Origin of the sequence: Pseudomonas sp. NFACC02, from assembly GCF_900110765.1 — a bacterium.
Classification (GTDB): Bacteria; Pseudomonadota; Gammaproteobacteria; order Pseudomonadales; family Pseudomonadaceae; genus Aquipseudomonas.
Genome location: NZ_FOEO01000041.1, coordinates 1 through 48,529 on the forward strand (window position 1 = coordinate 1; position 48,529 = coordinate 48,529).

The following is a 48,529-nucleotide window of genomic DNA, read 5'->3' on the forward strand; positions in this document are numbered from 1 at the left end:
CAGCAAGACCTGTGCATGCGGTGTAGCAGGTACAACCGAGTCGCCTGATTTTGCTGCCGCTGCGCGCCAGATCGCGAGCAAGCTTGCTCCCACGGCCTTCGGCCAGAATCAATAGCCGCGAACCGCCCATAAACCGAAGCACCGCCACTCATAAGCTGCGGCTTACAGCGTGTAGCTTGCAGCTGCCGTGAAAAGCTATACTTCCCGGCTTTTCCGACTGAAAGCAGATCAGGTTCCCGCCGCGCATGGACAAGACCTACCAGCCGCACGCCATCGAAACTTCCTGGTACCAGACCTGGGAAGCCGAGAATTATTTCGCTCCGCAAGGCGCGGGCGACTCGTACACCATCATGATTCCGCCGCCGAACGTCACCGGCAGCCTGCACATGGGCCACGGTTTCAACAACGCGATCATGGATGCCTTGATCCGTTTCCGCCGCATGCAGGGCCGCAACACGCTGTGGCAGCCGGGCACCGACCACGCGGGTATCGCGACTCAGATGCTGGTCGAGCGTCAGCTCGAAGCACAGGGTCAGAACCGTCACGATCTGGGTCGCGAGAAATTCCTGGAGAAAGTCTGGGAGTGGAAGGATCAGTCCGGTGGCAACATCAGCCGTCAGATTCGCCGTCTGGGATCGTCGGTCGACTGGAGCCGTGAACGCTTCACCATGGACGACGGCTTGTCCGAGGCGGTCAAGGAAGCTTTCGTGCGTCTGCATGAAGACGGCCTGATCTACCGCGGCAAGCGTCTGGTCAACTGGGACACCAAGCTGCACACCGCGATCTCCGACCTCGAAGTGGAAAACCATGACGAGAAAGGCCATCTGTGGAACCTGCGCTACCCATTGGCAGACGGCGCCAGGACCGCAGAAGGTCTGGATTACCTGATCGTCGCCACGACCCGCCCGGAAACCATGCTCGGTGACGCCGCCGTTGCGGTGAACCCTTCGGACGAGCGCTACAAGGCGCTGATCGGCAAGTTCGTCGAGCTGCCACTGGTGGGTCGTCGCATCCCGATCATCGCGGACGATTACTGCGACCCGGAATTCGGCACCGGTTGCGTGAAGATCACCCCGGCGCATGATTTCAACGACTATGAAGTCGGCAAGCGCCACAATCTGCCGCTGCTGAACATCTTCGACAAGAACGCCCACGTACTGGCCGCCGCTCAGGTGTTCAACCTCGACGGCACGCTGAACGAGTCCATCGACGGCACCTTGCCTGCCGAGTATGCAGGCCTGGACCGCTTTGAAGCACGCAAGCAGATTGTCGAGGCGTTCGAGGCGGCTGGCCTGCTGGTCAGCGTCGACGACCACGCCCTGAAAGTCCCGAAAGGCGACCGCTCCGGCACCATCATCGAACCGTGGCTGACCGACCAGTGGTACGTTTCGACCAAACCGCTGGCCGAACCTGCCATCGCCGCCGTCGAAGACGGGCGCATCGCGTTCGTGCCTAAACAGTACGAAAACATGTACTTCTCCTGGATGCGCGACATTCAGGACTGGTGCATCAGCCGTCAGCTCTGGTGGGGCCACCGCATTCCGGCCTGGTACGACGAGTCGGGCAAGGTGTACGTAGGTCGCGACGAAGCCGAAGTACGCGCCAAGCACAACCTCGGTCCAGACGTTGCGCTGCAGCAGGACAACGACGTACTCGACACCTGGTTCAGTTCAGGCCTGTGGACCTTCTCCACCCTGGGCTGGCCCGAGCAGACCGACTTCCTGAAGACCTTCCACCCGACCGACGTGCTGGTCACCGGCTTCGACATCATTTTCTTCTGGGTTGCCCGGATGATCATGCTCACCATGCATTTGGTGAAGAACGAAGACGGTACTCCGCAGGTTCCGTTCAAGACCGTTTATGTACACGGTCTGGTGCGCGACGGTCAGGGTCAGAAGATGTCCAAGTCCAAAGGCAACGTCCTGGACCCACTGGACATCATCGACGGCATCGAGCTGGAAGCGCTGGTGCAGAAGCGCACCTCGGGCATGATGCAGCCCAAGCTGGCGAAGAAGATCGAGAAACAGACCCGCGACGAATTCGCCGACGGTATCGCCAGTTATGGCACCGATGCCCTGCGCTTCACCTTCTGCTCGCTGGCCTCTACCGGTCGTGACATCAAGTTCGACATGGGCCGCGTCGAGGGCTATCGCAACTTCTGCAACAAGATCTGGAACGCCGCACGCTATGTGCTGGACAAGGGCGAGGACTGCGGCCAGAACGGCGAAGCCTTCGAGCTGTCGTTGCCGGATCGCTGGATCATTTCGCAATTGCAGCGCACCGAAGCCGAAGTGACTCGTCAGTTGGACCAGTTCCGTTTCGACCTCGCCGCGCAGGTGCTGTACGAGTTCATCTGGAACCAGTACTGCGACTGGTACCTGGAACTCTCCAAACCTGTGCTGTGGGACGAAAACGCGCCGGTCGAACGTCAGCGCGGCACCCGTCGCACGCTGGTTCGCGTTCTGGAAGTGGCGCTGCGTCTGGCGCATCCGTTCATGCCATTCATCACCGAAGAAATCTGGCAGCGCCTGGCGCCGCTGGCCGGGATCGAAGGCAAGACCATCATGCTGCAACCGTGGCCGGTGGCGAACGAGTCGCGCATCGATGCGGCTGCCGAAGGCGATATCGAGTGGCTCAAAGGTGTCATGCTCGGCGTGCGTAATATTCGCGGCGAGATGAACATCGGCCCGGGCAAGCCGCTGCAGTTGTTCCTCAAGAACGTCGGCGCTGAAGACCAGCGTCGCCTGACCGAGAACGAGCACCTGCTCAAGAAGCTGGCCAAGATCGAATCGTTCACGGTACTGGAGGCAGGCGCCGAAGCACCGCTGTCGGCGACTGCACTGGTCGGCGAGATGGAAGTGCTGGTGCCGATGGCCGGCCTGATCGACAAGGGCGCCGAGCTGGCGCGTCTGGACAAGGAAATCCAGCGCCTGCAAGGCGAAGTGCAACGCGTGGGCGGCAAGCTGTCCAACGCCGCGTTCGTCGACAAAGCCCCGGCTGAAGTCATCGCCAAGGAACGCGCCAAGCTGACCGAGGCCGAACAGGCGCTGGCCAAGCTGGCTGAACAGCATGCTCGAATCTCCAGTTTGTAAATGATTGGCCCGGCCAGCCTGGAACACAGGCTGGCTGGTTTCCACGAACCCTGTAGGAGCGCGCTTGCCGCGATTGCTAGATGTCTGCGCCGTTGTTGGTGGCTGACACACCGCAATCGCGGGCAAGCGCGCTCCTACAGGGTTTTGTGTTTTGACCGGAAACCTGCGCAATGAACAAACCCGAGTCACCCAAACCGCCACGCAAGAAGCCCAGACCGCCGCAGGCAAAACCATCTGCCGAGCCGCGTGAAAAGGCCAGCCTGCACCCGCGCAATCGCCATCAGGGCCATTACGACTTTCCACGCCTGATAAAGGGCAGCCCGGAGCTGGGCGCGTTCGTGATCACCAACCCGTACGGCAAAGAAAGCATCGACTTCGCCAACCCCGCCGCCGTGCGGGTGTTTAACCGAGCATTGCTCAAGGCCTTCTACGGCATCGCGCATTGGGACATCCCGGCGGATTACCTGTGTCCGCCGATTCCAGGTCGCGCCGATTACGTGCATTTTCTGGCCGACCTGCTGGCCGAACACAACGAAGGCGTGATTCCCCGTGGAGCGGCGATCAAGGCGCTGGACGTCGGCACCGGGGCCAACTGCGTGTATCCGTTGATCGGCCACAGCGATTACGGCTGGCACTTTGTAGGGTCAGACGTCGATCAAATCGCGTTGGCGTCGGCGACCACCATCGTCAAGGCAAACCACCTGGGCAAGGCCATCAGCCTGCGCCAGCAACACAATCGCAAGCTTATCCTCACCGACCTGTTGCACGCCGACGAGCGCTTCGACGTGAGCCTGTGCAACCCGCCTTTCCACGCCTCGGCGGAAGAAGCCTTGCGCGGCAGCCAGCGCAAATGGCGCGCGCTGGGCAAGGCCGATCCAAAGCGCAAACTGCCCGTGCTGAATTTCGGCGGTCAAGCGGCCGAGTTGTGGTGTGAAGGGGGCGAATCACGTTTCGTGACGCAATTGATCAACGAGAGCGCACTGATGCCGGATCAGGTGCTGTGGTTCAGCACACTGGTGTCCAAGGCCTCCAATCTGCCGTTGATTCAAAGCACGCTGAAGAAAGTCGGTGCCGTTGAGAGCAGGGTCGTGGAGATGTCCCAGGGCCAGAAACAGAGCCGTTTCGTCGCCTGGACGTTTCAGGACAAAGTACAACAAGCGGCATGGCGTGCTGAGCGCTGGAGCACCGCTAAATGACGCCAGACGCAGCGCGTTCACACCGCTAATTCCCGGGCACAAAAAAACCGTGTCCGGATCGCTCCGTCACACGGTTTCTCTTACAAGCAGCGTTTTGCTTACTTGTTGACCGAGTCAGTCAGCACTTTGGCTGGAACGAACTTGACCACTTTCTTGGCGGCGATTTCGATGGCAGCGCCAGTCGAAGGGTTGCGGCCGGTGCGAGCAGGACGCTCGGTGACTTTCAGCTTGCCGATGCCTGGCAGAGTGATTTCACTACCGGATTCCAGTTGGTCAGCGACGATTTGGCCCAATTGGTCGAGAGCGTTGCGCGCAGTGGTTTTTGGCGCGTCGATAGCTTCTGCGATATCGGCGATCAATTGGTCTTTAGTCAGAGCCATGGTGGTGTTCCTTCCCTATCAAATTCATATGGTTTGCAGAGTGTGTACGGACGCGAAATGTAGATACCGAAATCGGCCTTTGGTTCGCCCGCACGCCCACAAACTGCGTGCTTGGCGCGCTTCAGTGCGCAAGACCGGGCAAAACTAGCACAGAGCCAAGCAAATATCCGCACCTACCTACCCATTTGGTCAGCTTTATCACGTCTGAGGCATAAAAAATTCGTATAAACGGGTTTTGATCAGTGTTTTCGGCCTTCCCGGGGCGATCCGGCGCTTCTCTGCGGTACACTTGCCGACTTTCGCACGGGCCCTGCCTCCACCCGTTCAGTTCCACTTCAAAGGCCGAGAATTCCATGCCGATCCGTCATGCCATCGTTCACCTGATCGACAAGAAACCCGACGGTACGCCCGCAGTCCTCCATGCTAGAGACTCCGAACTCGCCGAGTCCCAGGCCATCGAGAACATGCTGGCCGACCTCAACGAGAGCTATAACGCCAAACAAGGCAAAGCCTGGGGCTTGTTTTACCCGGAATCGGGCGCTCATCCGTTCAGCGGCTGGTTGAAGGAATACCTCGATGAGGGCAAGGACTTCACCGCGTTCAGTCGCGTGGCGGTCGAGCACCTGCAAAAGCTGATGGAAGAGTCCAACCTGTCGGTCGGCGGCCATGTGCTGTTCGCCCACTATCATCAGGGTATGACGGAGTACCTGGCCATTGCCCTGCTGCATCACAGCGAAGGCGTTGCGGTCAACGAAGCGCTGGACGTCACGCCTTCCCGACATCTGGATCTGGGCCAACTCCACCTGGCGGCGCGGATCAATATCTCGGAGTGGCAGAACAACAAGGCCTCCAAACAGTACATCTCGTTCATCAAGGGCAAGAACGGCAAGAAGGTCTCGGAGTACTTCCGTGACTTCATTGGTTGCCAGGAAGGTGTCGACGGCCCCGGCGAGACGCGCACCCTGCTCAAAGCGTTCAGTGACTTCGTCGAGAGCGAGGACCTGCCCGAAGAGTCGACCCGCGAGAAAACCAAAGCGCTGGTGGATTACGCCAGCAGCCAGAGCAAGATGGGCGAACCCATTGCGCTGGAAGAGCTCTCCGGCCTGATCGACGAAGACCGACCGCGCGCGTTTTACGAGCACATCCGCAACAAGGACTACGGCCTGTCGCCGGAAATTCCGGCCGATAAGCGCACGCTGAATCAGTTCCGCCGTTTCACCGGGCGTGCCGAGGGGCTGTCGATCAGCTTCGAAGCGCACCTGCTGGGCGACAAGATCGAATACGACGAAGAAAAAGGCACGCTGATCATCAAAGGCCTGCCGACGCAGCTCACCGACCAGTTGAAGAGGCGCTGACCGCATGCTCGTGCGTACGCTGAAGAAGTTCGTGCTGATCCTGCTGGTCGTTGTGGTGTACCAGAACTGGGGCAAGATCGAACATTTCGTCAATCCGTCCCAGGCAGTGTCGGCCCAGGCTCAGGCACACGCCAGGGTCACGCTCTACGCCACCGACTGGTGTGGCTACTGCAAACAGACGCGGCGCTTCCTGGACAGCAAAGGCATCCCTTACACCGAATACGACATCGAGAAATCCACTGAAGGACGCAAAGCGTATGAAGCGCTGGGTGGCCGTGGCATCCCCCTGATCGACGTGAACGGCACGCTGATCAGAGGGTTTTCGCCGGAAGAAATCCTGGCGGCGTTGAAATAAGCGTCGCCCACTCAGGGATTGCAAGCCGCTTCTTTGGCCCTTACTCCCTCCACGTAAAACCGGAAGGTTTCGAGGGTCCAGGTGGCTTGCTCGTTGTAGTTCAGCCGCAGACAAACGTACTGACGACGCATGGCGCCGCTGTCTATGGCCGGGTTCCATCTCCATCGTGGCCCCTGACCGTATTCACGCGTCAGCTCCGCAAACGCCAGATCAGCTTCCCACTCTGGAAACAGACGTCCGCAGTCAGTCGGTGTGATCTTCAACTGCGACCCTGACCGCTGCTTCGTGGTAGGGCTGATGTAGTCAGACCAGACAGCAGACTTGATGTACCGCGGGCAATTTCCCCATTCCCCTTGTTGCCTCGCATCGTAAACGAATCGCGGTGCGGTACTGCCGGGAACGCTCAACACCAATGCAATCACCGGAACAACGATGCCGGTCAGTTTATAGAACTCGCGCTGATCGTATTGCGCCCCCCGCAACCCGGCAAGTCTTCCTCCTATAAAGAAAAACGCCTCGATGGGCAGCGCCTTCACACTTCCCTTGCTCCAATTGTCCACCCGCAGCGCGCCTTTCTGAACGGACGTTGACGAAGATTTAATGGCAGCCTCCGTTCTGCCCTGTGGAGTTTGCCGGGCGGGGTACAGGATAAAGCCGTGATCAACTTTTTCAGGTGCCCAGGCCATTCGCGCGTCTGCGCGCAAATAGGAAACAGTGAAACCTGGTGAACGGCTGTATTTATTTGCAGCCTCTACGCTCCATGAAGCACGATCCCGGGCCTTCAAGACGCCCTTCAACAGAACCCCACTGCATTGATACACCGCGTCTGCAGGATGTTCACATCGGGAGCGCACGTCATCGAGCCGACGATTGAGGCGGTCTGCCGTTGAAGCGCCGTCGGTCTGCAGTCCTTGCGCAGCTCCGGCATCGCGCCAGTAACCTGCTGTACAGCCCATAATGGCGATCGCCAGGCCAACAGCGACACTCATCCTTTTCATGAACGCGCGCTCTTCCTTGCGGGCACTCCGGATTTACCCAATACAAAGACAAGCGCACTGCGTGGTCATCCTTGAACAGAAAAGAGAAAACGCCCTTCACGTTTAAGAATGGCATGAGGTGGAAAAAGTAAAATCGCTACTTAAATTGATTGGCAATAACCGGTCGGTCATCATCGCGGCAGGAAATAAAAACGCGGATAACCCGGTAGAGTCATGCCGCCTGGAACAGGTAACTGTTTAACTCATAAACAGTTACCCATCCTTGAACTTCAATCGAGTCAGTGATTGTTGATACGAAAACCAAAGCGGGGGAAATGTACATGCACGACACCTGCTCGCTCATCTTCACGACGCAGGATGATTTCTTCGCGGCCGTTGAATACCAACTCGCCGTGCACCGGGTTTACACCGTAATCCACGGCCGAAACACTGACCTGGTCGCCGGCCTTGAAACCATTCGGGTCGGTGAACGCTTCCTCCGGAAGTGGGGCCGGTGAGGCATTGCGGGCGATTTCGATAGCGTCTGTGGCGCTCAACTCACTGGCGGCACCATGACCAAAGCCCACCACGCGCTGATACCAGGCCAGCACCGCCGGATAGTCATCGACCAACGACGCGGTCACGGGGGTCTGTTTGAGAAACCAGAGGGTGTGCGCCACGGAAAAGTCAGCGATGGACGGAACGCCGAGCAGGAAATCACCGTTGCGTTCCAACTGGGTTTCCAGGCGGCTCATCAAGGTCGGCCACTGGTGCTGCGCCTGCTCGAGCGGAATGCGCGTCGCGGTGCCGCCGTCGAAAAAGGTGGCGCGATCGGCGACGAACGCTTTGACACTTTCGGGGGGCACCTTGGCAAACCGCACCGCCAGCGATGCGGGTTGAAACACCAGACTGACGCTGTGCAGAAACAACACGGTGTCCCCCCAGCTCGCCAGGCTCGAGGCGGTGAACTCCTGGCCTTCGGGATAAAACGTCGGCGATGTCTTTTGCGCTTCGAGGCGACGGGCGATCAGTGCGGTATCGCAGTAAACATCAGCCCCGACCTGCAACACCGGGGTTTTGCGATAGCCGCCCGTCAACGCGGTCAGGTCAGGTTTGGGCATGATCGAGGGAATCGTCACTGAACGCCACGACAGCCCTTTGAAACCGAGCATCAAGCGGGCTTTCTCGGCAAACAGCGAGGTCGGGTAATGATGAAGAATCAGCTCTGACATGCTTCGGTCCATCCGCAGGGATAAACTGCCAGCTTAGCCGCCTTGGGCGCAGCGGCCTACCCGCTCAGCCTGATGGCAGCGCATCACCCGCATGGATAAAGCTGGCTGCCAGGGCCTCTTTCGCGCTTTTGCGCAGCTTCTTGATCAAGCGTTCCTGGCGCAGCGCTTCACCCTTGTCGCGACAAGACTCGATGTAAACCAGCGCGACCGCCGGGCTCGAATAGAAAAATCGCGCCCCTTTCCCGCTCTGGTGCTTCTCGAAACGACGGTGCGGGTCGTCGCTGATGCCGCAATACAGCGCACCGTTTGCAGCCCGCACCAGATACACGAACCAGGGTTTGCTGACCTCCGTCATCAGAGGCGTTTCATGGACAGAGCAGCTAGACGAGGTCGGCATGGCTAATCGGTGCGAGGCGACAGTGAGGAAGAGCCGCGATTCTAGCAGACACTCAATCCTTCCCGTCCGCCTCTGCGGCGTGATCAGTCGCCGTATGCCAGCCCCACACGGGTGGTCAGCGTCGAGATCAACTCGGCTTCGCGCCGTTTCTGATCGTCATCCAACGCCTTGGCCCGATCCAGATACGCCTGATCCAGCTCGGGAAACTGATCTTCGAGCTGATCGCGTTCCCGTGCGAACACCTCTTTCAGTTCGTTGAAATCGCGAGCGTGGGCCTCCCGAAGCCAGTCGCGCCAGAATTCGCAGTTCGACGCCTGTTGAAGAAACTCGGCAGACGTTTCGCTCTGCAACACCTGGGCGGCCACGTCCGCCAGTTCGGTGGCGCCCAGCGCCGCCGCCTCGCGATACAACATGTTGCCCGGTGCCAGGGGTAAATCCAGAGGCTGCGCGAGTCCGACCCGGTAAGCCATCCTGACCTCTGCTTCATCACGGGCCCCGCTGTTCTGACGCGCCAGCCGGTCAAGCGCATCCAGATGGTATAGACGTCGCATCAGGCGATACAGCGTGCGCCCACGGTCGGCGTCCGGAATATCGCGCAGGGACGTGCGCGTGAATACCTGAATTTCGATCTGGTTGAATTCCAGGCGAACACCGTCTTCACAGGTTCGCTGGGTGATCGCCTCTTCTGCCATCCCGTTGAGCAGGACCCTCAGACCGGCGTCGTCAGCAGCCGCGTGCAGCACCGACCAGACGCGTGACGTCAGCGCGTCCCGGTTTCGCAAGAAGTCGGCCGAGCGCCGCAGTCGACCAATCAGGTTCAAAAAGCTGCGCGCGTCGCCTGCGGTTTCGATTGCAGTCCATGCCGCACGCTGAGCCGCCCGGGCGTCCTGATTGCCAAACAGCCAGTGATCGACCAGATCCTCCTCATCGTCGGTACTGTCGTCATCTGACTCGATGTCCATCAAGTCGTCGGGAAGGTCCATGTAGAACGAAAACGGCCGGTCCGGCCCTTCACTCAAATGGGCGGCCTCCAGTGTCTCGCGGGTCAACGGGTTTCCCGTCAGCACGACTTCACTGCGTGCGGCATGGGAGCGTGGATTGGCCAGAAGCGATGGAGGCAATTCGGTCAGCCGGTTTTCTGCCAGCGACAACGAGTAAAGGTGGTCGGGCAGCAGATCGGCCAGCCATGCAGGAATGCGTTCGAGTCCCATGCCTTCCAGCGTCAGCGACTCCCAGCGTCGAGAGACAATCGCCTGGGTGTCGATGACGTCGCTCAGACGATTGGCGCTAAGGTCGAGGTGGCGCAACTGGGGTATCCGGCAGAAAAAATCGAAAGCCGCCTGATCGATCAGCATCCCGTGCCCCGACAACTCGACTTCTCTCAGGTCCGGCAGTTCTAGCAGCGCTGCGGGTGGCGCCAATAGAGGCGGCACACACGCGCCACTGATGTCCACTGCCGTCGCGTGTGGGAAACGGCGGATGAGTGCGTTCAACCGATCAGGTGAGGCGTGGACGTTACGCAGATCCAGGCTGGTGAAAGCCTGGTAGAACGAATCGGGCAGCAAGGACGGGAATTGATCGAGGTGGATCGCGTCCAGCCTCAGGGGCAGGGAAACACGCCCGCTGGCATTGTTGCGCCATTGATCGAGCAAGCCATCGCGCAGCTCGATTCTGCCCCTCAGGCGCTCCTGCGACTGCCCGGCCGATCCACCGGCGTCGACCCAGTCAGCCAGCGTTTGCTCGATCTCTGCCTGATCCCTCAGCAAGGTATCGATGGTGGGGCGAAACTGCGGGGGAATGTACAGATCGAAGCGGAACGCAGCGCGGGGCCGCGCCTGATAAAGGCAGGCTTCGATCACCGTCCTGCGCGGCAGCAGGTTGCCTTCCAACGCAATGACAGTTGGCCTGGCGGCATCGTGCATGTTGTGAATGACGTGATCTGGAAGGTCGTAAATACGATTGTGGGCCAGTGACACCTCTCCAACATGCTCCGGGATCCACTCGTTGAGCCACATTGGCCAGCGCGTCAGTCGAGTGTTCTCCAATACCAGCCGATCAAGGTTCAACGGCGAAATGCGCACCGTCAGCGCCAGGGAATCAAGAGAGTTGCCGGTCAAGTTGAGACGCCTGAGGTGTTGCAAGCCCCTGAAATGATCGAAATCCGACACGGATATATTCAGTTGTTGACGACTCAGGTCCAGATCGCGCAGCAGTGGACAGCTTTGCGCGATCACCCTGGGGAGCGCGTTCATCGGCGCGCCGATGGGTGCAATGCCCGACGGGTTGGTCACCGCCAGTGACCGTATACGTTCGAAGCGCTGCAAGAACAGGCCGATGTGTTCGGCGTATTCGGCACTCTGGACATCACGGGGCAGCATGTAGCTGAGCGACACTTGTTCGACCCGCTCGAAGAAAAACTCGGGCAGGCGCTCGGGAAAATCCACGACGGACGAGGCAGAGATGCGCAAGACCGCTGATTCCGGCGCGCTCAGGAAGCTTGCCGCTTGCCACCACTGCAGAATCGAGTGGCCTATCCAGGTTCTGCTGTTCGCCTGCAACATACTCATGTCGGGCAGTTCAACTGAGCGCAAGGCCCACGCATCCAGATCCGAACGCAAGGCCGAGCGCTCTTGCAGCAGCACGTCCAGGCGTTGATTGAGATCGGCACTGGACGCATCAGGATGCAGCCTGCGTAAGGCCGCCAGCGCCTGGTGCGGGTTCATGTCGGCTAACTCCAGCAGCGCGATCTTGTCGAGCAAATGGTCTTCCAGCACGAACCCGGGCAACTGCCCGCGGCCGCTCAGGCCATACCCCAGCCGCCCTTTGCTCATGCGCCGGGGCAGATTGAAACGCAGTGGTTGGGTCGTCTGACCGAGCAGAGCCGCACTCTGTGCTCGATCAGCGGCGGCGATCTGCGCAAGGCGCTCATTCAATTCATCGGCTTGCCAGACATGGGGAACACCGATGGCCTGACGAAGGCCGTCCGGCAGCGCATGCAGCAGCGCGTCGCACAAATTGTCACCACCGGCAGGCTTGCTGTTGAGGTCGTTACCCTGAGTGTCGTGCGCCAGATACCCACCGTTTTCCCGGACCAGAATCTTCAACTCGGGCGCATTCACGCTTCCCAGGCTGTCGAGCAATGGACCGTTTTGACTGCCATCACGCAGTTCGATCCGGACCGTGTCGGACCATCCCGGCAGTTTGGCGAGCAATCGGAATCGCAGGGTGTCGGTGTCGGGGTTGACCACGGATTTCAAATGAAACCCTTCCAGTGCCCGGGTAAGGCGAACCTGGCGCAGGTGCCAGGCCGCCGCCTCAGCGTGGCGCAATGCAACGCGGCCGGTCGCAACGATCTGCTGCCGCTCGGCCGTTGAAGTATCGGCGATGATGTCTTCGGCAACATGCAGGGGCAATCCTGAAAAATCCCGTTGCAACAGCTGAACCATGGGATCTGTCGGCTTTTCGCTTTCACGGTACAACGCTGTGAAGCGCTCGTTCGGTGAGCTGACGAGGCCGGCACGTTGTTCTGCACGCACGCGGGCGTCCAGTTGAAACCGCTTGAGGGTGTCTCGCAGCAGGCCGGGCGGCACTGCCGACCGTTGGTGGACTTCGCGCAGCAGCGCTTCGTCGGTGCCCGTCACCGACAGGATCTGGCGTGCGGCCGCTTCGTCGAGCCCCGCCGCACTGTGCCCCAGTCGCTTGAAGAGCTTTTCCGCACCCCACTGTTGAGGATCTTCACCCGGGCATCTGAATGCCCCGACGCCGTTACGCTGCAGCGGCACCGAAAGCGGATGCCCCGGGTGCGGATGTTTGAGCGCCCACTTGTTGAGGTCGGTTTCGTGATGAAGCTCGTAGGTGCGGTCGTCGATCTGAATGAAGCGCCGCCCCTCGACTGTGGTGACGCCGTCGATGTCCGGGCTCAGATGCTCTGGCAACACCACATCGACCTGAAAGGGCGAAATATCCGGCTTCCAGAGCCGGGTCTGGCCGTTGCTCAGCTTCACCGGAATGACGCTGCCCACGAACGCGTTGCTCTTGATCGGCGGTGGTTCAGGCAAGCGTTCGCCCTCACCCGCTTTGGCCAGCGCCGTCATGAACGCCAGGTTAGCGGCAGCGCTCATCAAGTGGTCGATGCCCTGCTCGAAATCGTCGTGACTGAGGTCTTCCAGGCCGTGATACACGTCCCCGACCAGCTCGGCACCGGCATAAACCAGCAGTGCGCTGCCCAGCAACGGCACATACAGCGCCGCCACGTTGGCCAGGGTCAGCCCGAGACTGAGCCAGGCCTGAAGGCGCTTGCGGCGCGTCAGTGCGTCTTCATCTTCGGTCGGCACCACCAGAAACCGGGCATTGTCTTTCATCAGGAACATCTGCTGATTGAACATGGAGCGAAACAGATTGCCCTCGATCACGTCGAAATCGATCAGCAGTTTGGCGGCGTGGTCTGGCCGTCGCTCCCATAAACCGGTGGTGAAACGATTGCCGTCCATGGGCATCAGCGGAAACAGGTGACGGTTCAGCCGTTCGAAAAAAGCGGCCCTGTTGCGCTCGCCAATCAGGCCGGCGAAAAACGCCTGGTAATCGAGGTCCATCAGACGCGTGCGCAAGTCGTCCTCGATCGCTTCCATCGATGCGTACTCTTTCATCGGGCAGACCGGATCCTGCGGGATGTACAGGATGAAAGGCACCTGAGTGAAGGTCCACGTCCGCGCCGGATGAATGAGGGTCGCACGCGCAATGCCGTGGTCAAGCAACTTGAGGCCTTGGATCACCAATGGCTTGCCCTGAAGTGAGGGTTCGGGACGGCTCATGGCCAGATCGATCATCGCCGCGCCGAATGCCGGGCTGATCTGTTTTTTGATCACCGCCGCACGCGCATACAACTCCATGTCCGCACGGTCGTTGCTGATGAACAGCCCGCGCATGTTCTGACGCCCGACATCGGGGCCATCGCCAGGTCTGGAGGCCGGCTCCAGAATGCTCTTGAGATGATCCTGATACTTCTGCCCAAGGTTAAGGCCTCGGGTGAGGTCGACGAATTCGTCGTACTTCATCGTTTCAGGGTGGGGCAGACCGTCCGGCCCGAGGAGGCTGAACCGGTCAAACCCGCCCGTCACTGCCTCCCCTCGTTCGAAGTTGTGCATGGCGGCTTCAAGCAGCGTGTGGGTGACGGTTGAAGGGTCCGCGTGACCATGCAGGGCGATGCCGAAGAAGGTGTCCTGCGTCGGGTGGAACCGATTTCCGAAGCGGGCAGCCAGCGCCTCGGCAAACAGCGGTTTGCAGAAGGCATCAATGCCTTTAAGCGGCGCAAGCGCTTTTTTGAGCTCCCGTTTGCAGGTACGACTCAGGCGCAAGGCTTCCAGGTAAGCCTTGCGCTCAGAGGCTGACGCCTGGATGAACGCAGGCGACAGCTGCGCCTGCAGCGTTTGAAGAACGGGGTCTTGCGCGAACTGCTGACGCAGCTGTTCGGCTTTGTTTGAGAGGTTGTCCGGGGACGTGGGCACAGTCGATGTCCTATCAGCTTCAATAAAGACATCACGTAATCAGCTTTCCTGCGCCCCGCCGCGTTAACTAAATACCGCACCTGTCGACCGCGCCGGGACCGACAATCTTGCGCGATTGGCCGGTGTGCCGTTTTTCAGTGTGCGGCCTGAAACGTCTGGAGGCCTTTGTGCGCCTGGGCACGGATGGCGTTCTGCACAAAGGGTGTCCAACCCAGCAGGGCGCCCTTTGCCCCCAACGCCTGCCGCGACCAGCGCCACAGATCGAATTGATCGCGGTGCTCGCAGATCTTGCCGTCGCGAAAAACGAAGCGTGCCTGGATGTCGTTGACGACCGTGCGGCCGGTCTGGCTGAACAGGTAGGTGGCGATCCAATGCGCGCCCCCGGAACGCTCGTCGGCGTGTACCTGGTCGAAGCGGACAGAGAAGTCCCTGGCCCTGGAGGTCAGCATCCGCCACATGTCACCTGCCTGACGGCCTCGCAATTCACCAAACACGGGATCGCTGAACAGCACGTCATCGGTGTAGCACGCCACCATCGCCTCGGCATCCAGGCGATTGAAGGCGTCGTAGAATCCGAAGATCAGGTCGGTGTTGGATTGACTCTGATTGAGGTCGCTCATGCGTGGGGCATCCATGGGGAAAGATGCCTGCACGATAAGCGCCAATCGTCTCGTTTACCACGGTCATTCGCAGGAAATACCCGGATTCAGACTTTCTCGCTGGTGACGTCCACATACAACGCGCGCCCGGCCCCCATTCCCGCGAGAATGGCGCCGCCCCCGATGAGGCCGAAAATCCAGCCCACGGCGCTCCAGTTGCCGGTCCAGTCATGCACAACGCCGACGGCAAACGGCCCCAGCGACGCCAGCGTATAGCCCACGCCTTGCGCCATGCTCGAAAGGTTGGCGGCGACGTGAGAGTCGCGCGAACGCAGCACGATCAGGGTCAGCGCCAGACTGAACGTGCCGCCCTGCCCCAACCCAAGCACAACGCCCCACACCCACAGTTGGTTCAGCGGCGCGTACAGGCAGCCGTAGAGGCCCGCCAGGGTGAGCAGCATGACCAGCAGAATCGCCAGTCGCTGGTCCTTGCCCCGCGTCGCCAGCCACGGTGCGGTCAGCGAACTGAGCAACTGAACCATGATCGAGCCGGACAGCAGCAACCCGGCCTCGGTCGGCGTCAGCCCACGACCGATGAGAATCGACGGCAACCAGCCAAACACGATGTAAGCCAGCGACGATTGCAGACCCATGTACAGGGTCACTTGCCGCGCCAGACGGTCACGGAACAAGCCACGCACGCGATAGGTCACTTGATGCGGGTCATGGCGCTGACGCGTCTGCGGCCACCAGAAGAGTGCGGCGAGAACGGCCGGCACGATCCAGAAGCCCAGGCCAAGGGTCCATCTGTCTCCAAAATAATGACTGAGCGGGACGGTGGAACCGGCGGCCACGGCGGCCCCCAGACACAACGCCATGGTGTACACCCCGGTCATGGCTCCTGCCTGCCTGGCGAAGTCGCGTTTGACAATCCCCGGCAGCAGGACGCCGATAATACCGATGCTGGCACCTGACAGGAGGCTGCCCGCGAACAGACCGATTTCGCCGAATGAACTGCGCAACAGGATCCCGCATGCCAGGGTCAGCAAAATCCCCAGGACGACGCGCTCGCTGCCAAAGCGGCGCGCCAGAATCGGCGCCAGCGGCGCGAACAAGCCCAGGCACAGCACGGGCAGCGTCGTCAGCAAACCCGCCTTGGCTGCCGACAGCCCCAGGCTTTTCGACACATCGCTGAGCAGCGGCGCCATGCTCGACAACGCCGGACGCAGGTTCAGCGCCACCAACACCAACCCGAGCAACAGAAACCACGGACGTTTCAGAACCGGATGAGACTGCTGGACGTGGTCGTCATCGGCCTCCGCATCGATCAGCAGTTCTTCGATTTCATGATGTTTACAGGAACGGGACAGCGTGTCGCTCGCCAAAGGCGCCTTGGTCGTCATGGGATTCTCGTAGGGGGCAGGATGTGTAACAGCGCATTGCGCAAAAACGTAATCCTGTTGGAGTTCAGCAGAGAACACAAGTTTGGCGGAAATTGGGTACAGTTTTCATTACCCACAAGCAGACGTGCCTCACTGCAGGAGCGCGCTTGTTCTGGGCGGTATTCCGACGATGGCGGTGGGTCAGTAGCGAAAGTGATGAATGCCCCACCGCATTCGCCACCGTCGTAACCTCCGGCAGCTCCCACAGTTACAGTTCTGACCCGGATGTGCGCTGCCGCAACATTTGTGGGAGCCGGCTTGCTGGCGAATGCCGCGGATCAGCAACATCAACAGTGAATGACCCACCGCATTCGTCCGAGTGCGGCCCAGACCCTCGTAACCTCGGACGGCACCTACAGGGATTGCGGCGTTTCGATGCTTGGCGGTATTCAGCACAACCTGTGGGAGTGAGCTTGCTCGCGAAGGCGGTGTCTGAATCCGGATCCTATCGGGCGGCTGCATATCCCAAAACAAAAACCCGGACACAAGGTCCGGGTTCTGAGGGTGTTACCGCTGTTGACTCAGTGCAGGATCTGGCTGAGGAACAGTTTGGTGCGGTCGCTTTGTGGGTTGTCGAAGAAGTCGTTAGGGGCGGCTTGTTCGACGATTTCGCCTTTGTCCATGAAGATCACGCGGTTGGCCACGGTGCGGGCGAAGCCCATTTCGTGGGTCACGCAGAGCATGGTCATGCCTTCTTCAGCCAGACCGACCATGGTGTCCAGTACCTCTTTCACCATTTCCGGATCGAGCGCCGAGGTGGGTTCGTCGAACAGCATGATTTTTGGCTTCATGCACAGGGCGCGGGCGATGGCCACACGCTGTTGCTGACCACCGGACAACTGACCCGGGTACTTGTGCGCCTGCTCTGGAATGCGTACGCGCTCCAGGTAGTGCATGGCGATCTCTTCCGCCTTTTTCTTCGGCATCTTGCGGACCCACATTGGCGCCAGCGTGCAGTTCTGCAGGATGGTCAGGTGCGGGAATAGGTTGAAGTGCTGGAACACCATGCCGACCTCGCGGCGGATGGTTTCGATCTGCTTCAGGTCCGACGTCAGCTCGGTGCCATCGACGATGATGCGCCCTTGCTGGTGTTCTTCCAGACGATTCAGGCAGCGAATGGTGGTCGACTTGCCCGAGCCCGACGGGCCGCACAAGACGATACGTTCGCCCTGACGCACGTTCAGGTTGATGTCTTTCAAAACGTGGAACTGGCCGTACCACTTGTGTACGCCTTCCATCCGGATCATGCCTTCGGCGCCCAGAGGCTTGCTGATAGCTTCACTCATCACATAACTCCTAACGCTTGTGGCCTGTGTCCAGCTTACGCTCCAGATGCATGGAGTAGCGGGACATACCGAAACAGAAGATCCAGAACACCAGGGCCGCGAACACGTAGCCCTCGGTCGCCATGCCGAGCCAGTTCGGGTCGGCGGCAGCTTGTTTGACGCTGTTGAGCAGGTCGAACAGGCCGATGATGATGACCAGGCTGGTGTCCTTGAACAGTGCGATAACCGTGTTCACCAGGCCAGGAATCACCAGCTTCAAGGCTTGAGGCAGAATCACCAGCCCCATCCGGCGCCAATAACCCAGGCCCATGGCCGCGGCCGCTTCGTACTGACCTTTGGGAATGGCCTGCATGCCGCCACGCACCACCTCGGCCACGTAGGCCGACTGGAACATGATCACGCCGATCAGCGCGCGCAGCAGTTTGTCGAAGTTCATGCCTTCAGGCAGGAACAGCGGCAGCATCACCGAGGACATGAACAACACGGTGATCAGCGGAACGCCGCGCCAGAATTCGATGAACGTCACGCACAGCACACGGATGGCTGGCATTTCCGAGCGGCGACCCAATGCCAGCACCACGCCCAATGGCAAAGCACCCGCGATACCCACGGTGGCGATGACCAGCGTCAGCATCAGACCGCCCCATTGACTGGTCGCCACATTGACCATGCCGAAGATCCCGCCATGCAGCAGGAAGTAAGCAACGATCGGGTAGATCACCAGAAAGCTCAGGCCGTAAACCGCTTTGCGCGGCATGGCTTTGATGAACAGCGGCGCCGCGCCGATGATTGCCAGCCAAACGGTCAGGTCGACCCTCCAGCGCAGCGCTTGCGGGTAGTACCCGTACATGAACTGGCCGAAGCGCTGTTCGATGAACACCCAGCAGGCACCCGCCTTGGTGCAGTCGGCGCGGGTGGTGCCCACCCAGTTGGCGTCGAAGATTGCCCAGCTCAGCAACGGCGGGACGACCAGCCAGATCAGGTAGATCGCGAAGAGGGTCAACAAGGTGTTGATCCAGCTCGAGAACAGGTTCTGGCGCATCCACGCCACAGGGCCGAAAACTTTGCTCGGCGGCGGCATGTCAGGTTTGAAAGTATGGGATGTCATGCGCGTTTCCTCACCGCTCGATCAGCGCAATGCGCTTGTTGTACCAGTTCATCAGCAGGGAAATGCTGATACTGATCGCCAGGTACACGCTCATGGTGATGGCAATGACTTCGATGGCCTGACCGGTCTGGTTCAGAACGGTACCGGCGAACAGCGAAACCATTTCCGGGTAACCGATACCGGCCGCCAGCGACGAGTTCTTCGCCAGGTTCAGGTATTGGCTGGTCAACGGGGGAATGATCACCCGCAGGGCTTGCGGGATGATGACCTTGCGCAGGGTCGGGCCCGGGCGCAGGCCCAGCGAACGTGCGGCTTCGGTCTGGCCATGGCTGACCGACTTGATGCCCGAGCGCACGATTTCGGCGATGAATGCCGCCGTGTACACCGTCAGGGCCAGGGTCAATGCCAGCAGCTCGGGGATCAATACCCAGCCGCCCACGAAGTTGAAGCCTTTGAGTTCCGGCATTTCCCAATGCACCGGCGCACCGAAGATCAGCGCGCACAGCGCCGGGATCACGATGAACAGGGCCAGGCCCGCCCAGAACTTGTGAAACGGTACGCCCGTGGCTTCGAAACGTTTGTTCGCCCACCTGGCCATGAGCACGATGGCAACGATGGCCAGCACGAGGCTGATCACGAACGGCCAGGTGGCGTCGTTGGTGACGGCCGCCGGCATGTTCAGACCACGGCTGCTGACGAAGAATGTTCCCATGAAACCATGCGCCGCCCGTGGCCCCGGCAAGGTCAGGAACACCGCGAAGTACCAGAACAGGATCTGCAACAACGGCGGAATGTTACGGAAGACTTCGACGTACACCGTCGCCAGCTTGTTGATGATCCAGTTGTTCGAAAGACGCGCTACGCCGACGATAAAGCCGAGCAGTGTCGCGAGAATCACGCCGATGAATGTCACCAGCAGCGTGTTGAGCAAACCGATGACGAAGACCCGCGCGTAGCTGTCCGATTCCGTGAACGGAATCAGGTGCTGCGCGATGCCGAATCCGGCGCTGTTTTCAAGGAAGCCGAAACCTGAGGTGATGCCCCGGTGTTGCAGGTTGGTTTGAGTGTTATTGAACAGATACCAACCCATCGCGACTACAGCGATAACCGTGATTATCTGGAATAGCCACGCACGCACTTTGGGATCGCTGAGGGATAGCCTCTGCTTTGGTGCGCTGATTTGATTTTGCATGGAGTGCCCCGGAAGAAATGCAACGAAGTGCCCGGCGACGGATCACGTCGCCGGGCACAGGTCAATCAGCGCACTGGTGGCGCGTATTGAATGCCGCCGTTGGTCCACAGAGCGTTCATGCCACGGTCGATTTCCAGAGGCGTGGTTTTGCCCAGGTTCTTCTCGAAGATTTCGCCGTAGTTACCGACCTGCTTGACGATCTGAACAACCCAGTCCTTCTTCAGTTTCAGCTGTGGGCCGTATTCACCGTCAGCCCCCAGCAGACGCGCGACGTCCGGGTTCTTGGTGGACTTGGCTTCGGCTTCGACGTTTTTCGACGTGATGCCCGCTTCTTCAGTGTTCAACAGCGCGAAACCCACCCAGCGAACGATGGCGGTCCAATCGTCGTCACCACGGGCAACAACCGGTGCCAGAGGCTCTTTGGAGATGGTTTCAGGCAGAACGACGTAGTCTTTCGGCGAAGCCAGCTTCGAGCGCTGTGCGTACAGCTGCGATTTGTCGGAGGTCAGCACGTCGCAACGGCCGGATTCCAGCGACTTGGCGCTTTCGTCGGAAGTGTCGAAAGTGATCGGGGTGTATTTCAGATTGTTGGCGCGGAAGTAGTCGGAAACGTTCAGTTCGGTGGTGGTACCGGCCTGAATACAGATGGTCGCACCGTCCAGTTCCTTCGCACTCTTCACGCCCAGCTTGCTGTTGGCCAGGAAGCCAACGCCGTCGTAGTAAGTGACGAAGCCAGGGAACACCAGGCCCATGCTCGCGTCGCGGGAGCTGGTCCAGGTGGTGTTACGCGACAGGATGTCGATTTCGCCGGACTGCAGCGCAGTGAAACGCTCTTTGGCGTTCAACTGGCTGAACTTGACCTTGGTCGCGTCACCGAACACAGCTGCGGCGACAGCGCGGCAGAAGTCCGCGTCGATACCTTGAATCTTGCCGCTGGCATCAGGTACCGAGAAACCTGGCAGACCGTCACTCACGCCGCACTGGATGAAGCCCTTCTTTTGGATGGCATCCAGTTTCGCGCCCGCTTGAGCGAAACCGGTCATCCCGAGTGCTGCTGCGGCGGCCACTACAGCCAGGGTGGATTTCAACATCTTCATTCAAACCTCCAGTTTGCTCTTTGTTGTGTAGGAGCTTTAGCCCCGTCGCACCCTTGTGAGGCATTAATGACCCCTGCTGGCTTGTTTTTGGGTCATGCGACGTAAGACCCGAACCCGAAACCGGTGTCTTGCGTTTCGTCCACCGCGCCTGCGGGTTCGATTTGGTCAAGCGGACTGAAGCCCCATGATGTCCTTGAACCTCGAGGTCCAAAGCGAATCGTGCATGGAATCCCGATCAATGGACGCCGTGCTGCCCCGACGTAACAATAGGCTGGATAATTAATGGCCCATTAGTGTTACCGACTGAGGTGAGCGCCTTCACTCCGCGGGATGTGTAGCAAAGCCCGTACCACCATGCTGGCAAAGTCGAATTAGCGACAGGTCAAGATCAAAACTTGTACCCTTGCGACATCTTCTTTCATATATGAATCGGCTCACGCACCGCGTTAAAGCGCTGCAGCAGAGCCATCGCACACAAATGGAGCGCACATGAGTGACCCCCTGATCATCGAGCCGGAAAAAACCGCCGATGCCTGCGTCATCTGGCTGCATGGCCTGGGCGCGGACCGTTACGACTTCTTGCCTGTTGCAGAGATGTTGCAACAGACGTTGCTGACCATGCGTTTCGTCCTGCCGCAGGCCCCCACCCGTGCCGTCACGGTGAACGGCGGCTATGAAATGCCAAGCTGGTATGACATCAAGGCCATGAGCCCGGCGCGCGCGATCGATCGCGATCAGTTGGAGGGTTCTGCGCAGCGCGTACTGTCGCTGATCGACGCGCAGCGAAACAGCGGCATCGACCCTGCACGCATATATCTCGCCGGATTTTCGCAAGGCGGCGCGGTGGTTCTGCATGCCGCCTACTTGCGCTGGGAAGGCCCGCTGGGTGGTGTTCTCGCACTGTCGACCTATGCACCAACGTTCAGCGATGAAATGGAGTTGTCCGCGAGCCAGCAGCGCATTCCGGTGTATTGCTTGCATGGTAGCCGCGATGAAGTCGTCCAGAACGCCATGGGCAAAACGGCTTACGACCAATTGAAGGCCAAGGGCGTCACCGCGACATGGCAGGAATACCCAATGGGCCACGAAGTGTTACCGCAAGAAATTTCCGACATAGGTGTCTGGCTCGGGGATCATCTGCGCTAAAACGCCATTTGTGCCTTTCATTTGTCTGGCGGATTTGGTATGGCACTACGCCGCGCCGGGTTCTTGCTTTACACTGCCCGGCGTACACTCCTTAATCAATCGACGAGATGACCGTGCTCAAAGCACTTAAAAAAATGTTCGGTAAAAGCGAGGCTGAGCAGCTCGCACCCGCTGCTCCCCTCCCCGCATCCAAAAGCCCGACCGAAGGCTCATACCGGGAAATGACCTCACCCGTCGCGCCCACGGCGCAAGCAGAGGCGTCGCGTCAACCCGCCGCTCCGCGTCCCAGGGCCGAACGCCCTCGTCGTGAGCGCGCCCCTAAACCTGTCGTCGCGCCCTGGAAAGTCGAAGACTTCGTGGTCGAGCCGCAGGAAGGTAAAACCCGCTTTCATGATTTCCCGCTCGCCCCCGAGCTGATGCACGCCATCCAGGATCTGGGATTCCCTTACTGCACACCGATTCAGGCCGGTGTCCTGGGCTATACGCTCAAGGGCAGGGATGCGATCGGTCGCGCGCAGACCGGCACGGGCAAAACAGCCGCGTTTCTGATCTCGATCATCACGCAACTGACCCAGACCCCGCCGCCGAAAGAGCGCTACATGGGCGAGCCCCGTGCGCTGATCATCGCGCCGACCCGCGAACTGGTCGTGCAGATCGCCAAAGACGCTGCGGCACTGACCAAGTACACCAACCTGAACGTCATGACGTTCGTCGGTGGCATGGACTTCGACAAACAGCTCAAGCAGCTCGAAGCGCGTCACTGCGACATTCTCGTGGCGACGCCCGGCCGCCTGCTGGATTTCAACCAGCGCGGTGAAGTGCATCTGGACATGGTCGAAGTGATGGTGCTGGATGAAGCCGACCGTATGCTCGACATGGGCTTCATCCCTCAGGTGCGCTCGATCATCCGCCAGACTCCGCACAAAGGTGAGCGCCAGACGCTGCTGTTCTCGGCGACGTTCACCGACGACGTCATGAACCTGGCCAAGCAATGGACCACTGACCCGGCGATCGTCGAAATCGAATCGCTGAACGTCGCCAGCGACACCGTCGAACAGCACGTCTACGCCGTCGCGGCAGCAGACAAATACAAGCTGCTGTTCAACCTGATCAACGACAACGGTTGGGAACGCGTGATGGTTTTCGCCAACCGCAAGGACGAAGTGCGTCGCATCGAAGAGCGACTGGTGCGCGATGGCGTCAACGCCGCGCAGTTGTCGGGCGACGTCCCGCAGCACAAGCGCATCAAGACGCTGGAAGGCTTCCGGGAAGGCAAGATTCGCGTACTGGTGGCCACCGACGTGGCAGGTCGCGGGATTCACATCGACGGCATCAGCCACGTGATCAACTTCACGCTGCCGGAGGTGCCGGACGACTACGTGCACCGTATCGGCCGGACTGGTCGCGCGGGCGCCGACGGCGTTTCCATCAGCTTCGCCGGTGAAGACGATTCGTATCAGTTGCCTTCGATCGAAGAAAAGCTGGGCCGCAAGATCAGCTGCGAAATGCCGCCGGCTGAGTTGCTGCGTGCGGTAGTGCGCAAGCCACGGGCGCAGCCAGCTGCGGAATCCGAATAACACTTCTGCCCTTGTAGGAGCGCGCTTGCCCGCGATGAGATCGTGCCAGCGATATCTATCTAACTGACACACAGCAATCGCAGGCAAGCGCGCTCCTACAGTATCGAGCTAAAGCGCGGCTTTATTTCCAGCGATCCGCCGCCCGGTGATCGCTGTCACGCCCTTCTACCCAGCGCGGGCCTTCTGAGGTGTTCTCTTTTTTCCAGAACGGTGCGCGGGTCTTCAGATAGTCCATGACGAAATCACAGGCTTCGAACGCGGCCTGGCGATGAGCGCTCGCGACGCCGACGAACACGATCGGCTCGCCCGGCTCCAGTGCACCAACACGATGCAACACATCGATCTTGAGCAGCGGCCAGCGCTGCTGCGCTTCTGCGGCGATCTTGCCCAGCGCCTTTTCGGTCATGCCGGGATAGTGTTCGAGAAACATCCCGGCCACTTCTCGCCCATCGTTGAAATCCCGCACGTAACCGACAAAGCTCACCACCGCGCCAACACCGACGTTGGCGTCGTGCATCGCGTTCACCTCTGCGCCCGGGTCGAACGCCGTAGCCTGTACCCGAATGGCCATCTTCAACCTCCGGTCACGGTCGGGAAGAAGGCCACTTCATCGCCCGCTTCAACGGGCTCGTCCAGCGAGCACAGTTCCTGATTGCGAGCACACATGATGTTCTGCTCGGCCAACACGTCCCAAACCCCACCGCGAGCGAGCAAATGCTCACGGATCGCGCCAACGGTGGAGAAGCTGCCTTCCAGATCCTCGCTTTCGGTGCCCAGCGTCTCGCGGAACCGGGCGAAGAACTGAACCTGCACGTGAATGGTCATGACGCCTCCACCTGTTCATCGGCCACGAAGTGCCCGCTTTTCCCGCCGAGCTTTTCCAGCAACCGCACGTGCTCGATGACCATGCCACGATCAACGGCCTTGCACATGTCATAGATCGTCAGCGCCGCAACGCTGGCGGCGGTCAGCGCTTCCATCTCCACGCCGGTCTGCCCCGACAGCTTGCAGCGGGCCACGATGTGGACGGTATCGGCGCCTTCGGCGCTGAGCTCGACCTTGACGCTGGTGAGCATCAACGGATGACAAAGGGGGATCAGATCGCTGGTTTTCTTCGCCGCCTGAATGCCGGCGATGCGCGCGACGGCAAACACATCCCCTTTCGGATGCCCCCCGGCAACGATCATTTGCAGGGTTTCGGGCAGCATGCGCACGCGGGCTTCGGCCACGGCTTCACGGGATGTCACCGCTTTGTCGGTGACATCGACCATATTGGCGCGACCTTGGGAATCGAGATGAGTAAGCACGGAATGACTCCTGGACAGGAGTCGCGATTGTAACGCTAGTAAAAGTCCACAGATACTCCGCCGTGCCGCGATGCGCTTCTGGCCGAAGGCCGTGGGAGCCGGCTTGCTGGCGAGTGCGTTGTACACATCAACATTGACGTATCTGATCGAACGCTTTCGCCAGCAAGCCGGCTCCCACAGGTTTTACGCAGCGATCTTACAGATGACTCTCCGCGTATTCAGCCAGGATCGAGCGTGGAACCCCTTGCAGGGAGATGTGCACGCCGTTGGGGAAATCCTTGAAGCGCTCCGTCAGGTAAGTCAGGCCGGAACTGGTGGCCGACAGGTAAGGGGTGTCGATCTGCGCCAGGTTACCCAGGCAGACCACTTTGGAACCGGCACCGGCACGGGTGATGATGGTTTTCATCTGGTGCGGTGTGAGGTTCTGGCACTCGTCGATCAGAATCAGGCTTTGCTGGAAACTGCGGCCTCGAATGTAGTTAAGGGATTTGAACTGCAACGGCACCTTGCTGAGGATGTAGTCGACACTGCCATGGGTGTTTTCGTCGTCCATGTGCAGCGCTTCCAGGTTGTCGGTAATCGCCCCCAGCCAAGGTTCCATCTTCTCGGCTTCGGTGCCGGGCAGAAACCCGATCTCCTGATCCAGACCCTGCACGCTGCGGGTGGCGATGATGCGGCGATAACGCTTACTGACCATCGTCTGCTCGATGGCAGCGGCCAGGGCCAGAATGGTCTTGCCGGAACCTGCGGCGCCCGACAGGTTGACCAGATGAATGTCGGGATCGAGCAACGCGAACAGCGCCAGCCCCTGGTAGATGTCACGCGGTTTCAGGCCCCAGGCTTCCTGGTGCAGCAGCGGCTCCTGGTGCATGTCCAGCAACAGCAACTCATCCGGTTTGACGCCTTTGACCCAGCCGACGAAGCCCTGCTCGTCGATGATGAACTCGTTGATGTGAACGGCCGGGATCTGCTCCGTCATTTGCACTTTGTGCCAGGTGCGGCCATGGTCCTGGCGCGTGTCGACCTTGCTGACGCGATCCCAGAAGGAACCCGTCATGGTGTGATAGCCGCGCGACAGCATCGACACGTCATCGACCAACTGGTCGGTGCTGTAGTCCTCAGCCGCGATTCCGCAGGCGCGCGCCTTCAGGCGCATGTTGATGTCTTTGGTGACCAGCACGATGCGCAGGTCCTTTTTGCGCGCATGCAGATCGATCAACTGGTTGATGATGATGTTGTCGTTCAGGTGCTCGGGCAGAAGGCTGTTGGGCTCTTCGCGCTTGCTCATCAGGATGGACAGATAACCCTTGAAAACGCCTGTACCGCGATCAATCGGTACGCCTCGTTCGACCTCCTCCGGGGTCGCTTCGCCCAGTGTCTTGTCGATCAGCCGTATAGCCTGGCGGCATTCCGCGGCGACCGAGTGTTTGCCCGCCTTGAGCTTGTCCAGTTCTTCGAGGACCGTCATGGGGAGTGCAACGTGGTGTTCTTCGAAATTCAGCAGCGCGTTTGGATCATGAATCAGTACATTGGTATCGAGCACATAGAGGATTGGCTGGTTAGTGGAAGGGGTGCGTCCGTGGTCATCCATACTCGCTCACCTTTGTAGTAGCCAGGTAACGCGACACACAAGCGATATCGCGCTACGGAAAGGCCGCCGAGGCTCTCTCCTTCAGGCAGGAGAGAAGTGCGCAAAGTGGGGTCTGGGTGACGCCACCTGTGTTGCAGGGTTCGGCGGTCTGCTGTCGTAATACCGCAAAACCGATGACATAAAAAAGCGTTTTAAGCGGAATTTGAAGTTTATTTCACAGCGTGACGAATAGCCCTTGGCGGATGGTTCGCACGCGTTTACAGTCGGAAGTCCGGTCGGGAGGAAATCCTCAGAAAAATCCGACCGATCCTCCCTTCTCGCCGTCCTATTCCCCTTGTTTTGCGGGCTCTTGAGCCTGATCAGTCGACGGCTGACTGGCATCCGGGGTTTGACCCTCCGACTGTTCGTCCTCAGGTTCGTCAGCAGCTTCATCTTCGGGCTCGGCCTGATCGGTTTCGTCCGACAGTTGCTGCGGATAAATATGACAGTCCTCCCACACCACACCGCTTTGCGCAGTATTGGCCATCAGCCATGGCACAGCCTGTTGCGGTTTGTCGGTGCTGTCGTGGAACACGATGTTTCCACGGCGCCACAAGAGCATCAGCGTCAGTACCCGGTGCGCGGCCTGCTCGGCGCTGATGCGGCCGGTTGCATCCTGAGAATCGATATTCCATAGAGAGACGCGAAGCTGCTGATCACGGAAAAACGGTGCGCTATCGGCCCGGCGATGTCCGTACGGCGGCCGAAACAGCGGCACGAAATTGTCGGGCAGGGTCTGCTGCACCAGCGCGGCACTGCGTTCGACCGAGTCCTGCCAGTCCTTCCAGTGCGCGTGCGAACGGTACTCCCAGCCTTGCAGCCCTACACATTGCTGGCGATACAACGTTTGCAGCGCTTGCGCAGAACTGGCGTCCAGTCGGGTTTGCAGGTTCTTGCCCAGCACGAAGAACGTGGCGTTGATCTTCTGCTGACGCATGAAATCCGCCAGCCAGTCGGTGGCGCCGTCTGCAACGCTGGGGCCACTCTCGAAATTGAGCAGGAACGTGCGGTCGGGCATTTCTTCGCCACTCAACTCGTCCGAGTTGTAGCGCTCGACCTCGCTGCTGGTCTGCGGAAACAGCGCCGCCATGCGCAGCAGTTCATTCAGGTAACGCTGATTGAAGGCATCGGCTGGAGCAGCCCAGCGCGCATAAAAGGAATCGTCCGCGACTTTGTACTCGGCTGCGCGCTGACGCAGCATCGGTACGTCGTCGACCAACACGCAGAACGAGGCATCGGCTTCGCAGGACTTCTCTGCGGCTTTCCAGTTCTCGAACAGCCGCGTCCACAGCCGGTTACGGATCACGTTTACCGTGGCCACGTTGATTTGCCGCAACCCTAGACGTTCGGCCAACTGGATGTCGCTGACGTTTTCACTCTCGAGCAACTGATGCGCGAAACTCAGAATCTCTGCCCGGGAGGCCACATCGAACAGTTGCGGGGTCTCCAGGACCTCCGGCCAGACACTGCGATCCATCGTCGCAATCTCTCCGGTCGCCGCCTGTGCGTTGAACGCCAGCAGACAGGCACCGATCAATAACGGCATGCGCAAAACGACGTGCTCCCAATCCTTGAACAAAGAGGCCGAAACCGGCGAGGCACTATAGCGGATTTGATGGCGGCTCCCCGAATCCTGAATTCATGCTCAGCCCTGTAGGAGCGCCTGGCCTGGGCCGCATCCAGGATTGCAGTGTGTCAGTCATCTCTATATTGGCGGGCATACCGCAATCGCGGGCAAGCGTGCTCCTGCATGTACTGCGATTTCCCTATCATCACCATAGCTGGAGTCATCCGGGCACAACCCCTAGAATCGCCCCCACGATTAAAGGAGAAGCCCCGTATGCTGATGGTGATATCCCCAGCCAAGACCCTCGATTTCGAGACACCGCCCACCACCGAGCGCTTTACCCAGCCACAGTACCTGGACCACTCACAGGAACTCATCACCCAACTGCGCGAGCTCACCCCGTCGCAGATCAGCGAGCTGATGCACCTGTCGGACAAACTGGCTGGCTTAAACGCTGCGCGCTTCGGCAGCTGGACGCCCGCGTTCACACCGAGCAACGCCAAACAGGCGCTGCTGGCCTTCAAGGGCGACGTGTACACCGGTCTTGCCGCCGACACCCTGAGCGACACCGAACTCGACTACGCCCAACAGCACCTGCGCATGCTCTCCGGGCTCTACGGCCTGCTGCGTCCACTTGACCTGATGCAGCCGTACCGTCTGGAAATGGGCACCAAACTCGCCAACGCCCGCGGCAAAGACCTGTATGCGTTCTGGGGCAACCGGATCAGTGAATGGCTCAACGAAGCGCTGGCCGAACAGGGCGATGACGTGCTGTTGAATCTGGCCTCCAACGAGTATTTCTCTGCCGTCAAACGCCCAGCGCTCAACGCTCGCGTAATCGACACCGAATTCCGCGACCAGAAGAACGGCCAGTACAAAATCATCAGCTTTTACGCCAAAAAAGCGCGCGGCATGATGAGCCGTTTCGTCATTTCGGAGCGCATCAGCAACCCGGAACACCTGAAGCAGTTCGACGTGCAGGGGTATCGGTACGCAAAAGAATTGTCCACAGCGGACAAGCTGGTCTTCCTCCGGGAAGAATCCGCGGTGTGAATGACCTGAAAAAGGGCGCGCCCCGCCCTTTTTCATCTTTACGATTCGAACGAGTGTTCATCCTTCCCCTTGGGCCTCCTGCCCGCCCCTCAAAAAAACATTGGAAAAACCATCCAGTCAGATGGATTTCAAAGTTCCATAATTGCGGTTTGAACAGACGAATGGTGTCAATGCCAAACAGTTGGCGCCAATAAAAGAACAATCCAACGGCCTCGATGTTTTTTCTCAAAAATTTAACAACTTTTTTGAGTGATGGCACTTTGCTGCTTTTCAATGATGGCACTCTTACATGCACCGCGCCCTACCCCTTTATAACTAAGGACCAAACGGAAACTGCCATCAGAGTGCAACTATGCGATTTACGAAACGTATTTCAAAAAATCTCAAAAAGAGGACGAGCGGCCAGGAACTTATGGGGAATGCCCATGCTCCTACATCCCGTAACAATTCTCGTCCATCTTGTGAGACATCTCTTACATACGGACTAGAGGGATCTGAAAGTTGCTATCAAGTAGTTAGACCCCATGGTCGTTATGGTTCGTGCAAGGAGAGAACGCACCAAACTAGTTGAGGTAAATCGAGCAAGCACCAACGCGGTGCCTGCAGCCACTGACGAGCAAGATAAGACTGAATCATGGCTAGAAGCCTTGAGCCAGAGGCGCGGCAGCGACTCGCAACCATCCGCCGGAGTGCTATGCCATATCCCAGATCGGGAACCCATATATTTATATGCGGACGACTCGACGCTTTTGATCTGTAACATTCGGGGTCGCTTCAGAAAACAAGGCGCCCAACTTTAAATTCTGCCTGCGCTTGGTTCACGACATTAACTTGCCGTGCGAACGAGTGCGCGAAAGTTGTAAGACAGTTCTTAATATCCAGCCAACTAATGGCGTGAAAAATCGAGGAGATTACGATGCATATCAGCATCTTTGGTTTGGGCTATGTCGGTGCAGTATGTGCTGGTTGCCTCTCGGCGCGTGGTCATGATGTTGTCGGCGTGGATATCTCCAGTGCCAAGATCGACCTGATCAACCAGGGCAAGTCCCCGATCGTGGAACCGGGTCTGGGCGAACTGCTCGAAACCGGTATCAAAACCGGCAAACTGCGCGGCACCACGGACTTTTCCGAGGCCATCCGAGCGACTGACCTGTCGATGATCTGCGTCGGCACGCCAAGCAAGAAAAACGGCGACCTGGAACTGGACTTCATCGAGTCCGTCTGCCGCGAAATCGGCTTCGTACTGCGTGAAAAAACCTCGCGTCACACCATCGTCGTGCGCAGCACCGTTCTGCCGGGCACCGTCGCAAACGTTGTCATCCCGATCCTGGAAGATTGCTCGGGCAAGAAAGCCGGCGTCGACTTCGGCGTTGCAGTGAACCCTGAGTTCCTGCGCGAAAGCACTGCGATCGCAGACTACGATCATCCTCCAATGACCGTGATCGGCGAATTCGACAAGGCGTCCGGTGACGTTCTGCAATCGCTGTACGAAGAGCTCGACGCACCGATCATCCGCAAGGACATCGCGGTCGCCGAGATGATCAAGTACACCTGCAACGTCTGGCACGCGACCAAGGTCACCTTCGCCAACGAAATCGGCAACATCGCCAAGGCCGTCGGAGTCGATGGCCGCGAAGTGATGGAAGTGGTCTGCCAGGACAAGGCCCTGAACCTGTCGCAGTACTACATGCGTCCAGGCTTCGCATTCGGCGGTTCGTGCCTGCCGAAAGACGTTCGCGCCCTCACCTACCGCGCCAGCTCCCTGGATGTGGAAGCGCCACTGCTCAACTCCCTGATGCGCAGCAACGTGTCCCAGGTCCAGAACGCCTTCGACATCGTCGCGGCAAGCGACACCCGCAAGGTCGCGCTGCTGGGTCTGAGCTTCAAGGCCGGCACTGATGACCTGCGTGAAAGCCCACTGGTCGAACTGGCGGAAATGCTGATCGGCAAAGGTTTCGACCTGAGCATCTACGACAAGAACGTCGAATACGCTCGCGTCCACGGCGCGAACAAAGAGTACATCGAGTCCAAGATCCCGCATGTCTCTTCCCTGCTCAACTCGGACTTCGACGAGGTCATCAACAACTCCGACGTGATCATCCTCGGTAACCGCGACGAACGTTTCCGCGCACTGGCCAACCAGGCGCCAGCCGGCAAACGCGTCATCGATCTGGTGGGCTTCATGAAAGGCACCACCTCCGAAGACGGTCAGACCGAAGGTATCTGCTGGTAAGAAGCAGCGGCACGCGGCAAGCCACAAGCTGCACGTTTCAAGTCCATGTCCCGAGCCACAAGCGTTCACCCGCTTGCGGCTCGAGGCGTGGGGTTTGCAGCTTGGTTGCAACTGACTCAGGGACCTCCATTATGCTCAGGCTAAAACACGGCTTTCTCCAGGCCGCAGGTTGGCTGTTTTATTTAAGTGTGCTGGCCGCCATTGCGATGGCGCTGCCGGTCACGCTCTTCGACTCACAGTCGAAGGACTTTATTTTCCTGATCGGGATCGTCGGTATCTGGCGTTACTCGATGGGCGCAACGCACTTTGTGCGCGGCATGATCTTTCTCTACATCGTGTATCCGCACCTGCGCCGTAAAGTGCGCAAGCTCGGCAAGGCCGCTGATCCATCGCACGTGTTTCTGATGGTCACCAGTTTCCGTATCGACGCGTTGACCACCGCTCAGGTGTACAACTCGGTGATTCAGGAAGCCATCGCCTGTGGTTATCCAACCACCGTGGTGTGCTCGCTGGTCGAAATGTCGGATGAGTTGCTGGTCAAGGCAATGTGGGCCAAACACAACCCGCCGCCACACGTGACCCTGGACTTCGTGCGCATCGCCGGTACCGGCAAGCGCGACGGTCTGGCCTTCGGCTTTCGCGCCATCTCGCGCCACATGCCGGATGACCGTGCCGTGGTGGCCGTGATCGATGGCGACACCGTGCTGGCCGAGGGCGTGGTCCGCAAAACCGTTCCGTGGTTCCAGCTGTTCGACAACGTCGGCGGCCTGACCACCAACGAGTTCTGCGAAGTGCGCGGCGGCTACATCATGAGCGAATGGCACAAGCTGCGCTTCGCCCAGCGCCACATCAACATGTGCTCGATGGCCCTGTCCAAGCGTGTACTGACCATGACCGGTCGTATGTCTGTGTTCCGCGCCACCGTGGTCACCGATCCGGACTTCATCGCGGACGTCGAAAGCGACTCGCTGCAGCACTGGCGCCTGGGCCGCTTCAAGTTCCTGACCGGCGACGACAAATCGAGCTGGTTCAGCCTGATGCGCCTGGGTTACGACACGTTCTACGTGCCGGACGCTGCCATCAACACGGTGGAACACCCGCCGGAGAAGAGCTTCCTCAAGGCCAGTCGCAAACTGATGTATCGCTGGTACGGCAACAACCTGCGCCAGAACTCCCGCGCGCTGGGGCTTGGCGTTCGCCGTCTCGGTGTGTTCACCAGCATCGTGTTGTTCGACCAGCGCGTATCGATGTGGACGTCGATTCTTGGCCTGACCGTGGCCCTGATCGCCAGCTTCAAATATGGCGTGGCGTTCCTGCTGATCTACCTGCTGTGGATCGGCATCACCCGCTTCATTCTCACGTTGTTGCTGTCGTGTTCCGGGCACGCCATCGGCCCGGCTTACCCCGTGATTCTCTATTACAACCAGATCGTCGGTGCGCTGATGAAGATCTACGTCTTCTTCCGCCTCGACCGTCAGTCCTGGACCCGCCAGGACACAAAACTGAGCCGCGACATGGCCAGCTTCCAGGGTTGGTTCAACACCTGGTCGTCTCGAACCATGACTTTCTCGGCTGGCAGCATCTTCGTTGCCGTACTGCTGACAATGGTCTGACGGGTCTCTGACCGAACAATGGATCAACTCGATTAATCAGGAATTAGCGCCATGAATACAGCCGTGAATGCGAACGTCGTCCATGAATCCGAAGCCCAGCGCCAACACGCCCGGGTCAAGATCCCAGCCAAATTGCGCCTGCTCAATGGCCAACCAAACGCGCCACTGGTGCGTGTCGAAGACCTCTCTGCCGGCGGGCTGAGCTTTGTCGCACCGGCCGGCGTGAAGTTTGCTGCCGGCCAGGTCATCAAAGGTCGTCTGCAATTCCTGATCGATAACCTGGGCCTGGCCATGGACGTCGAACTTCAGGTTCGCGCCATCGACGCCACCAGCGGCCGTATCGGTTGCCAGTTCCAGCACCTCGAAGCTCAGGACATCGCGACCCTGCGTCACCTGATCACCTCTCACCTGTCCGGCGACATCGTCAGCATGGGCGAAGTGCTTGCCACCCTGCAGCGCGACAACTTCACCAAAGCGCGCAAGAAAAAAGACAGTGGCAGCGGCCTGAGCGCCTTCGGTCGTCTGCGCGCGGTGACGTTCAGTGCCGGTATTTTTGTCGTCGGTCTGGCCGCGTTCGGTTTCGTCGCCAAGTCGGTCTACGGCATGTACTTCGTCAGCCACTCGACCTCCGGCCTGGTCAGCGTGCCGACCATGGACGTGACCATGCCGCGTGACGGCACCGTGACGAGCCTGGTTGCACCGAATGGCGAGGTCGCCAAAGGCGCTCCGCTGGCGTCGTTCAATACCAGCATGCTGGACGTGCTTAAGGGCAACCTGGACCCGGACGAATTGCAGCCGGCAAAAATCGAAGAGCTCTTTGGCCGTCAGCTCGCCGGTACATTGACCAGCCCGTGTGACTGCGTCGTCGGCAAGCAAATGGTTGCCAATGGTCAGTACGCCGCCAAAGGCGATGTGATCTTCCAGATGGTGCCGCGCAACACGCCGGCCACCGTCGATGCGCGCTTTACCTACCGCCAGTTCGCCGACGTCCAGCCAGGCGCCCGGGTGAGCTTCCAGGTGGCCGGCGAGCAGGGCACTCACAGCGGCAAGATCGTCAGCTCCACGGCCTTGAGCCCGGCTGACCTGTCTTCCGACATGCGCGTACAGATCCAGCCTGACGAATCGCTGAGCAGCTCCCTGGCCGGCCGTCCGGTGGAAGTCGTCAGCGATCGCGGTCCGTCCCTGAACTGGCTGATCGACAAAGCCACGGCCGCAGGTTTCTAAGCATGGCTAGCCCACTACGAAGCTTGTCAGCCCCTACGTTGTTGAGCCTGGCGATCGCCATGGGTCTTGGCGGTTGCGCCGGCCTGCCCGATCAACGCCTGGCCAATGAAGCCCTGAAACGCGGCGATACCGCGACGGCGGAGCAAAACTATCGACAACTGGCGGACCTGGGTTATAGCGATGCACAGGTAGGTCTGGCGGACATCCAGGTCGGCACACGCGACCCGGAACTGATCAAACAGGCCGAAGCGACATATCGCGCAGCCGCTGAAACCTCGCCTCGCGCGCAATCGCGTCTGGGCAAACTGCTGGCGGTCAAACCCAACGCCACCGAAGCCGAGCAACGCGAAGCCGAGGGCCTGCTGAAGAAAGCGTTCGCCAACGGCGAGACCGGCACGCTGATCCCGCTGGCGATGCTCTACCTGCAATACCCGCACACGTTCCCGAACGTGAACGCGCAGCAGAAGATCGACGAGTGGCGCGCCTCGGGTTACCCGGAAGCCGGTCTAGCCCAAGTGCTGCTGTATCGCACGCAGGGCACCTACGACCAGCATCTGGCCGAAGTCGAAAGCATCTGCAAACAGGCGCTGCGCACCAACGACGTTTGCTACATGGAACTGGCGACGGTTTACCAGAAGCGTGGCGAAGCGGACAAGCAGGCCGCGTTGCTGGACCAGATGCAAAGCGGCTATGCCATGGGTACCGTTCCGGCGATGCGCGTGGACACCGTCGCTCGCGTACTGGCGGATTCGACCCTCGGCAAGCCGGACGAAAAGACCGCTCAGCAGTTGCTGGAAAACGTCGCCCCGTCCTACCCCGCCTCCTGGGTCAGCCTGGCGCAGTTGCTGTACGACTATCCCGAGCTGGGCGACGTCAACAAGATGATGGAATACCTGGACAACGGCCGCGCGGCGGACCAACCCCGCGCCGAGTTGCTGCTGGGCAAGGTGTATTACGAAGGCAAGCTGGTCCTGCCGGATGCGAAGAAAGCCGAGGAGCACCTGCTGAAGGCGGCGCCGACGCAACTCTCTGCCCATTACTACCTGGGCCAGTTGTACCGCCGTGGCTACCTCGGTCATCCCGCTCCGCAGAAGGCCGTCGACGAGTTGCTGACCGCCGCGCGCGGCGGCCAGAACAGCGCCGACTTCGCCCTCGCTCAGTTGTTTTCCCAGGGCAAGGGCATCAAGCCAGACCCGGTCAACGCCTGGGTGTTCGGCCAGCTCGCTCAGACGCAAGGCACGCCGCAGGCAGCGGACCTTGCGCAGCAACTCAACGATCAATTGCCGCCTGAGAAGCGCGCCCAGGCGCAGAGCCTTCTCCAGCGAGAACAGCAGGTCCGTGGCACCACGGCGCAGAACGCGCTGGCCTTGCAGACCCTGCAAGAAGAAAAAGACGGCGAGGACACACCTCTATGAAGCTTAAGTTGAACCCTCTGATGGCGGCCGGGCTCGGCCTGGGTTTCTCCCTGCTCTGGGCCACGCCGACATTGGCTGCCTTGACCGAAGACAAGAACTTCGGCATCGAAGTAAAGGCCACCGGCCAGATGGAAGATGACCGCGACCTGGGCACCCGCAGTGGCGGCGATGTCAACGGTATCGGTCTGGACCTGCGCCCGTGGATGTACGGTCAGTGGGGCAACTGGAGCGGCTATGCGATGGGTCAGGTGGTCACCGCCACCGACACCATCCAGACCGACCCGCTGGACCAGCAGGCCACCGACGCCAACGGCCAGACCACCCAGCGTGTCCGCAAGACTTCCAGCAGCCGTGAAGTGGACGACAGCTACGCAGCGTTGCGCGAATTCTGGGTCGGCTACAGCGGTTTCACGCCCTACCCCGGCGAGATCCTCAAGTTCGGTCGTCAGCGCCTGCGCAATGACGACGGACAATGGCACGACACCAACATCGAAGCGTTGAACTGGACGTTCGACACCACCCTGCTCAAGGCAGAAGTGGGCGCGGCCCAGCGCTTCAGCGAGTACCGCACGGACCTGACCGAACTGTCGGCCGAGGACAAGGATCGCCAACACCTGTTTGGTGACGTGGAGTACCAGTGGACACCGGGCCAGTGGGCCGGCGTTCGTGCTCACCACAGTCACGATGGCGGCAGTCTGAAACATCCGGGCGAATCCGTGGACGATCTGGACAAAACGACCCGTGGCGACCTGACCTGGCTGGGCATTCAGGCCAACAGCGATGCGTACAACTACCGCAACCTGAACACCGTCAATTACTGGGGCAGCCTGACCTGGCTGACGGGTGATCGCGATCGCCTCGCCACCACCTACGACTCCACGGCCGATCAGTATGTCGCTGGCAACAAGAACAACGAGAACGTCAATGGCTGGGCCACCGACCTCGGCCTGCGGTTCCGTCTGGACCCGATGTGGCAAGTGGGCGGCGCCTACTCCCGCGCCAGCAAGAACTACGAACAGAACGGCCTGGAAAGCAACCGCTCGAACTGGACCGGCACCCGCTCGCGCGTGCATCGCTTCGGTGAGGCGTTCCAGGGCGAAATGGCCAACGTTGAATCCGGGTCGCTGTTCGCGTCCTGGCAGATGCAGGACCAGTACGACGCCTCGTTGATCTACCACAAGTTCCGTCGCGTAGACGGTCACGCCGGTATCGGTGGCGCAGGGGTCAACCCGGCGCGTGAGAACGTCGATTCCGATGGCATCAGCACGTTCGACTCCCTGCCGCTGGAAGACGGCCGCAAGGACCTGGGTCAGGAAATGGACCTGGTCGTGACCAAGTACTTCAAGCAGGGCTTGCTGCCTGCTTCGGTGAGCCAGTCGTTTGACGAGCCGTCGGCCCTGATTCGTCTGCGCGCAGGCGTGTTCAAGCCTGGCGATGCCTACCACAGCGGCGTGGACGATTACATGCACCGCGCCATCGTCGACGTTATCTGGCGCTTCTGATGCAAGCCGCGATAGGAGTGCAATGAGATGAACAGCCAAGCAAACAGTGTGCGGCAACGGGCATGGCCCCACGCGCTGCTGGAAAGCGCAGTACTCAGCAGCGCCTTACTGCTGGCAAGTACCGCCGCCATGGCCAGCACCGCGCCGGTAGCCCCCGCTGCCGCCGCGCAACCGGCTGCCGGTGAAGAAGTGGTCAAGGGTCTGCATCAGGCGAAAACCTACACCATCTCCAGCCCGCCTACCGGCCCGCTGATGATGGACAAGCCCAAGCTGCCAGACCTGTCGGGCTACACCCAACAGGCCATGCAGAAGAAAATCGTGCGCACCAAGGCGGCAAAGGTTTCGATTCGCCGCATGATGCAGGAAGACGCGCTGAAGGAGTTCATCGGCGGCGATAACAAGATGTCCGAATGGGTGGCCCGTCAACACGGCATCCCACAGGCGATCTTCATCGACGACGGTTACATCAACTTGCAGGAGCTCGCGAAAAAGGTGCCTAAACAGTACCTGAGCGAAACCTCGCCAGGGGTTTTCCTGGCGCGGCTGCCCATCGTGGTCGGCAAGAAAGGCATCCTTGAAGTCGACAAAAAAACCAGCGAACTGCGCCTGTCGCAGGAGGCCGGTGCGTTTCTGGTCAACGACAACCAGCTGTTCGTGATGGACACGAAACTGACCGGCTGGAGCGAGAAAGCCAACGGTCCGTCGACGTTCAAGGCGCCGAAGGAATTCCGCCCGTTCCTGCTGTCCTGGGGCGGTACCCAGACCTACATGTTCAACACCAAAGTGGCGAGCCTGGGTTACAACAACAGCAAGTCGTACGGTCTGAGCATTTCGCAGTACACACCGAACATGAAGGCGCAGATGAACCGTCCGGATCCGACCGGCTGGATCGTCAATTCCGAGTTCTCGGACATGTGGTACGGCTACTACTGCTATGAAACCCGTGACTTCGTGGTCAAGGGCAACACGTACCGCGACAACATCGTCTACGGCATCGACCCGCACGACCGTTCCCACGGTCTGATCATCGCCGAGAACACCGTCTACGGGACCAAAAAGAAGCACGGGATCATTATTTCCCGTGAGGTGAACGACAGCTTCATCATCAATAACAAGAGCTACGAAAACCACCTCTCCGGCATCGTGCTTGACCGTAACAGCGTGAACAATCTGGTGGCGTACAACCAGATCTACCGCAACCGCACCGACGGCATCACGCTGTATGAAAGCGCCGACAACCTGCTGTGGGGCAACCATGTGTTCGCCAACAAACGTCACGGCATCCGGGTCCGCAACAGCACCAACATCAAGCTGTACGAAAACCTGGCCATCGGCAACGGCCTGATGGGCGTGTACGGGCACATCAAGGACCTCTCCGACACGGATCGCGACATCAAGCTCGACCCGTTCGACGCCGAGGTGTCGCTGATCATGGTCGGCGGCGAACTGACCTCCAACGGCTCCGGCCCGCTGTCCATCGATTCACCGCTCAGCGTCGAGCTGTACAAAGTGTCGATGCTGGCACCGACCAAGAGCAGCGGGATCAGCTTCAACGGCGTACTGGGTGAACGCCAGGACGAAATCCTTGATCTGCTGGTCCGCCAACAGAAAGCCGTGTTGATCGACCCGGTCGAAAGCCAGAAACAACTCCGGGACTGAGGAAGCTATTTCTATGCACGCACACTTGATCAAATGGCTCAGCCTCTCGGGCCTGACCGCTGCACTGTTCGCTGCCAGCAACGCTGCGTATGCAGCCGACGCCACAGCCCCCAGCTTCACCGCAGAACCTTGCTGCAGCCTGTGCCCGGAAGCGCACGACGAGAAAAACTACGTCACCCGCTACCAGCAGAACTTCACCACGCTGGTTCAGGCTCAGGGCGACTGGCTGTTCCGTACCCGCGAAGACCTGCGCACCGAATTCGACACCACGCCGGAAGGTTACCGTCGCATGCAACAGTTGCATGACGCCTTCAAGAGCAAGGGGGTCGAGCTGGTGATCGTGTACCAGCCAACTCGCGGCCTGGTGGATCGCAACAAGCTGTTCCCGGCGGAGCGCGACAAGTTCGACTACGACACTGCCCTGCGTAACTACCAGGCCATGCTCGGTCGATTCGCAAAAATGGGCTACACCGTGCCGGACCTGTCGCCGTTGACTAACGAGCAACAGGCTCATGACTTCTACTTCCGTGGTGACCAGCACTGGACGCCTTACGGCGCCCAGCGCACGGCGAAAATCGTCGCCGAATCGGTGAAGAAAATGCCCGCGTTCGCCGACATTCCCAAGCGTGAATTCGAGACCCATCTGTCAGGTCGCATGGGCAAGAAGGGCACTCTGCACAACATGGCCGGTCAGTTGTGCGGCACCAGCTACGCGATCCAGTACATGGATCAGTTCGAGACCGAGCCCAAGGGCGAAGCGGGCGATGGCGATCTGTTCGGTGACTCCGGCAACCCGGAAATCACCCTGGTCGGTACCAGCCACAGCGGCAAGAACTACAACTTCGCCGGCTTTCTGCAGGAATACATGGGCGCTGACGTGCTGAACGTCGCCTTCCCCGGCGGCGGCCTTGAAGGTTCGATGCTGCAGTACCTGGGCAGCGAAGACTTCCAGAAACACCCACCGAAAATTCTCATCTGGGAATTCTCGCCTCTGTACCGCCTGGACCAGGAGACCATCTATCGCCAGATGATGTCGCTGCTGGACAACGGTTGTGAGGGCAAACCGGCGCTGATGTCCACCAGCACCACCCTCAAGCCAGGCACCAACGAACTGTTGGTCAACGGCAAAAACGGCATCAAGGATGTGCGCAACGGCAGTAATCAGATCGACATCAAGTTCGCCGACACCTCGGTGAAAACCCTTCAGGCGCGCCTCTGGTACATGAACGGCCGCCACGAAGACCTGAAGATCGAAAAACCTGAAACATCTGAAACCGACGGGCGCTTCTCCTTCGAACTGCGCGACGACAAGGACTGGGCTGACCAGCAATTGCTCGCGCTGGAAGTCCAGGGTCCGGAAGCGGGCGCTGCTCCACAGCAGGTCGAAGCGAAAGTATGCAAACGCAACGTGTTCCCGAATGTCGCGCATCAAACCGCGCAAGCCGGGTTATGAGGCTCTTATGCACACTCCAAAACTGATGCTCCCTACCCTTCTGTCGCTGGCCTTGCTGTCACTGTCAGCTTGCACGAGCGCAAACAGCGGCATGCCGACCGGTTCCACCCTGGTGCCGCCGAAGGGCTATTACGAAGGCGTGGAAAAGTACAAAACCGGTGAAAACAAGTTCACCTGTGACGCCACTCCGCAGCCCTACACCGGCTCGCTGCAATTTCGCAGCAAGTACGAGGGTTCGGACAAGGCTCGCGCCACGCTGAACGTTGCCTCGGAACAAGCATTCCGCGACAGCACCAAAGACATCACCACCATGGAACGCAATACCAGCAAAGTGGTGATGCAGTACATGCGTGACGGTCGTCCCGAGCAACTGGACTGCGTGCTCAACATGCTGACCACCTGGGCCAGGGCCGATGCGCTGGAGTCCAAAGACTTCAACCATACCGGCAAGTCGATGCGCAAATGGGCACTGGGCAGCATGTCGTCTTCGTACCTGCGCCTGAAGTTCTCCGAGTCGCATCCACTGGCGACCCGTCAGCAGGACGCGAAAGTGATCGAAGCCTGGTTCAGCAAGCTGGCCGATCAGGTCGTGAGCGACTGGGACAACCTGCCGCTGGCCAAGACCAACAACCATTCGTACTGGGCCGCCTGGTCGGTGATGTCCACTGCCGTGGCAACCAACCGCAAGGATTTGTTCGACTGGTCGGTGAAGGAATTCAAGATCGCCGCCAATCAGATCGACCCGCAAGGCTTCCTGCCTAACGAGCTCAAGCGCAAACAGCGTGCGCTGGCGTACCACAACTACGCGCTACCGCCGCTGGCGATGATCGCCAGTTTCGCCCAGGCCAACGGCGTCGATCTGCGCCCTGAAAACAACGGCGCGCTCAAGCGTCTGGGTGATCGGGTGCTGGCCGGCGTCAGGGACTCCGGCGACGAGTTCCAGGCGAGGGATGGCCAGAAGCAGGACATGACGGACCTCAAGACCGACATGAAATTTGCCTGGCTGGAACCGTACTGCTCGCTCTACGACTGCGCTCCGGACACCTTGGAGAAGAAGCACAAGATGCAGCCTTTCAAGAACTTCCGCCTCGGCGGCGACCTGACCCGCACCTATGACCCGAGTCATGAGAAGGGTGAGAAAGGCGGTTCTTGAACACGACAACGTTGATCGTACCCACGCTCCGCGTGGGCACGCATCCTCAGACGCTCTACGTCGCCTTTGAATGGCGCAGAGCGCCGAGGGATGCATTCCTACGCGGAGCGTGGGAACGATCAAACCTGTAGGTGCAAGCAGTCGGATTCATGTTTCACCCCTCCAGTTTTCCATGGGGGGTTTGGGGGGGCTTCGGCCCTTGATGTTGGACAAGTGGAGAGATAAGGATGGTTTTCTCATCCAACGTGTTCCTGTTCCTGTTCTTGCCGGTGTTTCTCGGCTTGTACTACTTGAGCGGGCAACGCTATCGCAACCTGCTACTGCTGGTCGCCAGCTACGTGTTCTATGCGTGGTGGCGAGTGGACTTCCTGGCGCTGTTCGCGGGTGTGACGCTGTGGAACTACTGGATCGGTCTGCGCGTCGGCGCTGCCGGGGTCAGGACCAAACCCGCCCAGCGCTGGTTGCTGCTCGGCGTCGCGGTCGACCTGTGCATCCTGGGGTATTTCAAATACGCCAACTTTGGCGTGGACAGCATCAACGCGATCATGACCTCGTTCGGTCTTGAGCCGTTCATCCTGACCCATGTGCTGTTGCCGATCGGCATCTCGTTCTACATCTTCGAGTCCATCAGCTACATCATCGACGTGTATCGCGGTGATACGCCGGCAACGCGCAACCTGATCGACTTTGCAGCGTTCGTGGCGATCTTCCCGCACCTGATCGCCGGTCCCGTGCTGCGCTTCCGCGACCTGGTGGACCAGTTCAACAACCGCACCCACACGCTGGACAAGTTCTCGGAAGGCGTCACGCGGTTCATGCAGGGCTTCATCAAGAAGGTCTTCATTGCCGACACCCTGGCCGTGGTCGTCGACCATTGCTTTGCCCTGCAGAACCCAACCACGGGCGATGCCTGGCTCGGCGCACTGGCTTACACCGCGCAGTTGTACTTCGACTTCTCGGGTTACAGCGACATGGCCATCGGCCTTGGCCTGATGATGGGTTTCCGCTTCATGGAAAACTTCAAACAGCCTTACATCAGCCAGTCGATCACCGAGTTCTGGCGCCGCTGGCACATCAGCCTGTCCACCTGGTTGCGGGACTACCTGTACATCACCCTGGGCGGCAACCGTGGCGGCAAAGTCGCGACCTATCGCAACCTGTTTCTGACCATGCTGCTGGGCGGCCTGTGGCACGGCGCCAACATCACCTACATCGTCTGGGGAGCCTGGCACGGTGTCTGGCTTGCGATCGAAAAAGCACTGGGCCTGAACACCACACCACGCACCTTCAACGTCGTCCGTTGGGCCTTCACCTTCCTGCTGGTGGTGATGGGCTGGGTGATCTTCCGTGCCGAAAACCTGCACGTTGCTGCCCGTATGTACGGCGCGATGTTCAGCTTCAGCGAGTGGCAACTGTCGGACCTCAACCGCGCCAGCCTCACCGGCCTGCAGGTTGCGACGCTGATCGTGGCGTACATCACGCTCGCCTACTTCGGCCTGCGCGACTTCTACAAGAACCGCGCACCTGCCAAACCAGTGTCGGACACCCCTGTCGCGGGGACGCCGGTACCGGCCGACGGTCCTGCCGCTGCGGTGCCAGGCATGATCAAAGCGGTGCCGGGCGACACGCCGGGCAGCATCCATCAACCGGGTTACATCGTCGGCACAGAGGCGCAGGTTCAGCCTGCCTACTGGACCGCCGACTGGTCGCGCTACGTCATGCGCGCCCTGATCCTGCTGATGTTCGTTGCCTCGATTCTCAAACTCTCGGCGGCCAGTTTCTCGCCGTTCCTGTACTTCCAGTTCTGAGGAGCCTGACATGACCCGTTCATTACGTTTCCTCTACATCTTCCTGTTCCTGGGCATTCTGTTGGCGCTGGGCCTGTGGTCGCTGCGCAGCTTCATCGGGTTTTCGACGTCAAAGGAAACCACGGTGCTTGACGGTCACTGGACCAAGGCCGTGGAAACCCACTACGACGACGCGTTCCCCATCAAGCGCCTGGGCACCAACCTTTGGGCCGCGCTGGACTACAAGGTCTTCAATGAAGGCCGGCCGGGCGTGATCCTGGGCAAGGACCAGTGGCTGTACACCGACGAAGAGTTCGACGCCGTGGCCAACGGTGAGCAGAACGAAGCCGACAATCTGGCGATCATCGAAGGCGTGCGTGACACCTTGAAAAAACAGGGTACGCAACTGGTGCTGGCCATCGTTCCCGCCAAGACCCGGTTGTACCCCGAGCACGTGGGCGACACCAAACCGGCCGCACTGCACACCGACCTGTATCAACAGTTCCACGCGCAAGTGAGCCAGGCGGGCATCGTTGCCCCTGACCTGCTGGCACCGCTGCAGAGCGCCAAGGACAAAGGCCAGGTGTTCCTGCGCACCGATACCCACTGGACGCCGATGGGCGCCGAAGTGGTCGCGCAACAATTGGGTGAAGTGATCGCAAAACAGACGCCGTTGAGCGGCGATCCCCAGACCTTTGTCACTGAAGCCACGTCTAGCGCGCCCTACAAAGGTGACCTGACCAACTTCCTGCCGCTGGACCCGTTGTTCAGCAACCTGTTGCCAAAACCGGACGAGCTGCAGCAACGCAGCACGAACCCGGCTCAGGCGGAAAGTGAAGGCGACGACGCGTTGTTTGCCGACAACTCGGTGGCGGTCGGTCTGGTCGGCACCAGCTACAGCGCCAACCCTAACTGGAACTTTGCCGGCGCCCTGAAGCAGGCCCTGCACAGCGATGTCGTGAATTACGCCGAAGACGGCCATGGCCCGATTCTGCCGATGCTCAAGTATCTGCAGACCGATGCCTTCAAGAGCAGCCCGCCGCAGGTGTTGATCTGGGAATTCCCGGAGCGCTACCTGCCCGCTCACAACGACCTGACCGAGTTCGATCCGCAGTGGATCGCCGAACTCAAAAAGGCTCGTGACCCTCAACAAAATCTGGCTCAGAACGCCAACGATTCCAACTCCGAGTCGCCCAGCCGGGCGCAAAACTGAGAGGACTACTCAAAATGACCTTGCAGAACCCAACTCGTATGCCTACCCGTTCGTCCAAGACCGGTCTGCTGAAAACCTGCGTCCTGGCCGCCAGCCTGGGCTTCGTATCCCTCTCGGCCTTCGCCGGCGGCGACGCCGCCCTGTATGGCCCGACCGCCCCGAAAGGCTCGACCTTCGTGCGGGTCTATAACGCCAGCAACACCGAAATCAGCGCCAGCGTCGGTAACACCAGCCTTAACGAAATCGGTCCTCTGGCCAGCAGCGATTTCAGCTTCATGCCACAGGGCGACTACAGCGCCAAGATCGGCAGCAACACCCTGCCGGTAAAACTGGCGAGCGACCACTACTACACCATCGTCAACAACACCTCGGGCGCACCACAACTGGTGGAAGAACCACCGTTCAAGAACAAGCAGAAGTCCCTGGTGCGGGTGCAGAACCTGAGCGACAAGCCACTGACCCTCAAGACCGCCGACGGCAAGACCGACGTGGTGAAAGCTGTCTCGGCCAAGGGCACCGGCGAGCGTGAAATCAACCCGGTCAAAGTCAGCTTCGCGCTGTTCGACGGCGACAAGAAAGTCAGCGACCTGAAGCCCGTCGCCCTTGAGCGCGGCGAAGCCGCTGTGCTCTACATCACCGGCAACGGCAGCAACCTGTCGCCCGTCTGGGTCAAGCGCCCGACTTCGACTCAGTAACTCAGGAGACCCCGCCTTCGGCCTTTGATTCTGGCCGAAGGCCGTAGGAGCGCGCTTGCCCGCGAACAGGTGTGTGTCAGACGACCACCCTGTCGCAGCAAGATCGCAATCGCGGGCAAGCGCGCTCCTACAGGAATCAGCGGAAAGCGCCAGGTGATGCGGAGCAAGCACACCAAGAGGGCGCCGACCGCAGCGGTACAAGAACAAGACAGACGAAACGACAGAAACCGACGTATAGCCCATTCGAACGCTATTGCTATTTGGAGAATTAAAATGATTCCAGTGATCTTGTCAGGTGGCAGCGGTTCCCGACTCTGGCCTCTTTCGCGTAAACAGTTTCCAAAACAGTTCCTGGCACTGACCGGCGAACACACCCTTTTCCAGCAGACCCTCGAACGCCTGGTGTTTGAAGGCATGCAGCACCCGATCGTGGTGTGCAACAAGGATCACCGCTTCATCGTCGGCGAGCAGCTCGACGCATTGGGCCTGGACACTCAGGCCGTGATCATGGAACCGTTTGGTCGCAACACCGCGCCCGCAGTCGCCATCACCGCCATGATGCTGGCCAACGAAGGTCGCGATGAGCTGATGCTGGTGCTGCCCGCCGACCACGTGATCGACGATCAGAAAGCCCTGCAACGCGCGCTCGCACTGGCCACCGTGGCGGCCGAACGCGGCGAAATGGTGCTCTTCGGCGTGCCGGCGACCAAACCGGAAACCGGCTACGGCTACATCAAGTCCACCGCCGATGCCCTGCTGCCTGAAGGCGTCAGCCGCGTGGCCCAGTTCGTCGAGAAGCCTGACGAGCAGCGCGCCGTCGAATTCGTCGAGGCGGGCGGTTATTACTGGAACAGCGGCATGTTCCTGTTCCGCGCCAGCCGTTATCTGGAAGAGCTGAAAAAGCACGATCCGGACATCTACGACAACTGCCTGCTGACCCTTGAACGCAGCAAGCGCGACGGCGACAACATCGAACTGGATCAAGCCAGCTTCGCCTGCTGCCCGGACAACTCCATCGACTACGCCGTCATGGAAAAAACCCAACGCGCGTGCGTGGTTCCCTTAGAGGCAGGCTGGAGCGACGTGGGTTGCTGGTCGTCGCTGTGGGATGTGCATGCCAAGGACGAGCATGGCAACGTCACCAAGGGCGACGTGGTCATTCAGGACAGCCGCAACTGCATGGTTCATGGCAACGGCAAGCTGGTGTCGGTGATCGGTCTGGACAACATCGTGGTCGTCGAAACCAAGGACGCCATGATGATCGCTCACAAAGACAAGGTTCAGGGCGTCAAGCAGATGGTCAACACGCTCAACGAGCAAGGCCGCAGCGAAACCCAGAACCACCTCGAAGTCTACCGCCCATGGGGCTCGTACGACTCCGTGGACATGGGCGGCCGCTTCCAGGTCAAGCGCATCTCCGTGAAGCCGGGCGCCAGCCTGTCGCTGCAGATGCACCACCACCGCGCTGAACACTGGATCGTGGTGTCGGGCACCGCTCAGGTGACCTGCGACGAGAACGTGTTCCTGCTGACCGAAAACCAGTCGACTTACATCCCGATCGCCTCGGTTCACCGCCTGCGCAACCCCGGCAAGATCCCCCTGGAAATCATCGAAGTCCAGTCGGGCAGCTACCTGGGCGAAGACGACATCGAGCGCTTCGAAGACGTCTATGGTCGCTCGACACCGGGCATTGAAGCCGGTGTCAGAACCCAGACCATCGCGCGTTGATCGTCCTGGATAACAGCCAGTAACAAACGATCCGGTGCCCCGCCCGCTCTCTGCGTATTCCCCATCCGCAGAGGGCGGGTGTTTTTTTCATCGCCAGGTGTGCGCCTGGCCCATCTTGATAAACCGTGAAAAAGGCATCCTTTTTTCACGCTGAGCGTAATGCCTGTCCGGGTTTTTCAGGGGTTTATCGCTCTGATCGAGAGCAACCACTGCGTCGAATAATTTTCTGAGTTTTTGATCTCTGCTCGTCAATACGCTGGTGAACACTTTCGGTCCCGTGACCTGCGAAACAATCTTCATTTTTTCGTTGCCTGCTGGCATGGCACTCAATCTCAAGCCCGCAGCTGAACCCTGTTGCGCCTTGTAACGAGCAGTGACCTCATTACTTAAAGCCAGCAGAGTAGGGTTCTGGCTATGAGAAGCGAAAGCGTTGTTGTTGATGACGTATTCGTTGGCGTCCCATGGTGGGTTGACAGGCCCCACCGTAAAAACGCGGTTCTTCTTGGGGGTGAAATCACCAGGCCTCACCCCCCGCTTGAATTGGTCATCAACGTCTACATAGATTCCGCCGTAATGATTGATTAAGCTGTACCGAAGCACATCAGTTGCGGAGGCATAGTTGCGAGCGTCATCCCCGAATAGATCCGCGTAGACAGCGTAAGACGGCGATGATTTAAACGAAGTAAAGAATGGCTCATTGCGCAACTGCGTTACTTTAATATTTTTAAATTTACTTAACGCTTTCTCGATGTATTCAGCCCCCGTATCACCGTCCTTGAGATCCACGTGCACGTTCACGGTGAAATCGTAGTTCAATAATGCAGCTTCCTCGATGTTCGGCACGTACCGGCTCAAGGCATTGCTCTGTCCAATCCAAATGTAGTGGATGTCCTTAGGCACTTCAGGTGCATCGCCATGCCGGTCTACGTACTTCAAAGGGTTTCCATTGACCATTTCGTAAAAATTTATCCCTCCTCGCTCCCCTGACGGATCCGGATTTATCCACCGCATCAACCACGGCGCGTAATACCTAAGCCCGTAGTAATAAAGCCCCGTTGCATCCCGCTCCTTGCCTGAGTAACGAATGGTCTTGTAGCTGACCTCAACCTCACTGCGTCCAGCGAACCACGCCGTCTCGCCATACGGGTAATAGATCTCCTGGCTGAGCAGTTGCGCCTTGGCATCCATTTCCAGTGTGCTGGAGCCCAGATGGTCAGAAAGGCTGTAGCGGACCTGATCGTTTTCAAGGCTCTCCGGCTTTCCGGCTTGCCAGTGCAACACCCGCACATCGCTGCGGCCCGCGGTGACGGTGATGACGTGCAGCACTTCGCCCGTCGCCGTGTTCGTGCGGATCTCCAGGCC

At 59.6% G+C, this 48,529-nt stretch carries 34 protein-coding genes and 2 pseudogenes; 19 read left to right on the top strand and 17 right to left on the bottom strand.

Features of this window, described 5'->3' with window-relative positions; genetic code table 11:
- Positions 1–245 precede the first annotated feature (245 nt).
- Positions 246–3,092 (top strand): valine--tRNA ligase, encoded by a 2,847-nt coding sequence (locus BMY73_RS22915; RefSeq protein ID WP_092409987.1) that lies wholly within the window; start codon positions 246–248, stop codon positions 3,090–3,092.
- 170 nt (positions 3,093–3,262) lie between these two features.
- A complete protein-coding gene (rlmF, locus tag BMY73_RS22920) occupies positions 3,263–4,288 on the top strand; it encodes a 23S rRNA (adenine(1618)-N(6))-methyltransferase RlmF (RefSeq protein WP_092409989.1) in 1,026 nt (341 codons plus the stop codon).
- A 98-nt stretch (positions 4,289–4,386) separates the two neighbouring features.
- Here rlmF and BMY73_RS22925 read toward each other — a convergent pair whose 3' ends face one another.
- Positions 4,387–4,668 carry an HU family DNA-binding protein gene (locus tag BMY73_RS22925; RefSeq protein WP_062391072.1) on the bottom strand — a complete coding sequence of 94 codons (282 nt, stop codon included), beginning with the start codon at positions 4,666–4,668 and terminating at the stop codon, positions 4,387–4,389.
- 353 nt (positions 4,669–5,021) lie between these two features.
- Between BMY73_RS22925 and yejK the strand changes: the two genes are divergently transcribed.
- Together yejK and BMY73_RS22940 are read left to right on the top strand one after the other, a co-directional pair.
- Positions 5,022–6,023, top strand: coding sequence for a nucleoid-associated protein YejK (gene yejK / locus BMY73_RS22935; RefSeq protein WP_062391071.1), 1,002 nt, complete (start codon positions 5,022–5,024; stop codon positions 6,021–6,023).
- 4 nt (positions 6,024–6,027) lie between these two features.
- Positions 6,028–6,378, top strand: coding sequence for a glutaredoxin family protein (locus tag BMY73_RS22940; protein ID WP_092409993.1), 351 nt, complete (start codon positions 6,028–6,030; stop codon positions 6,376–6,378).
- A gap of 11 nt (positions 6,379–6,389) precedes the next feature.
- On the opposite strand, the gene BMY73_RS22945 is transcribed toward BMY73_RS22940, so the two are convergent.
- The 10 genes from BMY73_RS22945 to BMY73_RS22990 all read right to left on the bottom strand — a co-directional run bounded on the left by BMY73_RS22945 (position 6,390) and on the right by BMY73_RS22990 (position 21,212).
- Positions 6,390–7,376, bottom strand: a complete 987-nt coding sequence (locus BMY73_RS22945) for a DUF2599 domain-containing protein (RefSeq protein WP_092409995.1) — start codon at positions 7,374–7,376, stop codon at positions 6,390–6,392.
- 278 nt (positions 7,377–7,654) lie between these two features.
- A complete protein-coding gene (locus tag BMY73_RS22950) occupies positions 7,655–8,587 on the bottom strand; it encodes a glutathione S-transferase family protein (protein ID WP_062391068.1) in 933 nt (310 codons plus the stop codon).
- Positions 8,588–8,651: 64 nt separating this feature from the next.
- The gene (locus BMY73_RS22955; protein WP_082061013.1) at positions 8,652–8,984 is read right to left on the bottom strand and encodes a GIY-YIG nuclease family protein; all 333 of its coding nucleotides are present in this window, start codon (positions 8,982–8,984) and stop codon (positions 8,652–8,654) included.
- A gap of 83 nt (positions 8,985–9,067) precedes the next feature.
- Positions 9,068–14,488 (bottom strand): NEL-type E3 ubiquitin ligase domain-containing protein, encoded by a 5,421-nt coding sequence (locus BMY73_RS22960; protein ID WP_371914997.1) that lies wholly within the window; start codon positions 14,486–14,488, stop codon positions 9,068–9,070.
- Between the two features lie 134 nt (positions 14,489–14,622).
- A complete protein-coding gene (locus BMY73_RS22965; protein WP_092409997.1) occupies positions 14,623–15,108 on the bottom strand; it encodes a nuclear transport factor 2 family protein in 486 nt (161 codons plus the stop codon).
- Positions 15,109–15,194: 86 nt separating this feature from the next.
- A complete protein-coding gene (locus tag BMY73_RS22970; RefSeq protein ID WP_092409999.1) occupies positions 15,195–16,490 on the bottom strand; it encodes a CynX/NimT family MFS transporter in 1,296 nt (431 codons plus the stop codon).
- Between the two features lie 560 nt (positions 16,491–17,050).
- Positions 17,051–17,815 carry an amino acid ABC transporter ATP-binding protein gene (locus tag BMY73_RS22975; RefSeq protein ID WP_062386562.1) on the bottom strand — a complete coding sequence of 255 codons (765 nt, stop codon included), beginning with the start codon at positions 17,813–17,815 and terminating at the stop codon, positions 17,051–17,053.
- A gap of 10 nt (positions 17,816–17,825) precedes the next feature.
- Positions 17,826–18,923, bottom strand: a complete 1,098-nt coding sequence (locus tag BMY73_RS22980; protein ID WP_092410001.1) for an amino acid ABC transporter permease — start codon at positions 18,921–18,923, stop codon at positions 17,826–17,828.
- Between the two features lie 10 nt (positions 18,924–18,933).
- On the bottom strand, positions 18,934–20,115 hold the full coding sequence (locus tag BMY73_RS22985; RefSeq protein ID WP_092410003.1) for an amino acid ABC transporter permease: 1,182 nt from the start codon (positions 20,113–20,115) through the stop codon (positions 18,934–18,936).
- Between the two features lie 65 nt (positions 20,116–20,180).
- On the bottom strand, positions 20,181–21,212 hold the full coding sequence (locus tag BMY73_RS22990; RefSeq protein WP_062386568.1) for an amino acid ABC transporter substrate-binding protein: 1,032 nt from the start codon (positions 21,210–21,212) through the stop codon (positions 20,181–20,183).
- A 489-nt stretch (positions 21,213–21,701) separates the two neighbouring features.
- On the opposite strand from BMY73_RS22990, the gene BMY73_RS22995 reads away from it, so the two are divergent.
- Both BMY73_RS22995 and rhlB read left to right on the top strand, forming a co-directional pair.
- Positions 21,702–22,358 carry an alpha/beta hydrolase gene (locus BMY73_RS22995; protein WP_092410005.1) on the top strand — a complete coding sequence of 219 codons (657 nt, stop codon included), beginning with the start codon at positions 21,702–21,704 and terminating at the stop codon, positions 22,356–22,358.
- Between the two features lie 278 nt (positions 22,359–22,636).
- Positions 22,637–23,935: pseudogene (rhlB, locus tag BMY73_RS23000) on the top strand (ATP-dependent RNA helicase RhlB); the annotation flags it as partial.
- A 121-nt stretch (positions 23,936–24,056) separates the two neighbouring features.
- Here the strand turns inward: rhlB and moaE are convergent.
- The 5 genes and pseudogenes from moaE to BMY73_RS23025 all read right to left on the bottom strand — a co-directional run.
- On the bottom strand, positions 24,057–24,506 hold the full coding sequence (gene moaE / locus BMY73_RS23005; protein ID WP_062386576.1) for a molybdopterin synthase catalytic subunit MoaE: 450 nt from the start codon (positions 24,504–24,506) through the stop codon (positions 24,057–24,059).
- Positions 24,507–24,508: 2 nt separating this feature from the next.
- Positions 24,509–24,760, bottom strand: a complete 252-nt coding sequence (locus BMY73_RS23010; protein ID WP_092410007.1) for a MoaD/ThiS family protein — start codon at positions 24,758–24,760, stop codon at positions 24,509–24,511.
- The gene (gene moaC, locus BMY73_RS23015) at positions 24,757–25,242 is read right to left on the bottom strand and encodes a cyclic pyranopterin monophosphate synthase MoaC (protein WP_062386582.1); all 486 of its coding nucleotides are present in this window, start codon (positions 25,240–25,242) and stop codon (positions 24,757–24,759) included. Before moaC ends, BMY73_RS23010 begins: the two co-directional genes overlap by 4 nt.
- A 196-nt stretch (positions 25,243–25,438) precedes the next feature.
- The gene (locus BMY73_RS23020) at positions 25,439–26,833 is read right to left on the bottom strand and encodes a PhoH family protein (RefSeq protein WP_092410009.1); all 1,395 of its coding nucleotides are present in this window, start codon (positions 26,831–26,833) and stop codon (positions 25,439–25,441) included.
- Positions 26,834–27,260: 427 nt separating this feature from the next.
- A pseudogene (locus BMY73_RS23025) lies at positions 27,261–28,424 on the bottom strand (polysaccharide deacetylase family protein); the annotation flags it as partial.
- Positions 28,425–28,712: 288 nt separating this feature from the next.
- Between BMY73_RS23025 and yaaA the strand changes: the two are divergent.
- The 13 genes from yaaA to BMY73_RS23090 all read left to right on the top strand — a co-directional run bounded on the left by yaaA (position 28,713) and on the right by BMY73_RS23090 (position 47,167).
- Positions 28,713–29,492 carry a peroxide stress protein YaaA gene (yaaA, locus tag BMY73_RS23030; protein WP_092410011.1) on the top strand — a complete coding sequence of 260 codons (780 nt, stop codon included), beginning with the start codon at positions 28,713–28,715 and terminating at the stop codon, positions 29,490–29,492.
- A 916-nt stretch (positions 29,493–30,408) separates the two neighbouring features.
- Complete coding sequence (locus BMY73_RS23035) at positions 30,409–31,725, top strand: nucleotide sugar dehydrogenase (RefSeq protein ID WP_062386592.1); 1,317 nt, start codon at positions 30,409–30,411, stop codon at positions 31,723–31,725.
- A 131-nt stretch (positions 31,726–31,856) separates the two neighbouring features.
- Entirely contained in the window at positions 31,857–33,338 is a 1,482-nt protein-coding gene (gene alg8 / locus BMY73_RS23040) for a mannuronan synthase (RefSeq protein WP_062386595.1), read from the top strand.
- Positions 33,339–33,389: 51 nt separating this feature from the next.
- On the top strand, positions 33,390–34,562 hold the full coding sequence (locus tag BMY73_RS23045) for an alginate biosynthesis protein Alg44 (RefSeq protein WP_062386598.1): 1,173 nt from the start codon (positions 33,390–33,392) through the stop codon (positions 34,560–34,562).
- A 2-nt stretch (positions 34,563–34,564) separates the two neighbouring features.
- Entirely contained in the window at positions 34,565–35,977 is a 1,413-nt protein-coding gene (gene algK / locus BMY73_RS23050) for an alginate biosynthesis TPR repeat lipoprotein AlgK (protein WP_092410013.1), read from the top strand.
- Positions 35,974–37,479, top strand: a complete 1,506-nt coding sequence (locus BMY73_RS23055; protein ID WP_062386603.1) for an alginate export family protein — start codon at positions 35,974–35,976, stop codon at positions 37,477–37,479. The genes algK and BMY73_RS23055 overlap by 4 nt, the downstream gene beginning before the upstream one ends.
- A 27-nt stretch (positions 37,480–37,506) precedes the next feature.
- On the top strand, positions 37,507–39,138 hold the full coding sequence (algG, locus tag BMY73_RS23060) for a mannuronan 5-epimerase AlgG (protein WP_092410015.1): 1,632 nt from the start codon (positions 37,507–37,509) through the stop codon (positions 39,136–39,138).
- Between the two features lie 13 nt (positions 39,139–39,151).
- On the top strand, positions 39,152–40,591 hold the full coding sequence (locus tag BMY73_RS23065) for an alginate O-acetyltransferase (protein ID WP_092410017.1): 1,440 nt from the start codon (positions 39,152–39,154) through the stop codon (positions 40,589–40,591).
- A gap of 7 nt (positions 40,592–40,598) precedes the next feature.
- The gene (locus BMY73_RS23070) at positions 40,599–41,744 is read left to right on the top strand and encodes a mannuronate-specific alginate lyase (protein ID WP_092410027.1); all 1,146 of its coding nucleotides are present in this window, start codon (positions 40,599–40,601) and stop codon (positions 41,742–41,744) included.
- 227 nt (positions 41,745–41,971) lie between these two features.
- Entirely contained in the window at positions 41,972–43,552 is a 1,581-nt protein-coding gene (locus tag BMY73_RS23075) for an MBOAT family O-acyltransferase (RefSeq protein WP_092410019.1), read from the top strand.
- A 10-nt stretch (positions 43,553–43,562) separates the two neighbouring features.
- A complete protein-coding gene (locus tag BMY73_RS23080; protein WP_092410021.1) occupies positions 43,563–44,744 on the top strand; it encodes an alginate O-acetyltransferase in 1,182 nt (393 codons plus the stop codon).
- A 38-nt stretch (positions 44,745–44,782) separates the two neighbouring features.
- On the top strand, positions 44,783–45,439 hold the full coding sequence (locus BMY73_RS23085; RefSeq protein ID WP_092410029.1) for an alginate O-acetyltransferase AlgF: 657 nt from the start codon (positions 44,783–44,785) through the stop codon (positions 45,437–45,439).
- Between the two features lie 273 nt (positions 45,440–45,712).
- On the top strand, positions 45,713–47,167 hold the full coding sequence (locus BMY73_RS23090) for a mannose-1-phosphate guanylyltransferase/mannose-6-phosphate isomerase (RefSeq protein ID WP_062386623.1): 1,455 nt from the start codon (positions 45,713–45,715) through the stop codon (positions 47,165–47,167).
- Between the two features lie 87 nt (positions 47,168–47,254).
- Here BMY73_RS23090 and BMY73_RS23095 read toward each other — a convergent pair.
- Positions 47,255–48,529, bottom strand: a 1,275-nt coding sequence (locus BMY73_RS23095; RefSeq protein WP_305882059.1) for an RHS repeat-associated core domain-containing protein, incomplete at its 5' end; no start/stop codon positions are given.

What these genes read in the sequence shown, in the direction of transcription:
- BMY73_RS22940 (WP_092409993.1), top strand. Translation starts at nt 6,028, where the DNA reads ATGCTCGTGCGTACGCTGAAGAAGTTCGTGCTGATCCTGCTGGTCGTT.
- algG (WP_092410015.1), top strand. Translation starts at nt 37,507, where the DNA reads ATGAACAGCCAAGCAAACAGTGTGCGGCAACGGGCATGGCCCCACGCG.
- BMY73_RS23090 (WP_062386623.1), top strand. Translation starts at nt 45,713, where the DNA reads ATGATTCCAGTGATCTTGTCAGGTGGCAGCGGTTCCCGACTCTGGCCT.
- BMY73_RS23055 (WP_062386603.1), top strand. Translation starts at nt 35,974, where the DNA reads ATGAAGCTTAAGTTGAACCCTCTGATGGCGGCCGGGCTCGGCCTGGGT.
- BMY73_RS23065 (WP_092410017.1), top strand. Translation starts at nt 39,152, where the DNA reads ATGCACGCACACTTGATCAAATGGCTCAGCCTCTCGGGCCTGACCGCT.
- alg8 (WP_062386595.1), top strand. Translation starts at nt 31,857, where the DNA reads ATGCTCAGGCTAAAACACGGCTTTCTCCAGGCCGCAGGTTGGCTGTTT.
- BMY73_RS22970 (WP_092409999.1), bottom strand. Translation starts at nt 16,490, where the DNA reads ATGACGACCAAGGCGCCTTTGGCGAGCGACACGCTGTCCCGTTCCTGT.
- BMY73_RS22950 (WP_062391068.1), bottom strand. Translation starts at nt 8,587, where the DNA reads ATGTCAGAGCTGATTCTTCATCATTACCCGACCTCGCTGTTTGCCGAG.
- BMY73_RS22990 (WP_062386568.1), bottom strand. Translation starts at nt 21,212, where the DNA reads ATGAAGATGTTGAAATCCACCCTGGCTGTAGTGGCCGCCGCAGCAGCA.
- yejK (WP_062391071.1), top strand. Translation starts at nt 5,022, where the DNA reads ATGCCGATCCGTCATGCCATCGTTCACCTGATCGACAAGAAACCCGAC.
- algK (WP_092410013.1), top strand. Translation starts at nt 34,565, where the DNA reads ATGGCTAGCCCACTACGAAGCTTGTCAGCCCCTACGTTGTTGAGCCTG.
- BMY73_RS22985 (WP_092410003.1), bottom strand. Translation starts at nt 20,115, where the DNA reads ATGCAAAATCAAATCAGCGCACCAAAGCAGAGGCTATCCCTCAGCGAT.
- BMY73_RS23045 (WP_062386598.1), top strand. Translation starts at nt 33,390, where the DNA reads ATGAATACAGCCGTGAATGCGAACGTCGTCCATGAATCCGAAGCCCAG.
- BMY73_RS22965 (WP_092409997.1), bottom strand. Translation starts at nt 15,108, where the DNA reads ATGAGCGACCTCAATCAGAGTCAATCCAACACCGACCTGATCTTCGGA.
- moaE (WP_062386576.1), bottom strand. Translation starts at nt 24,506, where the DNA reads ATGGCCATTCGGGTACAGGCTACGGCGTTCGACCCGGGCGCAGAGGTG.
- BMY73_RS22955 (WP_082061013.1), bottom strand. Translation starts at nt 8,984, where the DNA reads ATGCCGACCTCGTCTAGCTGCTCTGTCCATGAAACGCCTCTGATGACG.
- BMY73_RS22945 (WP_092409995.1), bottom strand. Translation starts at nt 7,376, where the DNA reads ATGAAAAGGATGAGTGTCGCTGTTGGCCTGGCGATCGCCATTATGGGC.
- BMY73_RS23080 (WP_092410021.1), top strand. Translation starts at nt 43,563, where the DNA reads ATGACCCGTTCATTACGTTTCCTCTACATCTTCCTGTTCCTGGGCATT.
- BMY73_RS23020 (WP_092410009.1), bottom strand. Translation starts at nt 26,833, where the DNA reads ATGGATGACCACGGACGCACCCCTTCCACTAACCAGCCAATCCTCTAT.
- BMY73_RS22925 (WP_062391072.1), bottom strand. Translation starts at nt 4,668, where the DNA reads ATGGCTCTGACTAAAGACCAATTGATCGCCGATATCGCAGAAGCTATC.
- BMY73_RS22980 (WP_092410001.1), bottom strand. Translation starts at nt 18,923, where the DNA reads ATGACATCCCATACTTTCAAACCTGACATGCCGCCGCCGAGCAAAGTT.
- BMY73_RS22995 (WP_092410005.1), top strand. Translation starts at nt 21,702, where the DNA reads ATGAGTGACCCCCTGATCATCGAGCCGGAAAAAACCGCCGATGCCTGC.
- yaaA (WP_092410011.1), top strand. Translation starts at nt 28,713, where the DNA reads ATGCTGATGGTGATATCCCCAGCCAAGACCCTCGATTTCGAGACACCG.
- BMY73_RS22975 (WP_062386562.1), bottom strand. Translation starts at nt 17,815, where the DNA reads ATGAGTGAAGCTATCAGCAAGCCTCTGGGCGCCGAAGGCATGATCCGG.
- BMY73_RS23010 (WP_092410007.1), bottom strand. Translation starts at nt 24,760, where the DNA reads ATGACCATTCACGTGCAGGTTCAGTTCTTCGCCCGGTTCCGCGAGACG.
- BMY73_RS23085 (WP_092410029.1), top strand. Translation starts at nt 44,783, where the DNA reads ATGCCTACCCGTTCGTCCAAGACCGGTCTGCTGAAAACCTGCGTCCTG.
- BMY73_RS23075 (WP_092410019.1), top strand. Translation starts at nt 41,972, where the DNA reads ATGGTTTTCTCATCCAACGTGTTCCTGTTCCTGTTCTTGCCGGTGTTT.
- rlmF (WP_092409989.1), top strand. Translation starts at nt 3,263, where the DNA reads ATGAACAAACCCGAGTCACCCAAACCGCCACGCAAGAAGCCCAGACCG.
- BMY73_RS23070 (WP_092410027.1), top strand. Translation starts at nt 40,599, where the DNA reads ATGCACACTCCAAAACTGATGCTCCCTACCCTTCTGTCGCTGGCCTTG.
- BMY73_RS22915 (WP_092409987.1), top strand. Translation starts at nt 246, where the DNA reads ATGGACAAGACCTACCAGCCGCACGCCATCGAAACTTCCTGGTACCAG.
- BMY73_RS23035 (WP_062386592.1), top strand. Translation starts at nt 30,409, where the DNA reads ATGCATATCAGCATCTTTGGTTTGGGCTATGTCGGTGCAGTATGTGCT.